This is a genomic window from Flavobacterium sp., assembly GCF_017985075.1.
Lineage (GTDB): Bacteria > Bacteroidota > Bacteroidia > Flavobacteriales > Flavobacteriaceae > Flavobacterium.
Window position 1 is genome coordinate 1 of record NZ_JAGNYF010000010.1, and the last position, 51,876, is coordinate 51,876.

General features: G+C 31.5%; 44 protein-coding genes. 11 read left to right on the forward strand and 33 right to left on the reverse strand.

Annotated elements, in window-relative coordinates:
• Positions 1 to 762 precede the first annotated feature (762 nt).
• From thrS to rlmF, 5 genes are all read left to right on the forward strand, one after another.
• Positions 763 to 2,703 carry a threonine--tRNA ligase gene (thrS, locus tag KA468_RS03665; RefSeq protein WP_291241584.1) on the forward strand — a complete coding sequence of 647 codons (1,941 nt, stop codon included), beginning with the start codon at positions 763 to 765 and terminating at the stop codon, positions 2,701 to 2,703.
• A gap of 86 nt (positions 2,704 to 2,789) precedes the next feature.
• Positions 2,790 to 3,290, forward strand: coding sequence for a translation initiation factor IF-3 (infC, locus tag KA468_RS03670; protein ID WP_291241622.1), 501 nt, complete (start codon positions 2,790 to 2,792; stop codon positions 3,288 to 3,290).
• 112 nt (positions 3,291 to 3,402) lie between these two features.
• The gene (gene rpmI, locus KA468_RS03675) at positions 3,403 to 3,600 is read left to right on the forward strand and encodes a 50S ribosomal protein L35 (protein ID WP_140964640.1); all 198 of its coding nucleotides are present in this window, start codon (positions 3,403 to 3,405) and stop codon (positions 3,598 to 3,600) included.
• 121 nt (positions 3,601 to 3,721) lie between these two features.
• Positions 3,722 to 4,066 (forward strand): 50S ribosomal protein L20, encoded by a 345-nt coding sequence (rplT, locus tag KA468_RS03680; protein ID WP_091312626.1) that lies wholly within the window; start codon positions 3,722 to 3,724, stop codon positions 4,064 to 4,066.
• A 124-nt stretch (positions 4,067 to 4,190) separates the two neighbouring features.
• Positions 4,191 to 5,105 carry a 23S rRNA (adenine(1618)-N(6))-methyltransferase RlmF gene (gene rlmF / locus KA468_RS03685; RefSeq protein ID WP_291241585.1) on the forward strand — a complete coding sequence of 305 codons (915 nt, stop codon included), beginning with the start codon at positions 4,191 to 4,193 and terminating at the stop codon, positions 5,103 to 5,105.
• Positions 5,106 to 5,137: 32 nt separating this feature from the next.
• Here rlmF and KA468_RS03690 read toward each other — a convergent pair whose 3' ends face one another.
• From KA468_RS03690 to dapA, 13 genes are all read right to left on the reverse strand, one after another.
• On the reverse strand, positions 5,138 to 5,836 hold the full coding sequence (locus KA468_RS03690) for a response regulator transcription factor (RefSeq protein ID WP_291241586.1): 699 nt from the start codon (positions 5,834 to 5,836) through the stop codon (positions 5,138 to 5,140).
• 3 nt (positions 5,837 to 5,839) lie between these two features.
• On the reverse strand, positions 5,840 to 7,423 hold the full coding sequence (locus KA468_RS03695) for a HAMP domain-containing sensor histidine kinase (RefSeq protein WP_291241623.1): 1,584 nt from the start codon (positions 7,421 to 7,423) through the stop codon (positions 5,840 to 5,842).
• 70 nt (positions 7,424 to 7,493) lie between these two features.
• Positions 7,494 to 8,081 (reverse strand): dephospho-CoA kinase, encoded by a 588-nt coding sequence (coaE, locus tag KA468_RS03700; RefSeq protein ID WP_291241587.1) that lies wholly within the window; start codon positions 8,079 to 8,081, stop codon positions 7,494 to 7,496.
• Between the two features lies 1 nt (position 8,082).
• Complete coding sequence (locus tag KA468_RS03705) at positions 8,083 to 9,078, reverse strand: glycosyltransferase (protein WP_291241588.1); 996 nt, start codon at positions 9,076 to 9,078, stop codon at positions 8,083 to 8,085.
• Positions 9,079 to 9,167: 89 nt separating this feature from the next.
• Complete coding sequence (locus KA468_RS03710) at positions 9,168 to 15,170, reverse strand: fibronectin type III domain-containing protein (protein WP_291241589.1); 6,003 nt, start codon at positions 15,168 to 15,170, stop codon at positions 9,168 to 9,170.
• Positions 15,171 to 15,390: 220 nt separating this feature from the next.
• Positions 15,391 to 19,317 carry a T9SS type A sorting domain-containing protein gene (locus KA468_RS03715; RefSeq protein ID WP_291241590.1) on the reverse strand — a complete coding sequence of 1,309 codons (3,927 nt, stop codon included), beginning with the start codon at positions 19,315 to 19,317 and terminating at the stop codon, positions 15,391 to 15,393.
• Positions 19,318 to 19,470: 153 nt separating this feature from the next.
• Positions 19,471 to 20,664, reverse strand: coding sequence for an enoyl-ACP reductase FabV (fabV, locus tag KA468_RS03720; RefSeq protein ID WP_291241591.1), 1,194 nt, complete (start codon positions 20,662 to 20,664; stop codon positions 19,471 to 19,473).
• Between the two features lie 54 nt (positions 20,665 to 20,718).
• Positions 20,719 to 22,371 (reverse strand): DNA repair protein RecN, encoded by a 1,653-nt coding sequence (gene recN, locus KA468_RS03725; RefSeq protein ID WP_291241592.1) that lies wholly within the window; start codon positions 22,369 to 22,371, stop codon positions 20,719 to 20,721.
• Position 22,372: 1 nt separating this feature from the next.
• Complete coding sequence (locus tag KA468_RS03730; protein WP_291241593.1) at positions 22,373 to 23,257, reverse strand: DUF4835 family protein; 885 nt, start codon at positions 23,255 to 23,257, stop codon at positions 22,373 to 22,375.
• A complete protein-coding gene (coaBC, locus tag KA468_RS03735; protein ID WP_291241594.1) occupies positions 23,247 to 24,458 on the reverse strand; it encodes a bifunctional phosphopantothenoylcysteine decarboxylase/phosphopantothenate--cysteine ligase CoaBC in 1,212 nt (403 codons plus the stop codon). Before coaBC ends, KA468_RS03730 begins: the two co-directional genes overlap by 11 nt.
• A gap of 15 nt (positions 24,459 to 24,473) precedes the next feature.
• A complete protein-coding gene (locus KA468_RS03740) occupies positions 24,474 to 24,788 on the reverse strand; it encodes a DNA-directed RNA polymerase subunit omega (RefSeq protein ID WP_091312562.1) in 315 nt (104 codons plus the stop codon).
• An 8-nt stretch (positions 24,789 to 24,796) separates the two neighbouring features.
• Entirely contained in the window at positions 24,797 to 25,603 is an 807-nt protein-coding gene (gene bamD / locus KA468_RS03745; RefSeq protein WP_291241595.1) for an outer membrane protein assembly factor BamD, read from the reverse strand.
• A gap of 84 nt (positions 25,604 to 25,687) precedes the next feature.
• Positions 25,688 to 26,566 (reverse strand): 4-hydroxy-tetrahydrodipicolinate synthase, encoded by an 879-nt coding sequence (gene dapA, locus KA468_RS03750; RefSeq protein WP_291241596.1) that lies wholly within the window; start codon positions 26,564 to 26,566, stop codon positions 25,688 to 25,690.
• 138 nt (positions 26,567 to 26,704) lie between these two features.
• On the opposite strand from dapA, the gene KA468_RS03755 reads away from it, so the two are divergent.
• Complete coding sequence (locus KA468_RS03755) at positions 26,705 to 27,466, forward strand: 5'-nucleotidase (RefSeq protein ID WP_291241597.1); 762 nt, start codon at positions 26,705 to 26,707, stop codon at positions 27,464 to 27,466.
• A gap of 5 nt (positions 27,467 to 27,471) precedes the next feature.
• The gene (locus KA468_RS03760) at positions 27,472 to 28,389 is read left to right on the forward strand and encodes a bifunctional UDP-sugar hydrolase/5'-nucleotidase (RefSeq protein ID WP_291241598.1); all 918 of its coding nucleotides are present in this window, start codon (positions 27,472 to 27,474) and stop codon (positions 28,387 to 28,389) included.
• A gap of 3 nt (positions 28,390 to 28,392) precedes the next feature.
• On the opposite strand, the gene ligA is transcribed toward KA468_RS03760, so the two are convergent.
• From ligA to rpsF, 5 genes are all read right to left on the reverse strand, one after another.
• On the reverse strand, positions 28,393 to 30,384 hold the full coding sequence (gene ligA / locus KA468_RS03765; protein WP_291241599.1) for an NAD-dependent DNA ligase LigA: 1,992 nt from the start codon (positions 30,382 to 30,384) through the stop codon (positions 28,393 to 28,395).
• A gap of 1 nt (position 30,385) precedes the next feature.
• Complete coding sequence (locus KA468_RS03770; protein WP_291241600.1) at positions 30,386 to 30,862, reverse strand: DUF6495 family protein; 477 nt, start codon at positions 30,860 to 30,862, stop codon at positions 30,386 to 30,388.
• A 94-nt stretch (positions 30,863 to 30,956) separates the two neighbouring features.
• Positions 30,957 to 31,400 carry a 50S ribosomal protein L9 gene (gene rplI / locus KA468_RS03775; RefSeq protein WP_291241601.1) on the reverse strand — a complete coding sequence of 148 codons (444 nt, stop codon included), beginning with the start codon at positions 31,398 to 31,400 and terminating at the stop codon, positions 30,957 to 30,959.
• Between the two features lie 61 nt (positions 31,401 to 31,461).
• Positions 31,462 to 31,749: a 30S ribosomal protein S18 gene (gene rpsR / locus KA468_RS03780; protein ID WP_091312528.1), complete on the reverse strand. Its 288-nt coding sequence runs from the start codon at positions 31,747 to 31,749 to the stop codon at positions 31,462 to 31,464.
• Positions 31,750 to 31,751: 2 nt separating this feature from the next.
• Complete coding sequence (gene rpsF, locus KA468_RS03785; protein WP_291241602.1) at positions 31,752 to 32,093, reverse strand: 30S ribosomal protein S6; 342 nt, start codon at positions 32,091 to 32,093, stop codon at positions 31,752 to 31,754.
• Between the two features lie 203 nt (positions 32,094 to 32,296).
• On the opposite strand from rpsF, the gene KA468_RS03790 reads away from it, so the two are divergent.
• Positions 32,297 to 32,995, forward strand: coding sequence for a LytTR family DNA-binding domain-containing protein (locus tag KA468_RS03790; protein WP_291241603.1), 699 nt, complete (start codon positions 32,297 to 32,299; stop codon positions 32,993 to 32,995).
• Here the strand turns inward: KA468_RS03790 and priA are convergent.
• From priA to trxB, 10 genes are all read right to left on the reverse strand, one after another.
• Positions 32,992 to 35,433 (reverse strand): primosomal protein N', encoded by a 2,442-nt coding sequence (gene priA / locus KA468_RS03795; protein ID WP_291241604.1) that lies wholly within the window; start codon positions 35,431 to 35,433, stop codon positions 32,992 to 32,994. The two genes, KA468_RS03790 and priA, sit on opposite strands and share 4 nt — an antisense overlap.
• Before the next feature lie 109 nt (positions 35,434 to 35,542).
• Positions 35,543 to 36,538 (reverse strand): NAD(P)H-dependent glycerol-3-phosphate dehydrogenase, encoded by a 996-nt coding sequence (locus tag KA468_RS03800; RefSeq protein ID WP_291241605.1) that lies wholly within the window; start codon positions 36,536 to 36,538, stop codon positions 35,543 to 35,545.
• Between the two features lie 285 nt (positions 36,539 to 36,823).
• Complete coding sequence (locus KA468_RS03805) at positions 36,824 to 37,990, reverse strand: iron-containing alcohol dehydrogenase (protein ID WP_291241606.1); 1,167 nt, start codon at positions 37,988 to 37,990, stop codon at positions 36,824 to 36,826.
• Positions 37,991 to 38,380: 390 nt separating this feature from the next.
• A complete protein-coding gene (gene nadD, locus KA468_RS03810; RefSeq protein ID WP_291241607.1) occupies positions 38,381 to 38,962 on the reverse strand; it encodes a nicotinate (nicotinamide) nucleotide adenylyltransferase in 582 nt (193 codons plus the stop codon).
• An 89-nt stretch (positions 38,963 to 39,051) separates the two neighbouring features.
• Entirely contained in the window at positions 39,052 to 39,624 is a 573-nt protein-coding gene (gene gmk, locus KA468_RS03815; RefSeq protein ID WP_291241608.1) for a guanylate kinase, read from the reverse strand.
• A gap of 91 nt (positions 39,625 to 39,715) precedes the next feature.
• A complete protein-coding gene (locus tag KA468_RS03820) occupies positions 39,716 to 40,576 on the reverse strand; it encodes a YicC/YloC family endoribonuclease (RefSeq protein WP_291241609.1) in 861 nt (286 codons plus the stop codon).
• 63 nt (positions 40,577 to 40,639) lie between these two features.
• Positions 40,640 to 41,536 (reverse strand): DMT family transporter, encoded by an 897-nt coding sequence (locus KA468_RS03825; protein WP_291241610.1) that lies wholly within the window; start codon positions 41,534 to 41,536, stop codon positions 40,640 to 40,642.
• Complete coding sequence (locus tag KA468_RS03830; protein WP_291241611.1) at positions 41,529 to 41,885, reverse strand: ArsC/Spx/MgsR family protein; 357 nt, start codon at positions 41,883 to 41,885, stop codon at positions 41,529 to 41,531. The genes KA468_RS03825 and KA468_RS03830 overlap by 8 nt, the downstream gene beginning before the upstream one ends.
• A gap of 66 nt (positions 41,886 to 41,951) precedes the next feature.
• The gene (locus KA468_RS03835; RefSeq protein WP_291241612.1) at positions 41,952 to 42,680 is read right to left on the reverse strand and encodes a DUF3298 domain-containing protein; all 729 of its coding nucleotides are present in this window, start codon (positions 42,678 to 42,680) and stop codon (positions 41,952 to 41,954) included.
• A gap of 120 nt (positions 42,681 to 42,800) precedes the next feature.
• Positions 42,801 to 43,748, reverse strand: a complete 948-nt coding sequence (gene trxB, locus KA468_RS03840) for a thioredoxin-disulfide reductase (RefSeq protein WP_291241613.1) — start codon at positions 43,746 to 43,748, stop codon at positions 42,801 to 42,803.
• Between the two features lie 153 nt (positions 43,749 to 43,901).
• Between trxB and KA468_RS03845 the strand changes: the two genes are divergently transcribed.
• From KA468_RS03845 to KA468_RS03855, 3 genes are all read left to right on the forward strand, one after another.
• The gene (locus KA468_RS03845) at positions 43,902 to 44,453 is read left to right on the forward strand and encodes a hypothetical protein (RefSeq protein ID WP_291241614.1); all 552 of its coding nucleotides are present in this window, start codon (positions 43,902 to 43,904) and stop codon (positions 44,451 to 44,453) included.
• 105 nt (positions 44,454 to 44,558) lie between these two features.
• On the forward strand, positions 44,559 to 44,915 hold the full coding sequence (locus tag KA468_RS03850; RefSeq protein ID WP_291241615.1) for a four helix bundle protein: 357 nt from the start codon (positions 44,559 to 44,561) through the stop codon (positions 44,913 to 44,915).
• 38 nt (positions 44,916 to 44,953) lie between these two features.
• Entirely contained in the window at positions 44,954 to 46,012 is a 1,059-nt protein-coding gene (locus KA468_RS03855; RefSeq protein ID WP_291241616.1) for a nucleoid-associated protein, read from the forward strand.
• 44 nt (positions 46,013 to 46,056) lie between these two features.
• Here KA468_RS03855 and KA468_RS03860 read toward each other — a convergent pair whose 3' ends face one another.
• The 5 genes from KA468_RS03860 to KA468_RS03880 all read right to left on the reverse strand — a co-directional run bounded on the left by KA468_RS03860 (position 46,057) and on the right by KA468_RS03880 (position 51,805).
• A complete protein-coding gene (locus KA468_RS03860; RefSeq protein ID WP_291241617.1) occupies positions 46,057 to 47,016 on the reverse strand; it encodes a Fic family protein in 960 nt (319 codons plus the stop codon).
• A 139-nt stretch (positions 47,017 to 47,155) separates the two neighbouring features.
• Complete coding sequence (locus KA468_RS03865) at positions 47,156 to 47,770, reverse strand: DEAD/DEAH box helicase (RefSeq protein WP_291241618.1); 615 nt, start codon at positions 47,768 to 47,770, stop codon at positions 47,156 to 47,158.
• A 43-nt stretch (positions 47,771 to 47,813) separates the two neighbouring features.
• Positions 47,814 to 48,977 carry a sigma-54 dependent transcriptional regulator gene (locus tag KA468_RS03870; protein ID WP_291241619.1) on the reverse strand — a complete coding sequence of 388 codons (1,164 nt, stop codon included), beginning with the start codon at positions 48,975 to 48,977 and terminating at the stop codon, positions 47,814 to 47,816.
• Between the two features lie 487 nt (positions 48,978 to 49,464).
• Positions 49,465 to 50,769, reverse strand: coding sequence for an ABC transporter permease (locus tag KA468_RS03875; protein WP_291241620.1), 1,305 nt, complete (start codon positions 50,767 to 50,769; stop codon positions 49,465 to 49,467).
• A gap of 115 nt (positions 50,770 to 50,884) precedes the next feature.
• Positions 50,885 to 51,805 carry an ABC transporter ATP-binding protein gene (locus KA468_RS03880; protein ID WP_291241621.1) on the reverse strand — a complete coding sequence of 307 codons (921 nt, stop codon included), beginning with the start codon at positions 51,803 to 51,805 and terminating at the stop codon, positions 50,885 to 50,887.
• Positions 51,806 to 51,876 lie beyond the last annotated feature (71 nt).

Consider the following 51,876-nt stretch of genomic DNA (forward strand, 5'->3'; position numbering starts at 1 on the left):
CTAGCGTTCATCCTGAGCCAGGATCAAACTCTTCATCGTAGATTTTTTAAGATATCGCTATCTAAGTTATTTTATCGACGATAATCATTTTGCTAGGTATTCAATTCTTTATAATACTCGAAAAAGATATTACTCTTATTCTTATATGCTGTCAATCCAATATGTCTATGAACTTGTTCTCTTATTTTTTGCCTTCTCTTTGAGTTAGCGGGTGCAAAAGTAGAACCTTTTTTTTTATTACCAAAACTTTAATACACTTTTTTTTGAGAAAATTTTATCTCCGTTTTGTTATAACTAAATTGTAAATGAACTTTTCTTCTGCGGGGTGCAAAGATAACATCTTTATTTACTAATTACCAAATCTTTTTTATCCTTTTATCAAAAATAAAATTCGTAGGATTTAAGTACTTCTTAATAAAGAACGGCGCTCTCAATGCGGGTGCAAAACTAACAACTTTATTCGGATTTCCTAACCTTATTGCAATCTTTTTTTAAAGTATTTTCTTAACTATTGAACAACAAGACGTTACACAACAGGATTTCTTGATAAAAAAGTTTTGCAGGGGAATTCAACTGAAAAAATAAGGCCCATAGCCCGGATCGTAGCGGCATCCTTTTTGTATAGTGGGCTTTATTTTCAAAGACCACTAGGCAAAAAGATATAGCGGAGAGCAGGAAATAGCTGCTAAAAAAAACTATACCTATATATATTGTAGGAAATATTGGATTGTATTATCTTTGCACCTCAATAAAAAATAAACCATGATTAAAGTTACTTTACCCGATGGATCGGTAAGAGAGTTTTCGCAAGGCGTAACTCCGATGGATGTTGCTAAAAATATTAGCGAAGGATTTGCTAGAAATGTGATTTCGGCTAATTATAATGATACGACGATAGAAACATCTACCCCGTTAACCACAGATGGTACGCTTACTTTATATACATGGAATGACAAAGAGGGAAAGAAAGCATTTTGGCATTCGACTTCACACGTAATGGCGCAAACGCTAGAAGAAATGTTTCCTGGAATTAAATTAACGCTTGGGCCAGCTATTGATAATGGGTTTTATTATGACGTAGATTTTGGAGACAATAAAATTACGGATGCTGATTTTAAAAAGATTGAAGACCGCGTTTTAGAAATTTCGAGAGAAAAACACGAATTTAAAATGCGTGCCGTAACTAAAGCTGAAGCATTAGATAAATATAAAGACAACGAATATAAAACAGAATTAATTTCTAATTTAGAAGACGGAACTATTACTTTTTGTGATCATGCTACGTTTACAGATTTATGTCGTGGCGGACACATTCCGAATACAGGAATTATTAAGGCCGTGAAAATAATGAGTATTGCTGGTGCGTATTGGCGTGGTGATGAAAAAAATAAACAATTAACACGTGTTTACGGAACTTCATTTCCAAAACAGAAAGATTTAACAGACTATTTAGAATTATTAGAAGAAGCTAAAAGACGCGACCACAGAAAGTTAGGTAAAGAATTGGATTTGTTCCATTTTTCACAACGTGTTGGACAAGGTTTACCATTATGGCTTCCGAAAGGTGCTGCTTTGCGCGATAGATTAGAGCAATTTTTAAAGAAAGCTCAAAAGAAAGCAGGATACGAACAAGTGGTTACGCCTCATATTGGTCAAAAAGAATTATATGTTACTTCTGGGCATTATGCAAAATATGGAGCAGATAGTTTTCAACCGATAACGACTCCAGCTGAAGGCGAAGAGTTTTTGTTGAAACCTATGAACTGCCCGCATCACTGTGAAATATACAACTCTAGACCTTGGTCTTACAAAGATTTACCAAAGCGTTATGCTGAATTTGGTACTGTTTATAGATACGAACAATCTGGAGAATTACATGGTTTGACTCGTGTAAGAGGATTTACTCAAGATGATGCACATATTTTTTGTATGCCAGATCAATTGGATACAGAATTTAAAAATGTAATTGATTTAGTACTTTATGTATTTGGTTCATTAGGATTTGAAAACTTTACAGCTCAAGTTTCTGTTAGAGATTTAAACAATCCTGATAAATATATTGGTAGCGTTGAAAACTGGGAAAAAGCAGAAAATGCTATTATTAGCGCCGCAAAAGACAAAGGTTTAAATTACGTTATTGAAGCTGGTGAAGCTGCGTTTTATGGTCCGAAGTTAGACTTTATGGTAAAAGATGCTTTAGGAAGAAGCTGGCAATTAGGAACTATTCAGGTGGATTACAACTTACCAGAACGTTTTGAACTTTCTTACAAAGGAGCAGATGACAAATTACATCGTCCAGTAATGATTCATAGAGCGCCATTTGGTTCAATGGAACGATTTATCGCAATTTTATTAGAACATACTGCAGGAAATTTCCCACTTTGGTTGATGCCAGAACAAGCAATTATATTAAGTTTAAGTGAGAAATATGAAAAATATGCGAAAAAAGTTTTAGATTTGCTGGAAATTCACGAAATTCGCGCCCTAATTGACAACCGAAACGAGACAATTGGTAAGAAAATTAGGGAAGCAGAAATGCAAAAAATGCCATTTATGCTAATAGTTGGTGAAGAAGAAGAAAAAAATGGTACCATTTCTGTACGTCGAAATGGACAAGAAGGGAAAGGAAATATTACAGTTACAATTGAAGAATTTGCAAAAATTGTAAATGAAGAAATAAACAAAACATTGAAACAATTTTAAAGTTTAACTAAAATTACAGAGTCATAGCAATTAGAAGAGGAAGAGGGAGTTACACTCCTAGAGTAGAAAAAGTAGCCGCACATCGTATTAATAATTTAATTAGAGGTGTAGCTGAAGTACGTTTAGTAGGTGAAAACATTGAACCAGGCGTTTACAAAATGGCTGATGCATTACGATTTGCAGAAGAACAAGAAGTAGACTTAGTTGAAATTTCACCAAACGCAGAACCACCTGTTTGTAAATTGATGGATTATGGAAAATTCTTATACCAACAAAAGAAAAGGGAAAAAGAATTAAAAGCAAAATCTAGTCAAGTTGTAATTAAGGAAATTCGTTTCGGACCTCAAACTGATGAACATGATTATGAATTTAAGAAAAAAAATGCTTTAAAATTCTTACAAGAAGGTTCAAAATTAAAGGCATTTGTATTTTTTAAAGGACGTTCTATCATCTATAAAGAGCAAGGACAAATTTTATTATTACGTTTAGCTCAAGATTTAGAAGAATTCGGAAAAGTAGAAAGTATGCCTGTTTTAGAAGGAAAACGTATGATTATATACATTGCTTCTAAGAAAAAAGTAAAATAATGCTACAAGCAATATGCAATAAGCCATAAGCTATCAAAAGCCTAATGCTTACTGCCTAATGCTTAAAGCTATCAAGATAGTAAGTAAGAATAAATTAAATACCTAGGAAAAAATGCCTAAAATGAAAACAAAATCTAGTGCTAAGAAACGATTTAAAGTTACTGGTTCTGGAAAGATCAAAAGAAAACACGCTTTTAAGAGTCACATTTTGACAAAAAAATCTAAAAAACGTAAATTAGCTTTAACTCACTCTGGTTTAGTTCATAAAACAGATGAGAAAAGCATTAAACAACAATTAAATATTATTTAATACGTTGTTTGGTTAAAACTAATTAATAACCCTGGAGTGGGCAGACTTCGACAGGCTTAGCCTGACAACAGAAGTTGAAAGTACTAATAAAGTCGCCTTACTACAAAAAACATTTAAAATTATGCCAAGAGCAGTAAATTCAGTAGCTACAAGAGCTAAAAGAAAAAGAGTATTAAAACAAGCAAAAGGATTCTTCGGAAGACGTAAAAACGTTTGGACAGTCGCTAAAAATGCGGTAGAAAAAGCAATGTGCTATGCTTACCGTGATAGAAAGCAAAAGAAAAGAAATTTCCGTGCATTATGGATTATGCGTATTAACGCTGGTGCAAGACAATACGGAATGAGCTATTCTCAGTTTATGGGTAAAGTAAAAGCTAACAATATCGAATTGAACCGTAAAGTTCTTGCAGATTTAGCTATGAACCACTCAGAAGCATTTGCAGCTATCGTAAATAAAGTGAAATAATCAACGTTTAATCATATTTATATCTTACTTATACAAAATCCCAATCGAAAGGTTGGGATTTTTTGTTTCTTATCATAATGCAAATCTGTATTATTAATTGTAAATTTGCCACTTACAAGAATATATGGAAAATAATGAAACAAACCTTACTTTTGAAGGTTTACACCCAAGAAACAAACATATTGGCAGATATGACTTTGCACAATTAATCAAAACACATCCCGATTTAAACTTACATTTATTCTTAAATAAAGCAGGAGAAAAGTCAATTGATTTTTCAAATCCAATTGCTGTAAAAGCATTAAATAAAGCCTTATTAATGCATTTTTACAATTTAGAATACTGGAATATTCCAAAAACCAACTTATGCCCTCCTATTCCAGGAAGAGCTGAATACATTCATCATATAGCAGATATATTAGCTGCTTCAAATGGTGGCGTGGTTCCAACCGGAAATGCCGTTAGAATTTTAGATATTGGCGTAGGTGCAAATTGTATTTATCCAATAATTGGAAATCATGAGTATGGTTGGACATTTGTAGGAACCGAAGTGGACAAACAATCTTTACTATCTGCAGAAACCATTTTAAGTAAAAATCCGAAATTAAACGAAAACGTAACCGTTCGATTTAACGATAACAAACGAAATGTTTTAAAGTACATTTTAGAATCGGAAGAAGTTTTTGATTTTGTTATTTGCAATCCGCCTTTTCATTCCTCTGCGGAAGAAGCTGCAAAAGGTTCGTTACGAAAAAACAAAAACTTAGGTCAGAAAGTAGCTGACAAACCCGTATTAAATTTCAGTGGGCAGAATAACGAATTATGGTGCGAAGGTGGCGAATTGGCATTTGTAACCAATATGATTTATGAAAGTGTTCACTTTAAAAGTCAATGTAAATGGTTCAGTGCTATTATTTCTAAGAAATCAAACTTGAAGCCGTTGTATAAACAAATGAAGAAAGTAGAAGTTAAAAACAGTACTACACTTCATTTAACAAACGGAAACAAAACTACACAAATTATTTGCTGGCAATTTTAATAAAAAAAGGCTACCAAATGGTAGCCTTTTTTTTATGAATTTATAACTAAACGAAATCCTTCTCCGTGTATGTTTAATATTTCTACACGTTCATCTAATTTTAGATATTTTCTAAGTTTAGCGATATAAACGTCCATACTTCTTGACGTGAAATAATTATCGTCTCTCCAAATTTTTGTTAATGCTAATTCTCTTGGCATTAAATCATTTTCATGAAGGGCTAACATTTTTAACAATTCAGATTCTTTTGGAGATAATTTAATAGGCTCTTGATTATCAAAAGTTAAAAATCGCAATTTAGAATTTAAATGGAATTTACCAATAGTAAACTCAAAAATAGTTGAATCTGGTTTTGTTTCAGAAGCTTTTCTTTGAATAATCGCTTTGATTTTCATCAGCAACACTTCTGAATCAAACGGTTTGTTTAAATAATCATCAGCTCCAACTTTATAACCTTTTAAAACATCTTCTTTTAATGTTTTAGCTGTCAAAAAGATAATTGGCACTTCTGTATTTCTTTCTCTAATTTCTCGCGCTAATGTATAACCATCTTTATATGGCATCATTACGTCTAAAATACATAAATCGTAAGTATCTTTTTTAAACTTCTCGAAACCTTCCATTCCGTTTTTAGCTAATGTAACTTCGAAATCATTTAATGATAAATAATCTCTTAAAACTGAACCAAAATTTGGATCATCTTCTACTAGTAATATTTTTTTTGCTTCCATATCTTAATTTATTAATGGCAATTTAATTATAAATGTACTTCCTTTTCCTTTTTCGCTTTCAACAAAAATCTCGCCATTGTGGTCATCGATAATTTGTTTTACGTAGGCTAAGCCTAAACCGTGTCCTTTAACGTTATGTAAATCGCCCGTGTGTTCTCTAAAAAATTTTTCAAAAACCTTTTTTTGCACGGCTTTCGTCATTCCTATTCCGTTATCTTCTATTTTAATAAGTATATAATCTTTAATGTTTTCTGTGAACACATTAATAATTGGTTTTTCTACTGAATATTTCATTGCATTGTCCAAAATATTAACCAAAACATTTGTAAAATGTACATCATTTAAAAGCACAGTAGTTCTATTGGCATTAAAATGAGTATGTATTTCCCCTTCTCTATCTTCTAAAATTAAACTCACATGATCAATCGCATCCTCAATAAAATCTGTAATTTCTTGTGGTTCTTTATCAATATTTAATTCGTTTCTTTCTAATTTTGAAATTCTAAGCACATTTTCAACTTGGGCATGCATTCGTTTGTTTTCATCCTTAATCATTTGAAGATATTTTTGCACCTTTTCTTTATCATCAATAATTTTCGGATTTTTTATTGCGTCTAAAGCTAAATTTATTGTCGCAATTGGTGTTTTAAATTCATGTGTCATGTTGTTTATGAAATCTGTTTTTATTTCAGATATCTGCTTTTGCATGATTAATTGTTTTAAAGCACTGGTATAGGTTACCAAAATTATTACAACAAATAATAAAGTTAAAATTGTCATCGGTAACATTGACGAGAATACAAAATTGGTTTTGTTAGGAAATCTAAGTAATAATTTATAATCTGATTTTCCTTCGGCATCTAATAAAATAGGCACACTATATGTAGTGCATTTATCATATCTAAACTCTTCTGATTTTATTTTTGTCGCTAAACCATTTTTATACACTGCAAACTCATAAGGTGTTTTTAATTCTGATTTGTATAATTCAAAATTCAAAACATCATTTACTAATTTTGAAGAAATTCTCTTATGAATTTGTCTTTGAGAAACAATATCTCTAAACAAAAGTTCAAATTGCACACGGTCTAAAATACCTAATCTACCATTTTTTTGAATCGTAACATTAGGTTTTGCACCCATATTAGTTTCGCTACCTTCTAAAGAATTATCTTTATAAACTTGCGTTTTTCTTTTTGCTTGATATTCTCTAATTTTAATAGCACCTGCATTTTTATCAAAGAACGAACCATCTATACCAAAATCTTCAGGAATAATTGTGTTCGAATAAATTAAAACTTCTTTTGTATTGGAATCTTTTTCATAATAAAAAAGCTGTTTTAATTGCTCTTGCATTGGTTCTCTTCCTGTACTGTCTTTAAATTTTTTATAAGACGTATAGAAATCAACCATTTCTTTATTGTTTAGCTTTTCAGAAACATTACTTAAAACTACTAAAGCGTGGTGTTTAAATTGATCGTCATTTTTTTGAAACGAACTATTAATCCAATATAACTGAACTAAAATAATTCCTATCAAAGAAATACTCATTAAAAAAACTAATATTCTAAACCTCGTTTTATTCATCATAGCAAAGTTAGGGCGGAATTAAGAGCAAGCGAAATAATTAACCAATATTTAACAATTATGTTAAAATTTAAATATTATTTAATTTTTTTATTAAAATATCGATAAATTCATACGTTTTCTCTAAATTTTCATTTTCAATAACATATGTCGCTAATCTAATTTTCTGTTCTTCAGGAAGTTGGTTTTGAATTATCTGTAGAATAATATCTTTTGACGTTTTATCCCTTTCCAAAACACGTTGAATTCGGGTTTCTAAAGGCGCTGTAATTAAAATAGTGACGTCACAATACTCTTGCCCATTCGTTTCAAATAAAATGGCTACTTCTTTAATTACAAATGGAGCATCTTGATGTTGAGATAACCAATTGTCAAAGTCGCGTTTTACTTTTGGATGAATAATTGAATTGAGTTGTGCTAATTTATCATTATCCGAAAACACCAAGTCACGAATTAACGTTCTATTTAAATAACCATTTTCTGAAATAACGTTTTCTGAAAAAAGAGCTTGAACTTCTTGAATAACTTCTTTAGTATTCATTATTTCTTTAGCAGCTTCATCAGCAATATAAACAGGAACTCCTTTTGAAGCAAAATAAGCTGCTACAGTTGTTTTACCTGTACCAATTCCACCAGTAAGTCCAATTATTTTTGTCATTTTATTTTTTAAAAAATAGTTTTGAAAAGGCTATTTCAGGTTGTTGTTTTAAAATATGAATTTTAAGATATGAAAGTAAAAATCCTTTTCCATATCCATAAAACTGAATTATTGTTGCTACCAAACTATATAAAGCAATTTCTATAGATTTATTTTTTTTCAATGAAGTAAGAAACAACATAATAAAATAAAAACCATACACATATAAAAAGTAAGGAAAGCTGAAAATTGCAACTAAAGCAGAAAACAAAAATCCTACTAAAAACAAAGTTGGAAACCAAAATGTAATTTTAGCAAATTCTGGATACCAAGAATTTAAGATTGGTCTTGCTAAGCCAAATTTATTTACTTGCGTATAAAATTTATTCCAATCTATTCTTCGTTTATGATATACAAAAGCTTTGGAAATTAATTTTGTTTTATACCCTAATTTCCATAATCGAATAGACAAATCAGGATCTTCACCAGGATGAATATTCCCGAAACCATTAGATGCTTCAAATGCTTTTTTAGATAAGCCCATATTAAAACTTCTGGGCTGAAATTTATCTATTTTTTCACTCCCACCTCTAATTCCGCCTGTAGTTAGAAAAGAAGTCATAGTGAAATTTATAGCTTTTTGAATATTTGAAAAAGAATCCAAAGCTGCGTCTGGGCCACCAAAACAATCTACAAAATCTCTTTTTAATTCTTCATCAACAATTTGTAAGTAATTGGATGGAATTATGCAATCTGAGTCTAAAATGATAAAATAATCACCTTTAGCCATTTTCATTCCATAATTTCTGGAATCACCTGGACCTGAATTGGGTTTAAAATAGTAACTTACATTTAAAGTTACATATTTTTGAATTATATGTTCACAAGTAATTGAAGAACCATCTTCTATAATTACTATTTCATAATTAACTGTATAGGTTTGTTTTGACAAACTTTCTAATAGTTCATCAATTTCATCAGGTCTATTAAAAATAGGTATAATTAAAGAAAATAACATAGTCTTGTTTTATAAAAACAAAGATATGTATAAAAACAAAAAAGTCCTGATAAATCAGGACTTTTAAGTAAAAAATTATTTGAAAATAATTATTCTTTAATCACTTTTATTGAATGTACTGTATCATCAACAGTTACATTAACAATATAAACTCCTGCATTTAAAGCAGACATATCAACTTGTACATCATTTGTATTTGCTTTTGCATTTACAACTTCTTGACCTAATAAGTTAATTACTTTTACATTACTAATTGCAGATTTGTATGATAAATTCAATACATCTTTTACTGGATTTGGATACGCTACAAAGTTTGAAGTATCAAATGAATTTGAACCTAACGTTGTATCTACTGTAAAGTCTAAAGTAACTCCGTATGAACCACTGTAACATGGTGCTGGAGGAGCTTGACCTGTATCAGCAGTTCCAATTCTCATTCTGTGTGCTCCTGTAGGCGCAGTTAATGGCATCAAGAATGAAGCATCAACTGTATTTGGATTTACAGCAGTACAAGCAATACCTGTTTTTACTAATTCTCCAGCATCATTGAAATCGAAATCATTATTGAAGTCAATCCATACATTGATGTCATAAGTAAACCCAGTTGCAAAAGTAAGTTGCACGTTAGCATTTGTACCTGGTTCAACTGCCACTGCTGTAGCTGTATTATTAGCATACATTACATCAGCAATAACAAACGGAGTTGTACCAACTGTTGCATTCGTAATACCTGTTCCATCATTAGATGTTGGAACTGACGCACAATAACATCCTGTAGCAACAGTAGTAAAAGTTTGTTCAGTACATCCTGTAGCTGGACCTGCTCCACTGAATGGAACCACTTTCCAGAAATACTGCGTATTTATAGTACCTGAGAAAGAATAATTGGTAGCACTTACCGAAACTGCATTAGCAATATCTGTTCCACCAGCAGTAGTTCCAATAGTTACATAATAACCTGTAGCATCTTGAGTTGCAGACCAAGATAATTGATTAGCAAAGTTACCACAAGTTGCATTTGGAACTGAAGTTAATCCAGTTGCACAAGATGGAATAATATTTGGAGTTACTTTCAATTCGAAATCATCGAATGAAGCATACCAAGGTGAAAAAGTTGCCTCATTTACACGTACTGCAAAATAATACACTCCAGTTGTAGTTGGAACAAATGAACGTGTAATTTTTGTATATGGCTGTGCCGTGTAAGGTGTACCTGTACCAGGAATGTTGTATGAAGCACCTAATTGAGTAGCTCCTGTTGAATTTTGATTTGTATTTACAAAATAATCAACAAACCATGTAGTAGCATTATCTCCTTGAATAAATGAAGAGAAATCATAAGAAGTACCAGCAGTTAATTGGAAACCAGGTGTCCAAATGTATTCATTAGTTGCATTATAAGCATCTCTAATAAAATTAGTTCCTGTGTTAGCAGTACTCCAAGTATCATTTGTATTTCTTGAAGCCCAATCACCGTTTTGTTTCGACCAACATGCAGGGAAATCAGTTGTTCCAACAGTTGTTAATCCTTCAAAACCTTCAGTCCAAGGTAATGCAGTAATTGCAGCACATTGTGTAGTGAATGTTTGAACAGACCATACACTAAATGAACCTGAACCACAATTAGCTCTTACATATAAATAGTAAGGTGTTTGAGGTGTTAAACCTGTTAAAGCTACAAAAGCAGTTGTTACAGCTGTACCCGCACCTGTTGGTGGTGTTGCAGAAGTTGAAACTACATATTCATAACCAGAAGCTGCACCTGACATTACATCCCAAGATGAAGCTGCACCAGTAGCAGTTACACTTGAAACCACAACATTTGTAGGTTGAGGACATGAAGGAGATAAACGAATTTCGAAGTTATCAACGAAGAAATCTGTATCATCAGAACCATCAGTAGCTCCAGAAACAACTCTGTATGCAAAACGAACGGTTTGACCATTGTAAGCATCTAGATCAATAATGTTTGGTGAACCAGCAGCTGCAGGTGCATTAGCATTATTGTAAGTATGAAGAACTGTCCAGTTTGTAAAGTTTGAAGCAACAAGTACTTCTACTCTATCATCAGCATCCCAAGCAGTAGTTGGAGCTGTTGTACCGTTCCATTGTGTTAAAGCTGCATCAAATTTTAATTCCCAACCAGTAGCTGGAATTGTAAATTGAGGAGAAATGATCCAATCATTAGCACCTGTAGTATAATGATTGTATGCAATTGAACCTGTAGTTCCATTATTAGAAAAACCATCATCTTTCCAACTGTTAGTACCAAAAGTAGCTGGACCAGCAGTTAAATCACCATTGTCTCCTTTAATCCAACAAATTGAAGGTAAGAAAGTAGTAAATGGCTCTACATGTGGTAATGCAGTAATTGGCGCACAAGAAGTTGTGAAAGTTATTGGACCCGCCCATGGACTAGCATCTGTAGTAGAACAAATTGCTCTAACAAAAACGTAGTACTGAGTTGATGGTAACAATCCTGTAGTAACAGTAGCAAATGTAGTAGTTACTGCAGTTCCTGCTGCTGTTGGAGGTGTATTTGTAGTAGAAATTACATATTGATATCCTAATGCTGGAGCAGTAGTTGGTGCATCCCATGAAATATCAACCGAAGAAGATGTTACGTTAGCACTTACTAAAGCCGTAGGATCTGGACAAGTAGGAATCGCTTCCCAAACAAAATCATCAAAATATAAGGTACCTGCAACAGTTCCTGTATGTTTCACAGCAGGGAAATCAGAATACGTTCCAGCTGGTGGCGCATATACAAAATCAGCATAAACATTTGAAGATGGAGTAAATGAAGACAATGATACGAATGTAGTAGCATCATTTGCGTCAGTTAAATAACCAAATTCTACTGTTGAAAATACAGTAGTTGAACTTGAACGCATTTTAAATTTCAAACGATGTGTTCCTGCTCCTAAATTAGAAACCGGTTGCATACGCATTGTTGGTGCACCAGTGGATGAACCATAAAAATAAATTACATTAGGCGCCGATGGCGTAGGTGTAGTAGTCGTAGTATAACAAGAACCTGCTGTACCTAATTTTACCCAACATGATGGCATACCTGCAGGTAAAGACGAAGCCGTTACTCCATCAAAATTTTGAGTGAATGCTGTTACGTTAGCACATAAAGTAGTAAAAGTAACTGGACCCGCCCATGGACTAGTCTCTGTTGTAGAACAGATAGAACGAACAAATACGTATTGTGCCGCATTTGGTGTTAAACCAGTTAATGAAGCAAATGTACTTGTAGTTGCAGTACCTGCAGCTGTAGGTGGTGTGTTTGTAGTAGAAACTACATATTCATACCCTACTGCCGGAGCTGTAGCTGGAGCATCCCAAGAAATAACTGCAGTTGTAGCAGCTACTTGAGCAAATACAATAGCTGAAGGATCAGCACATAATGGAATCGCTTCCCAAACAAAATCATCTAAATATAATGTACCAGAAACTGATGCTGTATGTCTAATAGCTGGATAATCAGAATATGTACCCGCTGGTGGAGCATATACAAAATCAGCAAAAACATTTGATATTGAAGAAATTGAAGTCAATGCAACAAATGTAGTTGCATCATAAGGATTCGTTAAATAACCAATTTCTACAGTTGGCAAAATAGTAGTTGAACTTGAACGCATTTTAAATTTCATACGGTGTGTTCCAGCGCCTAAATTAGAAACCGGTTGCATACGCATTGTAGGCGCACTTGTGGTTGAACCATAAAAATAAATTACATTTGGCGCAGAAGGTGTAGGTGTAGTAGTTGCTGTATAACAAGAACCTAAAGCTCCTACTTTTTCCCAACAAGATGGCATTGCTGAAGAAGCTTGACCATCAAAATTTTGAGTAAATGCAGTTACATTTGCACATAATGTTTTAAAATTAATTGGTCCAGACCAAGTACTTACATCTGAAGTAGCACAATTAGAACGTACCCATACATAATAAGTAGTGTTTCCTGAAAGTGCTGATAAATTTGCTGTAACTAAACCAGCTGCAACAGATCCTGTTGGAGTAACTGTACTTAATGGATCAGTACTTGTAGTACTTACATAATAATCGTAACCATTAGCTGGTGTAGAAGTTGAAGCTGCCCATGAGATTGTAGCTGTAGTAGCTGCAACACTACTAGCAGTTAAACTACTCCATGATGGTGCTTCACAAGTTGGAATGGCCTCGATTTTAAAATTATCATACGCAACATAAAAATCTGAAGTAGTAATAACCATGTTAGAAGTTACTTTAATTCTGATTGACTGTCCAGTATATGCTGCTAAATTTAAAGTGTAGGTTTGCCATCCTGCGATACCGTTATTTGGTTCTGTAACTACATCTGTATAAGTAGTACCGTTATTAGTCGAAACAGCAATAACCATATTAAAAGTACTTGCAGCAGTAGTCCCGTAAGGAGATGCATAATCATTCGCTTTGTAATTAAACACAAATCTGTGATTAGCAGGTACTGGAGCAAAAATAGGCGTCACTAAATTTCCAGTTGTAGTTGTACCAAACAAATTTTTATATATAAAATTACTATTTATTGCAGGACCAATTTGAGTTAAAAGATTACCTAAGGTAAAACCTGTATTTACCCAGTTAGTTGGTACAGTAGTAGTTGCAAATCCCTCAGACCATGGAATAGCCACAGGAGGTGTTGTTGTTACTGTACTAGCATTTGAAACTGAAGTAGTATTAAAGTAATAACTAAAAGGTGCAGCCGAACCACATCTTAAGTATTGAATTACTTTTACATAATATTGCGTATTTGGTAGTAAACCTGTTACTGGTACAGTTGTCCCAGTACCATCAAATACTACTTGCTGTCCTGTTCCTGTGTAAGCAGTAGCGGCTGTAAATGCAACAGCTGATCCATCAACTGGATCTACAATTGGTGAAGTACTAACATACACCACACGTCTGTTTCCATCCGAGTTGGTCCAGTTAGCAGTAAATCCTAATTGAGTAATATTTGTAAAGTTTAACCCTGTTGCTTGTCCTACTGGAGCAGCCGCTGGATTAACTGTTACTACATTTGAATAAGAAAATAAGGTACTTCCTGTACAGGTAATTTTACATCTGTAGTACACTGTTGCTGTTCCTGCAAATGAAGGCGCTGCATAAACCATAGTAGTAGCAGAAGCACCTGTAGCATTAGCCCAAGTGGTATTATCTGCTGAAGTTTCCCATTGAAAAGTTAACCCTGTAAAACCTTCACTGTTTCCAGTTAAAGTTAATGCAGTAGGTGTAGTACTTGCACATAAATTTTGAACCGCAGGCGTAACTGTTCCCGCAACTGGTGTACCTGCACAAACTACTGGTGGCGTATACGTATACACTAAACCATTAGTAGGCATACCTGGAGTAGCTACTGAAGTGTTGTATGCCTGAGTTGAACTATTTGCCGTACCGTTAGTTGATGCCGTAAATAATTGCGTTGAAGTATTTGTTCTTGTTTTAAAGTCAGTTATTGCTGCACCTCTTAAACCAATTTGAGGTGTTCCAGAAACAGCTGTAGAACCTATGGCATAACCACTAGCACCGTAAACCATTTTAATTTGATTGGTAGTTTCCGCTAATCTAATTTGGAAATTCATAAATGGAATTTCAAAAATACTAGTAGAACTGTTTGGTCTCCAATTTTTGTATTGAATTACCAATTCTCTGTTGGGAGCTGTACCTACCACTTCATACCTTACTTCTCCTGTAATTAAACTAGCCACAAAAACACCTGAGGTGTTAGCACCCCATGCAGAAATAGCTCCTGCATAAGCTGTTGTAGTTGAAATTGGAGTAGTTGTAGTTGATAGCGGTGCTGTAGCACCAAAAGTAATGAATCCATTACTACTAACATTACAACCAGTGTACGCTGTTCCATTAAAATTGAAACTGAATGGAATAGTAGCGTCTGCTATATTCCAAACCTGCGAATCAAAAGCTGAAGTAGCAGATGAAGTACCTAAAATAGTACCTCCTGTGATTTCCGAGTAAGTTTCATTGCTTTGAGCAAAGCTGTACAAACTTACTTGGGCCTGGACTTGCACACACATAAAGAGCGCAAAGAGCCAGAAAGTAATTTTTTTCATAATTAAGTTATTATAGTTTATATTACAAATAAAAGAAAATTAAATTGATTATTATATAGCAATTTATTAACAATCCGATAAAGTGTAAATAAAATCGTTAAAATGCGTGTTTTGTTAAAAATCATTTGTTTTTTAACTAATTAACTCAAATATATTACATTTATAAAACAAAAAAGTCCCGATAAATCGGGACTTTTAAGTAAAAAATTATTTAAAATAATTATTCTTTAATCACTTTAATTGAATGTACTGTATCATCAACAGTTACATTAACAATATAAACTCCTGCATTTAAAGCAGACATATTAACTTGTACATCATTTGTATTTGCTTTTGCATTTACAACTTCTTGACCTAATAAGTTAATTACTTTTACATTACTAATTGCAGATTTGTATGATAAATTCAATACATCTTTTACTGGATTTGGATACGCTACAAAGTTTGAAGTATCAAATGAATTTGAACCCAATGTTGTATCTACTGTAAAGTCTAAAGTAACTCCGTATGAACCACTGTAACATGGCGCTGGAGGAGCTTGACCTGCATCAGCAGTTCCAATTCTCATTCTATGTGCTCCTGTAGGTGCCGTTACTGGCATCAAGAATGAAGCATCAACTGTATTAGGTTCCACATCAGTACACGCAATACCTGTTTTTACTAATTCACCAGCATCATTGAAATCGAAATCATTATTGAAGTCAATCCATACATTAATGTCATAAGTAAACCCAGTTGCAAAAGTAAGTTGCACGTTAGTATTTGTACCTGGTTCAACTGCTACTGCTGTAGTTGTATTGTTAGCATACATTACATCAGCAATAACAAACGGTGTTGTACCAACTGTTGCATTCGTAATTCCTGTTCCATCATTAGATGTTGGAACTGACGCACAATAACATCCTGTAGCAACAGTAGTGAAAGATTGTATCGCACAACCCGTTGCAGGACCTGCTCCACTGAATGGAACCACTTTCCAGAAATACTGAGTATTTATAGTTCCTGAGAAAGAGTAGTTTGTTGTACTTACCGAAACCGCATTAGCAATATCAGTTCCACCAGAGGTAGTTCCAATCGTAACATAATATCCTGTAGCGTCAGTAACTGGCGCCCAAGACAATTGACTTGCAAAGTTACCACAAGTTGTATTTGGTGTTGCAGTCAATTGAGTTGCACAAGTTGGAATAACGTTTGGTGTAACTTTCAATTCGAAATCATCGAATGAAGCATACCAAGGTCCACCTGTTGGTTCATTTAAACGAATTGCAAAATAGTACACACCAGTTGTAGTTGGTGTAAACGAACGAGTTATTTTAGAATAAGGTTGCGCAGCATATGAAGAACCAGCTCCTGGGATAGCATAAGTAGTACCTAATTGAGTAGCGCCAGTAGCTATTTGGTTTGAATTAACCAAATAATCTACTGCCCAAGAATCACCATTATCACCTTGAATATATGAAGAAAAATCATAAGAAGTTCCAGCCGTTAATTGGAAACCAGGCGTCCACATAATTTCATTTGTTGCAGACCATGAATTTCTAATAAAATTAGTTCCATTATTAGAAGTACTGTATGTGTCATTTGAATTTCTTGATACCCAATCACCATTTTCTTTAGACCAACATGGAGGAAAGTTTGAATTCCCTACAGTAGTTAATCCTTCAAATCCTTCTGTCCATGGCAAAGTTGTAACTGGCACACAAGCTGTTAAGAATGAAACCGGTCCAACCCATGGACTAGCATCTGTAGTAGAACAAATTGCTCTAACAAAAATATAATATGTTGTAGAAGGTGTTAATCCTGAAACAGAAACAAAAGTATTTGTAACTGCCGTTCCTGCTGCTGACGGTAAAGTTGCAGAGGTTGAAACTACATATTGGTAACCATTTGCAGGCGCAGTAGTAGGTGCCGTCCATGAAACATCAACTCCAGAAGAAGTGATATTAGCATAAACTAAAGCTGTAGGCTCCACACAAGATGGAATTGCTTCCCAAATTACATCATCAATTAGCAAACTATTTGATGGTGCTCCTGTATGTCTGAATGCTGGATAATCCGAATACGTTCCAACAGGAGGAGCAAATGTCATATTTTCATAAGTTAATGAAGCCGCGGTCATTGTAGTTAATGCTACAAATGTAGTTGCATCCATTGGATTGGTTAAGTAACCAAATTCAATAATACCACCAGTTGACCAACTTCCTCTTATTTTTAATTTTAATCTATGCGTTCCAGTACCTAAATTAGAAACAGGTTGCATTTTAACTACTGCTAAGTCTGTAGTAGACCAAGATGACATATATAACACATTTGGCGTAGAATTAGCATTAAAACTATCAATATAAGCAGAACCTCCTGTACCTAATTTTCCCCAACAAACAGGAAAACCTGGTAAAGTTACTGCATCAAAATTTTGAATAAAACTCGTTACTGAAGCACAAGCTGTAGTAAAACTTATTGAAGTAGACCAAGGGCTTAAAGCTCCTGATCCGCAATTTGCTCTAATAAATATATAATAGGTTGTAGCAGGTGCTAACCCTGTTAAAACTGCAAAAGTATTAGTTGTTGCAGTACCAGCTGTAGTAGGTAATGTATTTGTAGTAGAAACAAAATACTCATAACCAACCGAAGGTACTGGAGATGTTGCATCCCAAGAAATAGAAGCACCAGTAGATGTAATCGAAGCTGACACTAAACCTAGTGGTTCAATACAAGATGGCGTTAAACGAATTTGAAAATTATCAACTGAAAACTCTAAATCAGCAGCTCCGTTAGTAGTTCCTTCTACAACTCTATATGCAAATCTTACTGTTTGACCTGAGTAAGCATCTAAATCGATAATATTTACCGAACCTGTATTTGAAGGAACATTTGAGGCATTAAAAGTAGATAAAACTGTCCAGTTTGTTGTACCCGTTGAACTTACTAATACTTCTACTGAATCATCTGATTCCCAATCTGTAACTGCTGTAGTAGCTCCATAATTTGCAGCTGCAGCATCAAATTTTAATTCATAACCAGTAGCTGGTATTGTAAACTGAGGAGAAATTATCCAGTCATTCGCAGCTGCTAAATAAATGTTATACGCAAAAGAGCCAGTAAATCCATTGTTAGCAAAACCGTCTTGATAAAATCCGTTTGAACCAAATGTTGCTGGACCTGCAGTTAAATCACCATTATCTCCTTTCAACCAACATGCATTTGGTAAAAAAGTATCAAATGGTTCAACACTAGGAAAAGTTGTAATAGGTGCGCAAGATGTAGTAAATGAACTTGGACCATTCCAGCCACTAAATTGACCCGTACTACAATTTGATCTCACAAAAATATAATATGTTGTTTGTGGTAGTAAACTAGTTAAACTAGCATATATATTTGTTGTTGCAGTTCCAGCTGCAGTTGGAACAGTATTAGATGTAGAAACCACATACTGATATCCAATACCTGGAGTTGGTGTAGCTGCATCCCAAGAAATATCTGCAGTAAACGCTGTAACATTTGCACTTACAACATTTAATGGCGCTAAACATGAAGCAACACTTCCTGTTGCAACTAATAATGGTCTTTGATCAGTTATTGTTCCTGTTGTTTGTGTACAAGGAGCAGTTGAAGAGTCACTTATACTATAAACAGTTTTATTTGTAGCAGTAGTTGAATTTGCACAACTCACATTTTCTGACCAAGCTCCTGATGCTAAACCTGCACAAACTTCTACTATAATATTAGAAGTACCGTCCCATGCAAATGGAGTAGTTAATGTAAACATTACATTTCCTGTTGCAGAAGGTGTAAAATCAGTTGGTCCATAAACAACAGTTGCACCTGTTTCGAAAGTAGTAGTCAAAACAGTAGCTGTAGTACTTTTTAAGGAAATCGTATAATTTTCTTGTAAAGTACTTAAATTTAAAGCAGTAGCTACCCAGCCAATTTCAGTAATATTTCCTGCAACTAAACCAGCGCCTGTAAGCTCTGCGGCAGTATATAACATCTGAATGCGTTGTGTTTTAAAATAATCCTGTAATGGTGAAGGTGCGCCAGTTGATGAATTTGGGGTTCCATCATTCGAACCAACTACCACTGTGCCCGTTTGAGCAGTTATTTGCCAACATGTAAATAAGGCAAATAACCATAAAGTAATTTTTTTCATTAGTAATTAATTTTATGTTAGTATAGTAAATAAACAAAAAAAATAAACATTAAGAAGAACAATTGTTAACAAATCGATAAAAAACAAAAAATATCGATGAAAAACAAAAAAATCCCGATAAATCGGGATTTTTAATATTATTAATTTTAAATTTTATTTTGATATACTTGGAATAAATACCATTTCTGTTGTATCTGCTTGATAATCTACACCTTCAAAACCAAAACCAAATAAACTATCAAAATCTTTCTTATATCCAGCTAAATCTCCAATTTCAGATAAATTTTCAGTTGTAGCTACTTTCCATAATTTAGCCACTTGTTCTTGAACGTCATCGCGCATTTCCCAATCGTCAATTCTAATTCTTCCTTTTTCATCTGTTGGAATGGCGTTACCACTATATAATCTATCTGAATATAAACGTTGCATTTGTTCAATACAACCTTCATGAATACCATCCGCTTTCATTGTTTTATACAATAATGAAATGTATAATGGAATTACTGGAATAGCAGAACTAGCTTGCGTTACCAATGCTTTATTTACAGAAACGTATGCTTTACAGTTTACACTTTCTAATTGCTTTGTAATTTCAAAAGCCGTAGCTTCTAAATGGTCTTTTGCACGACCAATTGTTCCTTTTCTATATACAGCTTCAGTAACTTCTGGACCAATGTAAGAATACGCTAATGTCATGGCGTCATTTGCTAAAACGCCTGCATCTTTTAAGGCATTCATCCACATTTGCCAATCTTCACCACCCATTACTACAACTGTATTATCAATATCGTCTTGATTTGCAGGCTCGATAGAAACTTCTGAAACATTTCCAGTATGAAAATCAACTGTTTTATTTGAGAATTTTCCACCAATTGGTTTTAACGTTGAACGATGTAAAACTCCTGTAACAGGATGCATACGAACAGGTGAAGCCAAACTATATATTACTAAATCTACCTGACCTAAATCTTTTTTAATTATATCGATGGTTTGCTGTTTTACTTCATTTGAAAAGGCATCTCCATTAATACTTTTTGCATATAAACCTGCTTTTTCTGCTTCCATTTCAAAAGCAGCAGAATTATAATATCCAGGCGTAGCTGTTTTTCCTTCGCTTGGCTCTTTTTCAAAGAACACACCAATAGTAGATGCATCGCAACCGAATGCACTTGTAATTCTTGAGGCTAAACCAAAACCAGTAGAAGCACCAATTACTAAAACTTTTTTTGCACCCTCAATTTTACCTTTTGATTTTACATAGTCAATTTGATTTTTTACATTTTGAGCACAACCATCTGGATGAGCTGTTAAACATATAAATCCACGCATTCTTGGTTCGATAATCATAATTTTATATTTTATTGTTGTTGTATTTAAAAACTTGATACAAAAGTATACATTTTAATTTAATAATGTTTTAGCATGTGATAGTGCCGAATCTGTAATTTGCTTGCCAGATAACATTTCTGCAATTTCAATAATTCGTTCTTCAGAATTTAATTTTACAATTTTTGAAATCGTATTCTCTAAAATAGTTTCTTTTGAAACTTTATATTGCGAATCGCCTTTTGAAGCAATTTGCGGTAAATGTGTAATCGCAAAAACTTGTCGGTTGGCACTCATTTTTTTCATAATTTCTCCCATTTTTAATGCGATTTCTCCTGAAACTCCAGTATCTATTTCATCAAATAAAATGGTAGGTAATTTAGAAAAATCAGCTAAAATTGCTTTGATTGCCAACATAATTCTTGACATTTCTCCACCAGATGCAACTTTTTTAAACGAACCTAAACTGGTTCCTTTATTAGCAGAAAACAAAAGTTCTAATTCATCTGTTCCGTTAGAAAGAAACGAATTTGAAGTATTCAATTCCATTTTAAATTGCGAATCTGGCATACCTAATTCATACAAAATAGCAGAAATTTTAGAAATAAAAACAGGAATGGCTTCAATCCTATTATCTGATATTGTTTTAGAAATAGTGTTCAATTCAACTGTTTTCTGACTTAAATAATCCTTTAGTTGAAGTATTTTTTCATCTAAATTGTCTACTAAAAGTACTTTTTCTGAAAGTTGGTTTTGTATTTCTAACAAGTCTTCAATTGAAGTAACTTGATGTTTCTTCTGTAAATCGTAAATAGCTTGTAATCGGTTTGAAATAAATTCTAATCGTTCTGGATTATACGTGTTTTTTTCAGCTAAATGAAATGTGGTATCTGCAATATCCTCTAATTCAATTAATGCCGATTGTAATCTTTCGAATATTTCTGCATACGAAGAAGAAAAACCAGCAATTTTTTGCAATGCATTTTTACAATCTTTAATCGAAGTTATAAATCCAAATTGCTCGTCAGTTGCGCTTGAAACTAATTTACTTAGCGTTTCTGTAATTAATTCAGAATTATTTAAACTCAGTAATTCGCCTTCTAATTCAGATTGTTCCTCCGGTTTTAAATTTACTTGTTCTAATTCATTTAACAAGTGTAAATTGTATTCTTGCGCTGTAAATAGTGCATTTTTATCCGAAATTGCTTGTTCTAATTCTTTAGATTTTAGTTTGAAATCGGATAATAAAATGGTGTATTCATTTAGATTTTGGGCATTTGAACCCATTGCATCTAAAATTGAAATCTGATAATTTTGCTGTTCCAATTCACGCGTTTGATGCTGAGAATGAATATCGATTAAATTTTCTGCTAAAAGTTGTAATTCCGATAAGTTAACTGGCGTATCATTTATAAACGCACGAGATTTTCCAGAAGGCAAAATTTCACGTCTAATTATTGTGGTGTCTTCGAAATCTAAATCATTCGCTTCAAAAAGAGGTTTCAAATTGTATTTTGAGATTTCAAAACTGGCTTCCACTACGCATTTTTTTTCTTTATCTTTTAGGGAAGATAAATCGGCACGATTTCCCATAATTAAACCCAAAGCACCTAATAATATCGATTTTCCCGCACCTGTTTCCCCTGTTATGGTAGCAAACTGATTGGAAAAATTAATATTAAGTTGCTCAATTAAGGCATAATTTTGAACTGATAAAGATAAAAGCATATTACCTTATTTTATTCCATTTGGAAGAATTTAACGGAGAAATGGTAGCTAAATTTTCTCTAACTTTAACTGTATCAATACCTGGTCCGCCATTAAATATATCTACAATTTCGTCTGTTTTAGTATCAAAAAAGGTTCTTGCTAAAAGCGAATTTGGTCTTACTTTGTGCACTTTAAGTAAAGTATCTATAGCATTTACGATACCTAATTTTCCTTGTTTTAAATCGTCTGCCATTTTATCCAATCCATTGATGTGATATTCATACAACGTTTCTCTGTATGCATCAAACGTATTTGACATTAAATCTGAAATCAAATTAAATCGTGTTGTTTTTTTACCCGTTTGCACCCAACCTGAAAACCCACTCGATTGTGCCACATTGGTAATATTTAAAGCCGTTTCATAAGAATCTGTTCCACCTTTATCTGAAAATGTATCTGCATCAGAAGCAATGATAACATTGGCATAAAACGATAAAACCGAAACTAAATTTGATGTAAATGCATTTTGATCATAAATTAAATTTTCAAATTCAATATATTTAAAACTTATATCTTTATCGTTAATATTTAGAATTGGAGTAGTAAATGTACTATTATATACAGGACGCGAAGAGTTTACTTGCAACGACGCTTCGAAATTATTACTTTCAAATTTAGTTACGATGAAGAAAAACGAACAATTTATTTTTTCATTTTGTTTCACTACTTTTTCGGAAAATTTAGTGTTGTTTAAAAAATCAAAAACCTGTTTTTCCAAATTCTTAAAAATCTGAGGATTTACACTGGTAACTTGATCTGTATTAATAGAAACAATAGCTTTTAATTCTTGCGAATTAGCACAAAAAACACTTAAAAAAAGGAATACTAAAAATTTAATTCGCATATTTTTTTACAATTAGGTTAACAATATCTTCGGCAACTAATTCTTTTGATTTTAAAGGAATATCAAATATATTAAAATCTTTATCAATAAACGTTACTTTGTTGGTTGGTTTTCCAAATCCTGCACCTTCATCGTTTAGAGAATTCAAGACGATAACATCTAAATTCTTTTTTTGGATTTTACTTTTGGCATTTTCAATTTCATTTTCTGTTTCTAAAGCAAATCCAATTAAAAATTGATTCTTTTTAATTTGACCTAAAGATAATAAAATATCTTTATTCTTTTCCAATTCTATAGTAAACGTAGCTTCATCCTTTTTTATTTTCTGAGAAGCAATATTTTTTGGTTTATAATCGGCAACTGCTGCTGCTGCGATTACGACATCTGTATTTTCAAAATAGTGATGACAAGCAGCAAACATTTCGTCAGCTGAAGTAACTCTGATAATTGACACTAAACTATGATTCAATTGCATATGAGTTGGACCTGAAACCAATACCACTTCTGCGCCTAAATTTGCAGCTGCAAGTGCAATATCATATCCCATTTTTCCTGTAGAATGATTACCAATAAATCGAACTGGATCTATGGCTTCATATGTAGGACCTGCAGTTACTAAAACTTTTTTACCTTTTAGTGGTAATTTACTTTCGATATCTTTTTCAATAAATTGAAGTATGTTTTCTGGCTCAGCCATTCTTCCTTCACCACTTAAACCACTAGCTAATTCACCGCTTTCAGCAGGAATTATTGTATTTCCAAAACCTCTTAAAGTTTCGAAATTCATTATCGTTGTGGGATGAATGTACATATCTAAATCCATTGCTGGAGCAAAATAAACAGGACATTTTGCAGATAAATAAGTAGCTAAAAGCAAGTTATCACAAGCTCCTGAAGCCATTTTAGAAAGTGTATTCGCTGTAGTTGGAGCTATAATCATAAAATCGGCCCAAAGGGCTAATTCTACGTGGTTGTTCCAAGTTGCATTTTCATCTTCTTTATTGTAAAAAGTAGAAAATACAGGATTTTTTGAAAGTGTCGATAAAGTTAAGGGTGTAACAAAATCAACAGAAGCAGGTGTCATGACAACTTGTACATGTGCACCTGCTTTTATAAGTAATCTAACCAATGAGGCTGTTTTATAAGCTGCAATTCCGCCAGAAATACCCAGCAAAACATTTTTACCCTTTAAAACAGACATTAATTAAAATTTATATTATTTAGTATCTCTATGATAAATTTTATCTTCTAACCATTCTTGAACAGCTAAAGCATGTGGTTTAGGCAATTTTTCGTAATATTTAGAAACTTCAATTTGTTCTTTATTCTCGAAAACTTCTTCTAAACTATCATTATAAGTAGCAAATTCGTCAAGCTTATCTAATAATTCTTTTTTAATTTCAGAATTAATTTGATTTGCTCTTCTTGCTATTATAGTAATTGCTTCATATACATTTCCAGTTGGTTCTTCAATTACACTTTTGTTGTAAGTTATTGTGTTTACTGGAGCATTTGTTTTCTTTAAATCCATAATAATGATTAATTTGTATATTGTTTCAATTCTTTTTCTAAGGTTTCAAGCATTTTATTTGATTTCTCTAAATACTTGGTATCTGCTTTAAATTTAACCAAATTTTGGTAATACGTTTTAGCTGAATTTAATCTTTCTTGTTTTTTTGAAGGAATACTATTTGTTGCTAATTTGAACATAGCATCATATTTATAAAACAAAGCATCTTCTTTATATTTTGAACCTGGAAAATTAAACACGAAATTATCTAACGCAATGATAGCTGCATTATAATCTCTTGTGAATTCACCAATTGTATTGTATTGTTTTGCGATTTCAAATGCTTTAAGCTCTAATTTTTCAGATAGCTCTTTTACAATTTCATTTGCTCTTGGTAAAAAAGTAGAATTTGGATATTTATTCACAAAAACTTGAATTTTACTTAATGCTTTATCCGTATCCACTTGATCTAAACTATAAATCGGAGATACTTTACTGTAACATTCTGCACCTAAAAAAGCAGCTTCTTCAGCAAAAGTACTTTTTGGATAACTACTTGCAAAACTTTCAAACTGATATGCTGCTGAAATATATTGTTTGGTATTATATAATGCTTTAGCATAATTATAAAAAGGCATTTCCCCTTGAGGTTTTCCTCTATATGATGAAGCATATTGTTCAAACAATCTTATTGCTTTAGAATACTTTTTCTTCTCAATTTGTTGTGTAAATACTTTTGTTTTGAATTCTACATCATCTGATTTCATAGCTCTTTGATAAGGGCTACAAGATGAAATAGAAAGTACTACTAAAAGTATGTATATAAATTTGTTCATATTTGATGTTACATTACGCCTTTGCGCAGTTTGAAAAAGCAACTGCAAAGGTAGATATATTTTTACGTTTTACAAAAAAGATTTTTATCCTAAATTTTTAATAAAATTAGACAATCTTACAGATAAATTTTCGTCTACATTCACCAAGGGTAAACGCACTGTGTTTTCAGATAAACCTAAGTGTTTAAAGACTTCTTTAATACCAGCAGGATTTCCTTGTTCGAAAATCATATCAATAGAATCGGCTAATTTGTAATGTAATTTATAAGCTTCATCTACTTTTTTGTTTAATCCCAATCGAACCATTTCTGAAAATTCTTTTGGAAAACCTTCTCCAATTACAGAAATTACTCCAGCTCCACCAGCTAAAACCATTGGCAAAGTAATCATATCATCACCAGAAATTACTAAAAAGCCTTCCGGTTTGGTTTGAATTAATTTCATTGCTTGCACAATATCGCCAGCGGCTTCTTTAATTCCAATAATTTTTTTAAAATCGTTTGCTAAACGTATCACTGTAGCAGGCAACATATTACTTGATGTTCTTCCTGGTACATTATAAACTATAATTGGTATTGGAGATGCTTCAGAAACGGCTTTAAAATGCTGATAAATACCTTCTTGTGTAGGTTTATTATAATAAGGCGAAACAGACAAAATAGCAGCAAACAGAGATAAATCTCTTGTCTTTAATTCCTCAACCACTTTTGCAGTATTGTTACCTCCTACCCCTAAAACCATTGGTACTCTGCCTTTATTTGCAGCAACAATAGTTTGTATAACGACTTCTTTTTCTTCTGCATTTAATGTTGCGCTTTCTGCAGTAGTTCCTAATATTACTAAATATTCTACTCCGCCTTCAATTACATGGTTTGTAATTTTCGTTAACGCTTCTGTATCAACAGAAAAATCTTTTTTAAAAGGCGTTACCAAAGCTACACCAGTACCTATTAATGATTGCATATTATATTTTTTAAGTTTTTTAAAATATTTTAATAATTCAGAAATAAATTCAGAATAATTTTATAAATCATTGTAACTTTACATCTTTTACAAAATTAAAGTAATCTATTCGAATAAATGACATTCAAAAGTAAAAATATGAAACCTCTTTACATAATTTTTGTTACAACTTTAACATTATTAGGAGCTGTTTCTTGTAAAACAAAAAAATATACCAATTATCAAATTGAAGGAAAAAAAATTGAAGTCGCTTCAAAATACACTTCAAATGAGACTATTGAATCTTATATTTCACCTTACAGAGCACATATAAATACCGATTTAGATAGTGTAATTTCTTTTACCAATGAAACTTTAGACAAAACTAAAGGTGAATGGCAAAGTAATATTGGGAATTTTATGGCGGATGCTTGTATGGAATTTGCTACTCCAGTTTTTAAAAAACAACAAAACAAACAAATTGACATTGTACTTTTAAATAGTGGTGGAATAAGATCTATCATTCCTAAAGGAAATATTACTAAAAGAAATGCTTTTGAAGTGATGCCTTTTGAAAATAGCTTAATTGTAGTTGCCCTTAAAGGCGAAGAAATTATAGCAATGGCAAATCATATTATTAAAGAAAAAAAGCCACACCCACTCAATGGTTTAAAAATATTTTTGGATAAAGAAAATACTATTACTAAAGTTCTTTTTAATGATAAAGCCATCGAAAATAAAACAATTTATTACGTAGCCACATCCGATTATTTAGCTAATGGAGGCGACAATATGAGCTTCTTTCTTAAAAACGAAGGAACTTTTGATTTAAATTATAAAATAAGAAATGTATTGATTGATTATTTTTACAGATACAAAACTATTGAAGCTTCAACCGTTCAAAGAATCATTAAAGAATAACTCCTATGAAAAGAAGAAATTTCATCAAAAATACAGCTGCAACTTCAGCATTACTTTCACTTAGCGGACTTTCATTGTCGAGTTTTTCTACTGTAAAAGAGAAAAAAATAACCATCTTGCATACTAATGATGTGCACAGTCATATTGATCCATTCCCGGAAAATCATCCAAGAAATCCATCAATGGGAGGTGTGGCAAGACGTGCAAATATTATTGAACAGATTAGAAAAGAAGAAGAAAATGTGTTGTTATTAGATGCAGGTGATATTTTTCAAGGCACACCTTACTTTAATTATTATGGAGGCGAATTGGAATTTAAGCTAATGAGTATGATGAAATACGATTTGGCAACATTAGGAAATCACGATTTTGACAATGGAATTGACGGCTTTTTCGCTCAATTACCAAATGCTAATTTTGACTTTGTTTCTGCAAATTATGATTTTAAAAATACCGAGTTAAACGGAATTGTAAAACCTTATAAAACCTTTATAAAAAACGGAATAAAAATTGGTGTTTTCGGTTTAGGTATTGAATTAGAAGGTTTAGTGGACAAAAAATTATATAAAGAAACCAAATATAATAACCCAATAGATGTCGCTACAGATGTTACTAAAACACTTAAAGAAACTGAAAAATGTGATTTAATAATTTGTTTGTCGCATCTTGGATTTGATTACAAAAATGAAAAAGATAAACCTTCAGATCTTAAATTAGCCGCTGCCACACAAGATATTGATTTAATAATTGGCGGGCACACACACACCTTTTTAGATAAACCAGTTATAAAAACAAATAAAACTGGCAAACAAGTAGTGATCAACCAAGTTGGTGCCTATGGAATAAATTTAGGCCGAATTGATTTTTATTTTAGCGACGAAACCAAATACATTAGTAAAGAAAAAAACATTGTAGTGATTTAATTCTTAACTATTTATCATTTTTTGAAATTGATATTCGTCAATAATTTCAATTTTTAACTGGTTGGCTTTTTCTAATTTAGCAGGTCCCATATTGGCTCCAGCGATAACATAATTGGTTTTCGCAGAAATAGAACTTCCTACTTTTCCGCCATAATCTTCGATGGCTTTTTTCAAATCGTCTCTAGAGAAAACTTCAAAAACACCAGAAACAACAAATATTTTTCCTTCTAAAATATTGGAAACAGCTGTTGAAATCTCATTTAATTCAAACTGAATACCTACTGCTTTTAATTTATTTATTATAGTTTTGTTATCTGAATTCTGGAAGAAATCCATTACACTTTGTGCAATTCGTTCTCCAATTTCATCTACTGTAACTAAATCAAGTAAATCAGCTTTAGCCAAGTTATCAATGTTTTTATAATGTTTGGCTAATTTTTTAGCGACGGTTTCACCCACATATCGGATACCTAATGCATATAAAACTCTATCGAATGTAATTGCTTTTGAATTTTCAATTCCTGAAATTAGATTATCGGCAGATTTATCCGCCATTCTTTCCAAAACCACAATTTGTTCTTTTTTTAAATCATATAAATCGGCATAATTTTTTACCAAACCGGCATTATATAATAAAGCGACAGTTTCACCACCTAAACCATCAATATCCATTGCTTTTCTGGTAATAAAATGCTGAATTCTTCCAACAATTTGAGGAGGACATCCATAAAAATTTGGACAATAATGATTCGCTTCTCCTTCACTTCTTGTCAATTTCGTATCACATTCTGGGCAATTTGAAATATAAATGGTTGGATTTTCTTGATTTCCTCTTTTCGCTACTCCAATTATTTTTGGAATAATTTCGCCTCCTTTTTCCACAAAAACTTCATCGTTTACACGAACATCTAACTTAAAAATTTGATCTGCATTATGCAAAGATGCTCGTTTTACGATTGTTCCTGCTAATTGAACAGGTTCTAAATTTGCCACAGGAGTAATTGCTCCAGTTCGACCAACTTGATAAGAAATAGATTGCAAAACAGTACTCACTTGTTCTGCTTTAAATTTATACGCCATAGCCCAACGAGGCGATTTTGCTGTATAACCTAATTCTTCTTGAAAATGAATGTTGTTTATTTTCACAACTACTCCATCTGTTTCGTAGGGTAAATTGTGTCTGTTTTTATCCCAATATTCAATAAATTCAAAAACTTCATCAATGTTTTTAGCTAATTTACTCTGATTTGGTACTTTAAATCCTAATTTTCTCGACAATTCTAAACTATCATATTGCGTTTTAATTGCTAAATTATTGCCAATCATTCCGTATAACAAACATTCCAATGGGCGCTTTGCCACTTCGGCACTATCTTGTAATTTTAAACTTCCTGAAGCAGTATTTCTTGGATTAGAATAAGGTGTTTCACCTATTTCAATTAAGTCCTGATTCATTTTTTCAAAACCTGCAAAAGGCAAAATGATTTCCCCACGAATATCAAATTTTTCAGGAAAACCAGCATGTAATTGTAACGGAACAGATTTTATTGTTTTAATATTTTGAGTCACGTCATCACCCTTAAAACCATCGCCGCGTGTTACGGCACGAACCAATTTGCCGTTTTCATACGTGATGCTTATGGATGCGCCGTCATATTTTAATTCGCAAGTAAATTCTAAATCAACATCACCTAAAATTTTCTGACATCTTGTTTGCCAATCTAATAAATCTTCTTTAGAGTACGAATTATCAAGCGAATACATTCTATATTCGTGTTCAACAGTATTAAAGTTTTTAGTGATTGCACCACCGACACGTTGCGTTGGTGAATTTTCATCGAAAAAAGAAGGATTAGCTGCTTCTAAATCTTGTAATTGCTTTAATTTTGAATCAAAATCAAAATCAGAAATCGTAGGATTATCTAACACATAATAATTGTAATTATGCGAATTTAATTCCGCTCTTAAAGATTGAATAGTTTCTAAAACAGTCATATTATGATACATTGATTAATGTAATTAGTTTACTATACAAGTCGCCTTTACTAATTATTCCTCCGTTTTCAATTATTTTAAAAACTTCTTCATTACGATTTTCGGCAACTTCTTTTTTTCCTGTTTGAATAGTAACTGCATCAGAAAAAAGATTATTCCCTAACCATTCTAATCCTTCTGTAGTAAAGAAATCAACGGAAACTTCTGAAGTATTTACTATTATAGATTCTAAAAAAGTATCGTGACATTTAAAAAGAAAAATATGATTTTTTGAAAAATGATCTACAAAACGAACATTTGTAATGGCTTTATCCCAAATTAAATCAGAAAACACATCAATTTCTTGCAAAGCAATTTCTGGAGATTTAGCTTTAAGCTCATCCCATTCTTTTTTATCAATAGTCTGCGTGGCTAAAAAAGTAATAAACTCAGGATGAAGTTCTTCTAATTGTTCTTTTGTTAATCGGGTATATTTCATTTACGAATATTTAGTATAAAAACTTAAAGTTCCGTAAAAATAAAAAAAGCGTTGCAAATGCAACGCTTTTTTTAAAGAAATATTTTAAATAAAATTATGCTTTTTCAGCAACAATTTCATAAGCTAATTCAATGATAACTTCTCTATGTAAACGGATAGTAGCATTGTATTTACCTGTTCTTTTAACAATACCAGAAGTAATAAATTTTCTATCAATTGATTGTCCGTTTGCTTCTAAAGCGTGAGCTATATCTGCATTAGTAATTGATCCGAATAATTTTTCACCACCTGCTTTTGCAGTAATTTTTATCTCTAAAGCTTTAAGTGCTTCTGCAGTTGCTTTTGCATCTGCAACAACTTTAGCTTCTTTGTGTGCTTTTTGTTTTAAATTTTCAGCTAAAACTTTTTTAGCAGAAGAAGTTGCTAAAATAGCAGCTCCTTGAGGAATTAAGAAATTACGACCGTAACCATTTTTTACAGTTACTACATCATCTTTAAAACCTAAATTTTGAACGTCTTGTTTTAAAATTAGTTCCATTTTGTTGTCCTTTATTTTTATAAGTTAGTTCCGATTTTATCGAAACAACAAATGATTAATATTATTTTAATAAATCCGCCACGTAAGGCATTAAAGCTAAATGACGTGCTCTTTTAACAGCCACAGAAACTTTTCTTTGGAATTTCAATGAAGTACCAGTTAAACGTCTTGGTAAAATTTTACCTTGCTCGTTTACAAACTTCAATAAAAAGTCACCGTCTTTATAATCGATATACTTGATACCCGATTTTTTAAAACGACAATATTTTTTTTGTTTGTTAGTATCAATATTTAAAGGAGTAAGATATCTGATATCTCCCTCTTTTTTACCGTTGTTAGCTATCGACATGATTAGTTTCCTTTAGTTTTTAATTTTTCTCTTCTTCTTTCTGCCCAAGAAATAGCATGTTTGTCCATAGAAACAGTTAAGAATCTCATGATTCTTTCATCTCTTCTTAATTCAGTTTCCAAAGAAATGATTAATTCAGCTGGAGCTTGGTACTCAAATAAATGGTAAAAACCACTTTTTTTGTGTTGGATTTCATAGGCTAATTTTTTTAAGCCCCAATCCTCTTTTGATACCATTTTGGCACCCTTAGAAGTAAGAAAATCTTCAAATTTGCTTACTGTTTCCTTTACCTGAACATCAGATAAAACGGGATTCAAAATGAAAACAGTTTCGTAATTTTTCATTTGTACGTATTTTTTAAATTGGGTGCAAAGATATACAATTATATTTAATTTACAAATTCATTAAAAAAGTATTTATTTTTTTACAATATTAGTTTTCTGTTGTTTTTTTATATATTTTTATGCTGTATATCAAATAAATTTTTAGTTTTACAAAAATTAGTTTTAAATAATTGCATGAATTTAGATGTAATAAATACCAATATATGAAATTAAACACTATTGTTGTTGATGACAGTTCTATTCAACGTATTACTATTGCAAAGTTAATTTCCGAACATCCTAACTTAAACTTAGGTGGTGATTTTTCAAACGCATTAGAAGCTAAGAATTATATTACAAATAATACTGTTGATTTAATTTTCTTAGACATAGAAATGCCACATATTACTGGTTTTGATTTAATTGATGGTTTAAAAGTTAAGCCATTAATTGTATTTATTACTTCAAAAGCGGATTACGCTGTTAAAGCTTTTGATTATTCCGCATTAGATTTTTTACAAAAACCCATAAAAAAAGCACGCTTTTTAGTTGCTGCAAAAAAAGCAATGGAAATGCACCATTTAAAACATGACCAAACTCATGACGACAACGGGCCACATCTAATAATAAAAAGTAATCTTAAAAAAATAAAAGTCTACACCTCACATGTAAAATGGGTGGAAGCTTTTGGCGACTATATTAAAGTTGTGACTTACGAAGATACTCACTTAGTTTTATCTACAATGAAATCTTTCGAAATAGAATTGCCAAAAGAAAACTTTCTTAGAATTCATAAATCGTACATTATTAATTTAGATAAAGTAGATCGATTTAATAGTAAACAAGTAGAAATTGGCGGGGAAAAAATTCCGTTAAGCAGAAATAAAAAAGAAGAAATTATTGCTATTTTAGAAAATTATTAATAATCTACATTAATAGTTGTTTTGATTGCTCGATATTGCGATGTAGCTTCAAAACTTACCAATGCTTTTTTGATTATTTTTTTTGTATTAACAAGATTGGCATTATTTGGAATTTTAATAAGAATGGTTCGAATATATTCATTCCTAATTCTATTAATTGCTGGTTCTTCTGGTCCTAATATAGGTACCGCTACATTTTGTTTTAACACATTATACAACCAAGTAGCACCTTCACGAAGTTTTTCGTAATCTCTATGTTTTAATTTTATTTGCAACAAACGGAAATAAGGCGGATATTGAAAATTACGTCTTTCGTATAATTGCTCATGAAACATCGCTGTATAATTATTATTTACTACTTGTTGAATCGTATTATGCATTGGATTGTACGTTTGAATCACCACACTACCCTTTTTGGCTTTTCTACCAGAACGCCCAGCTACTTGAACCATCATTTGATACGCCCGTTCATAAGCACGATAATACGGCTGATTTAATAAATTATCTGCATTTAAAATTCCAACTAAAGTCACGTTTTCAAAATCTAACCCTTTGGCTAACATTTGTGTGCCAACTAAAATATCAATTTCCTGATTTTTGAAAGCATCAATCATTTTTTCAAAAGCAAATTTTCCACGAGTGGTATCTTGATCCATTCGCGCAATTCGTTTCTCAGGAAATAGCTTTATCAATTCTAATTCAACTTGCTCTGTACCAAAACCCTTTGCCGTAATATCTAACGAATTACATTGGTGGCAATGTGTGGGTTTCGCCATATTATGTCCGCAATAATGACATTTTAAATGATTTTTATACTTGTAATAGGTTAAACTCACATCGCAACTTGGACATTGAGGCACGTGACCGCAAGTGGTGCATTCAATATACGGCGAATATCCTCTGCGATTTTGAAACAACATTATTTGCTCATTATTTGCTAATGTTTCGTGCATTCTTTCCAATAATTCATCGGAAAAATGACCATCCATTCGTTTGCGGAAATATTTATCTTTTAAATCAATCAAATGAATTTCTGGTAACACCACATTATTGTATCGTTCAAACAACTCAATTAAACCATATTTATTGGTTTTGGCATTATGATACGATTCTAAACTTGGTGTTGCGCTTCCTAATAAAACTTTCGCATTATGAAATTTTGCTAAAACAATAGCCGCATCTCGGGCATGATATCGAGGTGCAGGGTCTTGTTGTTTATAAGTGGCTTCATGTTCTTCATCAACCACAATTAAACCTAAGTTAGAAAACGGCAAAAACAAAGCACTTCGAACACCTAAAACGACTTTTGCTTTTTCAGAATTTTGCAATACGTGATTGTACACCTCAACACGTTCATTTGAATTATATTTCGAGTGAAAAACCGCAATTTGATTTCCAAAATAAGCGGATAATCGTTGCACTAATTGCGTAGTTAAAGCGATTTCTGGCAATAAAAACAATACTTGTTTGTCTTGTTGTAAAAATGCTTCAATAAGTTTAATATAGACTTCCGTTTTACCAGAAGCGGTTACTCCGTGAAATAAATTGACATCAAATTGAGTAAATTTTTCTTTTATTGTTTCTAAAACCGTGGTTTGAGATTCACTTAAATGAATTTCGTATTCAGCTTCTTTTTCAAATGAAACACGATCTGTATTGATATAATATTCTTCAAAAATTTGTTTGTCGACTAATGATTTAATAACCGCTGCACTAACGCCAGAAGTTTCAATTAACAATTTTGCAGGAATTGGCTTTTTTTCTGTCGCTTGCAATTGAAAATACGATAAAACAATTTCTTTTTGCTTTTTTGCTTTTCCTAATATTTCAAGTAATTCTTGCAATTTTTCTTGTTGTAAAAATTCTTCTTGAAGTTTAATGTATTTTACTAATTTGGGTTTGTAATTATCTTGCACCTCATCTTGCATCGTAAGCAAACCTTTAGCTAACAAGCTTTGAACAATTGGAATTACATTTTTCTTATTAAGTATCTGTGATATTTCCGAAATTGTAATGGATGATTTATTTTCTAAAGCTTCTAAGACTAAAAATTCTTCATCTGTAGCCAATGTTTTATCTGATTCTGTATGAGAAGAAGAAATCATCGTTTCACTTTCTAAAATCAATCCGGAAGGTAATGCTGCTTTAAAAACTTCGCCAATTGCACACATATAATACGACGCAATCCATTGCCAATGTTTTAGTTGAATTTCATTTACAATAGGAACCTCATCTATAATTTGGCTGATTTCTTTGGCTTCATATAAAACAGGAGGATTGGTATGCTTTTCTACAACTAAAGCCGTATACACTTTTGTTTTCCCAAACGGAACGGTAACTCGCATTCCTGGTTGCAAAAACTTGTATTCTTCCACATTTACGGAATACGTAAACGTTTTATCAAGATTTAAAGGAAGAATGACGTTGATGAAGTGCATTTTTTTTTAGGTATAGGGTTTTGGGTGAAGGGTGTGAGGTTTTGGGTTTAGGGTTAATATACGAAAAACGAAACTTATTCCTTTTGCCATAAACCTTAAACCCTTTTAACTAATCCAACTTTTCGGTTAATTTATTAAATATATTTTTAGCGTTTTTACCTTCATATAAAATTTGATAAACCGCATCAATAATTGGCGTTTTGGCTTTGTATTCTTGATTAAGAGTATACGCACTTTTTACGGCGTAATACCCTTCAGCAACCATACTCATTTCCATTTGAGCAGATTTTACGGTATAGCCCTTCCCTATCATGTTTCCAAACATTCGGTTTCTTGAAAAAACAGAATATCCAGTTACTAACAAATCGCCTAAATAGGCAGAGTCGTTAATATTACGTTTCATTTTATGTACTTTTCTGATGAATTTTTTCATTTCACGAATGGCGTTACTCATTAAAACGGCTTGAAAATTATCTCCATAACCCAAACCATGAGCAATACCTGCAGCAATAGAATAAATATTCTTTAAAACCGCTGCGTATTCAGTTCCTACAATGTCATCAGACGTTTTAGTTTTTATATAATACGACGCTAAATTTTTAGCAACATATTTGGCTTTTTCTTCGTCTGCACAAGCAATTGTTAAATACGACAACCGCTCTAACGCTACTTCTTCTGCATGACATGGGCCAGTAATTACTCCAATATTTTCGTAAGGAATTGAAAAAATATTATGAAAGTGTTCTCCTACAATTAAACTTGTTTCTGGAACGATACCTTTAATAGCTGAAAAAATTATTTTTCCTTCTAAAGATGCTGTCATTTTTCCTAATTCCGCACTTAAAAACGCAGATGGTATTGCAAAAATTACCACATCAGCAAATTGAATGGCTTCGTTAATATCGTTTGTCAATTGCAATTTATTCGTATCAAAAGCTACTGAACTTAAATAATTTGGATTGTGTTTTTGCTGTTTCAAATGCTCTAAAGCATACGTACTTCGCATATACCAAGCTATTTTTTCTTGATTTTCACACAACATTTTGGCAATAGCTGTTGCCCAACTTCCGCCTCCAATAACTGCAAATTTTTTATTGCTTTCCATGTTCTAAAATTATGAACTCCAAAAATACACTTTTGAATAGCAATATGCAATAGTGATATCAATTTCAATATTAATAGGTATGACGAAATCAATATTAAAAAACCTTAAATAATGTTAATTATTTGTGAAGATGTATTTTCTGGCACGACTATTGAAAATAATATTATATCGATTAAAAAATAATAAAAGTAGTTTAGTTAGTAGTTTTTTGTTTGTAAAAAGCGTCTCAAGATTAGTTTCTTGGACGCTTTTTTTACTTTTTACTTTGTTACTTTGTTACTTTATTTAATAACTCATTTCAACAATTTCTTTTACTTTTTCTAAAGTAATATTTTGTTTTTCGCCTAAGGCTTTCCAACCTCTTTCTTCAAAGCGATTTACAATGAAATTGGCGGTGTCGGAATAATTTGTAGTTGCTTGAGAAAGTTTCGTTTCCATCCCCATTTCTTGTAAGAACGACACCAATTTATTGATAGCTTTTTCAGCAATTTCTTCCGTTGAATTTCCTTTCAGATTAAAAACTCTTTCACCAAATTGTGCTAATTTTTCTTTCTTTGAATCAAACATTACTCGATATAAATTCGGACCAACGATGGCTAATGTTCTTGCGTGGTCAATTCCGTACAAAGCAGTTAATTCATGACCAATCATGTGTGTTGCCCAATCTGATGCTACTCCTTTTTGTATCAATCCATTTAATGCCATTGTAGCACACCACATAAAGTTAGATGCTAATTTATAATCAGTAGGGTTTTCAATTACTTTTGGTCCTATTTCAACTAATGTTTGTAATATGCCTTCTGAAATTCGGTCTTGTAGCATTGCCTCTTGCGGATACGTTAAATACTGCTCTAAAACATGTGTAAAAGCATCAACTACGCCATTTTGAAGTTGTCTTTTAGGTAACGATTGAATTACTGTTGGATCGCAAATAGAAAATTGAGGAAACAAAGCACTTCCACCTAATGTTAGTTTTTCTTGTGTAGCTTCAATAGTAATTACAGCTCCCGAATTCATTTCAGAACCTGTAGCAGGTAATGTTAAAACAGTTCCAAAAGGAATTACTTTTGAACTATCTTTAAATAAAATTCTGTTTTTTAGAATATCAACTGCATTTCCTTCATAATTTACAGCACCTGAAATAAATTTCACGCCATCAATAACACTTCCTCCACCTACTGCTAAAATAAAAGTGATTTTTTCGGTACGAATAATTTCTACGGCTTTCATTAAAGTTTCAAAATGCGGATTGGGTTCGATACCTCCAAATTCAATAACTTCAAAACCTTTTAAGTGTTCCGTAACTTGTTTATGAATGCCATTTTTAAAAATACTTCCACCACCATACGCTAAAAGTACTCTTGCATGGGCTGGAATTAAATTCGCTAATTTTTCTATTTGATTTTTACCAAAAATATAATTGGTAGGATTGTATAACTCGAAGTTTAACATGATATATTTATTTAGTTAACAAAGATACTACTTATAGCAAAGCACAAATGGTAAAGGAATGTTAAGAAGAATTAAATTTATATTTTACCAAATAGATGCAAATCTTATAAACAAGATAATAAAAGGAATATAATTAATAAAAATCCATAAAAAATCAAACTTAGTTTTTGACTTAATTTTCTTATACATAATAATTCCATTGAAAATAGACCAAAAAATACTACCATAGAAAACTATAAGAAAAAACAATCTCAAATAAAGATAAATCCAAGTACCTCTAAAATGTTCAGAGAGTATTTTTACAAATATTGAAATAATACATAATATGTAAATAATTAATGTGTTTTTCTTTGTTTTGTGCAATTGAAAAAAAGCTTTTTTCATATAATCCTACTTCTTATAAAACAAATTATGCTCTACATATTCCCATACTTTATGAGGTAACATAGGCACAACATTTTTATTTTTTTTAATATTTTCACGAATAAAAGTTGAAGATAGCTCAACAACTGGCGCATTTATTTTATGAATTTTGGTATGATTATCAAATTGTGTATTTATTTCTCCACTATTTAGTCGTGGATACACATAAATGTGATGATGTTGTAAAATTGCTTCGTAATTTTTCCATTTGTGAAACGAATTCAAATTGTCTTCACCCATAATTAAAGAAAATTCGAAATTAGGATGTTTCTCTTGCAAATGCACCAAAGTATTAATTGTATAATTGGGCTGTGGCAATTTAAACTCAATATCCGAAGGTTTAATTTTTGGAAAATCTTCCGTTGCCAAATGCACCATATGCAAGCGATGGTAATCGTCTAACAACGTGTTTTTTTGTTTGTGCGGATTGTGTGGCGTTACCACCAACCAAATTTGATCTAAATCCGAATGCTCCGCCATATGATTGGCAATAATTAAATGCCCAATATGTATGGGATTAAACGTTCCGAAATATAAACCTATTTTCATTTTTTATAGGGGTTGGGTGTTGGGTGTTGGGTGTTGGGTTTACAGGATTAATTACTTTTACCCTTAACCCATTACCTTTTACCTAATACCTATTTATTCACAAATTCCTTAACTAAATTATACGCATCAACTTTGGCAACATCTAAATCGTAATTTTTGATTATTGTGTCAAATTGCGGAGCAGTAGCTAATTCTACCGATGCTTTTGCAATACGCATATTAATTTTATCGTCGCTTTCAGTAGAACGTTTTTTTAGTCTAATTTTCAACTCATCTATACTTGGTGGTTTTACAAATACTGCCAATGTTTCTTGTTTGAATTTTGATTTTATTCGAAGTCCGCCTGCTACATCAATATCAAAAATAACATTTTTACCTTTTGCCCAAATGCGTTCGACTTCGCTTTTTAAAGTTCCGTAAAAATTATCTCGATAAACTTCTTCCCATTCCACGAAATCTTCCGCTTTAATGTGTTTTTTAAATTCTTCTAAAGAAATAAAATAATAATCTTTTCCGTGTACTTCTTCGCCTCTTGGTTCACGTGTGGTGCAAGAAATAGAAAATTCTAAATTTAAATCTTCCTGTTCTAATAAATGTCTTACTATAGTTGTTTTTCCTGACCCAGACGGAGCTGAGAAAACTAATAATTTACCTTGATTCATTTTTTTAAGCTTTTGGCTTTAAGCAATATGCTATAAGCTTGAATTTTATATTTAACTTTTGCCTAAAGCCTAATGCTTAGGGCATATAGCTTTAAAGAACGTTCAATACTTGCTCTTTAATTTTTTCTAATTCGTCTTTCATCATCACTACCAATTTTTGCATTCCAGCGTGATTTGATTTAGATCCCATTGTGTTGATTTCTCTTCCCATTTCTTGAGTAATAAATCCTAATTTTCTTCCATTGGCTTCACTTCCGTTTAACGTTTGTAAGAAATAATCTAAATGATTGGTTAAACGAACTTTTTCCTCTGTAATATCTAATTTTTCTAAATAATAAATAAGTTCTTGCTCAAAACGATTCGTATCTACATTTACTTTTAACTCGTCAATTGCCGTTTGTAAACGTTCTTTAATGTTATTTACTCTTTCAGGATCTAATACTAATGCCTGATTCATATAATTTCTAATATTTTCAATACGTAACGTAAATTCTTTTTCTAAAGAAGCACCTTCCGATTTTCTAAAAGACAACATATTTTCAATCGCTTCATCAATTACGGCCTGAATTTGTTTCCATTCATTTTCGTCTATTTCTTCACGCTCCGTTTTCATCGTATCAGGCATACGAATTGCCATTTTCATCAATTCCGTTTCGTCTGCGTTTGGTAAAATCGTTTTCAATTGAGCCATATATGCTTTGACAATAGGCGCATTTATTTTAGATGAAGTATCCTCACCAGTTACCTCAACATATAATGAAAAATCGACTTTTCCTCTTTCCAGTTTAAGCGCTAAAAGATTTCTTAAAGCCAATTCGTTTTCTCTATAAACAGAAGGCATACGCGTATTTAAGTCGAGTCCTTTGCTATTTAAAGATTTAACTTCTACAGTAATTTTTTTGGTTGATAATTGCAAACTTGCTTTACCAAAACCGGTCATTGATAATATCATATATTTTTTCTAATAAAGTGTAAAGATAAGTTTTTTTAGTGATTAGTAAAAAGTGAATAGTGATTAGTCGTTACTAGTCTCTTTCTTTTTATGAATCACCAAATAAACCCCAACAAAAATTAATATTGCAGAAACTATTTTTACTACATTCAAATTATCTTTTCCTAAACCAATAGCAAAAATTGTAGCAAAAAAAGGTTGCAAATAAATAAAAACAGCAACTGTTGTTGGTTTTAAATTTCGCATCGAAATTAAGTTTAACAAATAAGTGAAAAAGGTAGAAAAAACAACTACAAAACCAATTTTCAAACTAACATCTAAAGGGATTTCATTCCAGTTTACCAGTTGTAACTCATTATATCCAAAAGGTAACACCATAAAAAACCCGAACAAATAAATGTATTTTACAAACGTAAATGCGTTGTATTTATCCATTAACTTCTTTACAAAAATTAAATAAAAAGCATATGAAACAGCATTTACAAATACTAATAAATTTCCTAAAGTGGCATTTGGTGCATTATTTAAATCTTTACCATATAAAATTAAGGTTATTGTACCTGCTAATCCTAAAAGTATACCAATAACTTTTTTCGATTGCATTCTTTCTTTCATAAGTATTGAAGAAAGAATTAAAACAATCATAGGGGTGGTAACCATTAAAACGGCGCCCATAATTGGAGACGTAAAACTTAATCCTTTAAAAAAAGTTAGCATATTGAAAGCAACGCCAAAAAAGGCACAAGCGGCAATGCGAAGAAAATCGTTTTTAGCAATTTTTTCTTTTGGTCCGAGAAAAGAAACCAACCAAAATAATATAGTAGCACCAGCAACTCGCATTACAATAAATCCATAAGCATCAACATACTTTGGCATTACATCTTTGGCAACGGTAAAAGTTATTCCATAAATAATAGCTACAATCCAAGCACATACTAAAGCCCAAGACCGACTACTCATTACTTAAAGCCTTTTGCAATTTTAAAATATTTGGTTGACTATTTCCTATGAAAATTTCATTTTCTAACACCACAACGGGGCGACTCAAAAAAGTATAATGTTCTAAAATATAATTTTTATAATCGGCTTCTGTTAAAGATAAATTTTTCAATCCTTTTTCTTTATATAATTGCGCTTTTTTACTAAAAAGAGCTTCGTAACTACCAGAAAGCTGGTGCATAAATTCTAATTCTGCTATGGTGATAGGATTTTGACGAATATCGTGAAACTCTAAATTTGCATTTGAAGGCAATGACTTAATTATTTTTCGACAGGTATCGCAAGAAGCGAGGTAATATATTTTTCGCATGTGTGTTGAATTGATCTTAGAATAATAAATTTAAAACACAAAGGTAAGAAAGTTATTTTTTTATTATTAATTATTAATTAAAAGGTATTTATCGATATCCTGATAGGTTATAAAAACTTCGAAAAATCCTTTATCATAAGAAGAAATCTCATTTATATTATATAAGAATTTTATTCCTTCAATAGTAAAAAAAATATTATTGGTAAGATAAAACATATTGTTTTCAAAACAAAAACCTTGCTGATTTAAACTTATATTAGAATTTATATTGTACTTATCTCTAAACCTACCTTCAACTAATTTAGAAACAGCCGAAAGGTTTGAAAAAATATTTTCGTTTTTTAACTGATTTCCTGTTTGTTTATTAAAAATTAAAGACCGTTTTCCTCCAAATCCATTTGAATCGCCATATGAAGTGGAATAATTAATACCAATATTTACAAATTCTTCTGTTTCAAATTCAACATTAGATTCCAATTCAAAATTCCAGTTTTTAAGATTGTTTTCTAGTTTACTATTTTTTGAATTCTTATACACTTCAACAAACTCTTTTGTTAATTGATTGTAATTATTTATAGTTAAATTTTGATTGTCAATAAAATTGGAAATTTCTTTAATATTATCGAAAATTATTTTATTAATATTTTCGTCATTTTTGGCTTCCAAAACTTCCATTTTAATATTTGCAGAATTAAAATTTGAATTGTAATTTGAATTGTATTGTTTACGCTCAAAGACTAATGGTTGAGCACATCCAATTAATAAAAGGAAAAGAATTACTACTAAATTTTTCATTGTTTTTTTTGCGAAGTTTCGCTTTACAATTTATTAACAAAAATCAAGCCAAATTAAGTATTTAAAATAAAAAAATCGGAAATTAAACTTCCGATTTTTTTATAAAAATATATAGTGAAATTAATGTTTACTAGCTAAATATCTTTCCGCATCTAAGGCTGCCATACAACCAGTTCCTGCAGCTGTAATGGCTTGTCTGTAAACATGATCTGCAGCATCGCCACCTACAAAAACTCCAGGTATGTTTGTTTTTGATGAACCTGGAACATTAATAATATAACCAGTTTCGTCTAATGTAATATAATCTGCAAAAATATCTGTATTTGGTTTGTGACCAATCGCTACGAAAAATCCAGTTGCAGGAATTTCAAAGTCTTCATTTGTAGTTTTGTTTTTAGCTTTAACACCTGTAACCACTTGTCCGTCACCTAAAACTTCCACCGTATCATGATTCATTAAAATGGTAATATTTTCAGTGTTTTTCACACGTTGTTCCATAATTTTTGAAGCTCTAAATTTTTCACTTCTAACCAGCATGGTAACTTTTTTACATAATTTAGATAAATAATGTGCTTCTTCACAAGCACTATCCCCTGCTCCAACAATTACCACTTCTTGATTTCTATAGAAAAAACCATCACAAACAGCGCAAGCAGAAACCCCACCACCAGTTTGAAGATAATGTTGTTCTGAAGGTAAACCTAAATATTTTGCTGTAGCACCAGTTGAAATAATAACCGTATCTGCATGAATTTCTTTTGTGTCATTTATCCAAACTTTATGAGGTTCAGCACTAAAATCTACTTTTGTCGCCCAACCGTCACGAACATCTGTTCCAAATCTTTGTGCTTGCTTTTGTAAACCAATCATCATTTCAGGACCTGTAATTCCTTCAGGATTTCCTGGCCAGTTTTCTACTTCATTCGTGGTTGTTAATTGTCCACCTGGTTGTGTTCCTTGGTATAAAACAGGATTCATATTTGCTCTAGCTGCATATATTGCTGCAGTATATCCTGCTGGACCAGAACCTATAATAAGGCATTTTACTTTTTCTATTTCGTTTGACATGATGATTAATTTTAATTCTAAGCAAAAATAGTAAATTCAAAAAACATTTTTTCCTTTATCATTTAATTCGATAAACTATTTATCAACAATCGTAATTTTCAATAATAAAAGTTTTAAATATTGATTACTTTTGTTTTTTTAAAAACTCACATTATGATTTATAAGTTTAGAGCCATTTTAGACAATGAAGAAGATATTTTTAGAGATATTGCTATTGATTCAAAAGATAGCTTAGAAGATTTACACAATGCTTTAGTAAATGCATTTGGTTTTGACGGAACCGAAGTAGGTGCGTTTTATACTTGTGGTGACGATTGGGCTTGGCATGAAGAAGATGGTATTCCAATGTTTGACACCGGAGATATTCCAGGCGAAATAAAAACAATGGCCGAATATAAATTAGATGATTTAGTACATGAACAAAATACTAAATTAGTTTATGTTTACGATTTATTCTCTATGTGGACCTTTTTTGTTGAATTAGCTGCGATTGAAGCAAATAAAGAAGATGTAAATTATCCTGCATTATTGTTTTCTCACGGAATTTTACCTGACGAAGCCACAACAAGTGGATTTAGAGGCGGCGATTTAGAAAACGAAGATTTGTTTAATGAGTTTGAAGATGATTTAGACGAAGATGATTTGGATGCTTATGGTGATTCTGAATCATACGAAGATCAAGGCTTTGAAGAAAACTGGAATTAGTTTTTTTTAAGTTGCTAAGAAGCTAAGTTTCTTAGTAACTAAGAAAAACCCTCGAAAAAACATTTAATCCTATTAAAATATACGCCATATAAAATTTAAAACAAAATGAGCAACTTTAGAAATCTTCTTATTTGGCAAAAATCAATGGTTTTGGTTACTAAAATATACACAGTAACAAATAACTTTCCAAAAGAAGAAGTTTTTGGATTAACATCACAAATAAAAAGAAGTGCAATTTCAATTCCAAGTAATATTGCTGAAGGATTAGGAAGAGAAAGTAGCCAAGAGTTTTTGCGTTTTCTAAAAATATCAATTGGTTCATTATTTGAATTACAAACACAATTAGAAATAGCAAAAAATATAATTTATTTAGACGAAGAAACTTTTAACAACTTGTATGAAGATACCAGAGAGTTAGAAAGAATGATAGTCTCATTTACAAACAAAATTAAAAACAACTAAGAAACTTAGCATCTCAGCTACTTAGCAACTTATAAAAAATGATAAACTTATTTAATACACACGTAGAAAACCTTTCTATACACCGAGTTGGCAATAAACACAAAGAAGAACAAATTTTTCTTTCTGAAAGTCCATATATGCTAAACGATGAAATTATGCCGATTTTGAAAGAGTATTTTTTTAAAGCTTTTCGCGAAAAAGAAGAAAATTACTATCAGTTTGCTCATGACGTAGATTTAGAATACAATGAAATGTTCAATTTAGCTACCGAAATATTTAATAAACCAAGTGAAATTCATAATGTTTCAAAAAAAATTACACAACATTTATTTGAACAATCCAACCATCCACATATTAAAAGTGGCGAAGTTTATATTGCCTATCTAACCAATGTTTCTATTGATAATAATGTAGTAGATGCAATAGGTGTATTTAAAAGTGAAATTAAAACCGACTTTTTACAGTTTAAAGAAAGCGGAAGCAACTTAGAAATGATTTTACAAGATGGAATTAACTTAAACAAATTAGATAAAGGTTGTTTGATTTTCAATTACAAAAAAGAAGAAGGCTATAAAATTTTAACCGTTGATAGCAATAGATATGATGCGCGTTACTGGTTAGAACATTTTTTAAGCGTAGATGTTTTTCAAGATGAAACATTTATGACTAAAAAATACCTTCAATTTTGTAAAGATTTTGCTAAAGAAGTGGTTTTACCTGCAGAAGACAAGAAAGAAGAAGTATTATTTATGAATCGTGCGGTAAATCATTTTGCTAAAAACGACGAATTTGAAGAAACAGCTTTCTTAAATGATGTAATTAATAACCCTGATTTGATTCCTGAATTCAGAAATTATAAAGTGGACAAAGGAGCAAAATATAGCATTGAAGACGTTTCTAATTTTCCAATTGCCAATGCTGCTGTAACAGATGTTCGTAGAAAACTTAAAAATGTTATCGAATTAGATACCAACATTCAAATTAAATTAGATTTCATAAATCCAGAAAGTGCAGAAAAATTTGTAGAAAAAGGTTGGGATGAAGAAAAGCAAATGTATTATTACTTGGTTTATTTTAACAAAGAAAACAAATCATAAAAAAACTAAATCCTCAATTACTTCTAATTGAGGATTTTTTTTAATTAAACAATTCTTTTACGTTGTCTATTTTGCATATAATCTTCGATTGCTTTTTTAGAAGTATACCAGTTTTTTCCTTCTTTGTAAGCATCAATTTTTCCTTGACGTGCTAATAAACTTACATATTCCATACCGTAAGGAGTTCCTGGCTCAATTACAATATTTGAAATAGAATCATATTCTAAATCATTATTTGGAATGGCAGACAAATATATATTTAAAGATCGCTCTATTGATTGACACATTAGTAGCATTAGTTTATCATAATTTCCAGCATTAGCTTGATTTAATGCATCATAATACTTTTTCCTATCTACGCTTAAAATAATAGCTGGAGGAAATCCTTTACTCATTAAAATTAAATTCATTACCAATCGAACCGTTCTTCCATTTCCATCAAAAAAAGGATGAATCCAAACAAATTTATGATGAAAAATAGTTACCAATTCAATATCATTTAATTGTAAAGGGTTATCATTAACAAATGAAATTAATTCATCTAAAAACTGAGATACTTTAAGTGCGTTAGGCGGAATAAAATTAGCTCCAGAAATACGAACACCAGAAGTACGTAGCCTTCCAGCAAAATCTTCTTCAATTCCATGCAAAACCAATTCGTGAAGTTTAAGAATATCTGAATCATTTAATATATAACCTTCTTGAACTAATTTATATAATTGATGTAATGCTAACTGGTGGTTTTTAGCTTCTAAATGTTCACGCATAGATTTCCCTTTGATAGTAAATCCTTCATTTATAATCATATGGGTTTCATTTAAAGACAAGGTATTTCCTTCAATACTATTAGAATTATAAGTCCATTCTACAGTAAAAGCATCCTGAATTTTTTGTAACGAGTACGAGTTTAAAGGCCTAGCTAAATTTAAGGCATCCCGTTTTTCTACTAATCTTGTAAAAGTAGTTTCGTAAGTTTCTCTGTATTTTAAGTCAATATCCCACATATAATATTATTTGCCCCAAAGTTATAATTATTTTTTAATATCGTTATATATAAAATTATTTATTTACCGATATTAAAAAATTAAATATAAAAAAACTCAAAATATATTTGAGTTTAATATTATTTCTTCAAAATAAGATTTAGTCTTCCATTTCAAAAAACAAAGGTTCAATCATAGTTCTATCGGCAACTGCTTCTACCCTATCTGAAATTTTATTACAAAAAATCAAACGTTGAGATTTAGAAATGCTTTCTGACATTCGATTTGTTTTCGCATCTAATCGAAGTTTAAACAAAATATCGGCGTCATCAACCACAAACATCAGCAATCTATTTACATCAAAACCTGCAGTAGCAAACATTAAATCTAATCGATTTGGCGTTCCAATTAAAACATCAATACCTAATGAAATTTGATTTTTATCCCAATCCATATCGCCTTTGTCATGCGCACCATAAACTCGTAATTGCGTGTATCGATTATATTTTTTAAACATTTCAACTATTTCCAAAACTTTCTCTTTTGTTTCCACAACAATTAAAGCTCTTGGCGATTCCATAAATGGTTTTTCCAATCGTTGAATCACATTTAATACAATTGTTGTTGATTTTCCAGATTTTTTATCAGATTGAATTACAGCATCCGCACCACTTTTGATAGTTGAAAAAGTTTCTTGTTGCATTTCATTCGCTTCGGTTAAACCGTTTTCGATTAATGCTTCCTGTAAAAGTGGGTTTATTTTTTTTAATTGCATTTTATTTAGCGTTTTGCCGTAAGCTTTAAGCTATAGGCTGATTTTATTTAGAAGCGAACAAAGTTACATCATTTTCAGAGATTTCGTTTCCTCCAAGGATAATTAAACGCTCTACAACATTTCTTAGTTCTCGAATATTTCCTGTCCAATCGTATTCTTGTAATAACTTCACAGCTTGTTTAGTAAATATTTTTTTGGTGGTTCCTTGTTCTTCAGAAATTTTGGAAGCAAAATGCGCTATCAACATAGGAATATCCTCACGCCTGTCATTTAATGCTGGAACTTTTATTAAAATTACAGCTAATCTATGATATAAATCTTCTCTAAAACGACCTTCGGCTATTTCTGCTTTCAAATCTTTATTTGTTGCGGCAATCACACGAACATCTACTTTTATATCTTTATCCGCGCCTACTCTTTGAATTAAATTTTCTTGCAAAGCGCGTAAAACTTTAGCTTGCGCCGACAAACTCATATCGCCAATTTCATCTAAGAAAATAGTGCCGCCGTTTGCTGCTTCAAATTTCCCAGCTCTGTCTTTTACTGCAGATGTAAATGCGCCTTTTACGTGTCCGAATAACTCACTTTCAATTAGTTCTGAAGGTATAGCAGCACAATTTACCTCAATAATAGCTTGTTGTGCACGATTGCTTTTTTCGTGTAATTGATGTGCCACTAACTCTTTACCTGTTCCATTTGGACCTGTAATTAAAACTCTTGCGTCTGTTTGAGCTACTTTATCAATCATAGTTTTAATATGAGAAATGGCTTCACTATCACCAATCATTTCGTAGTTTTTAGACACTTTCTTTTTTAAAATTTTGTTTTCTACAACCAATTGCTTTTTGTCTAACGCATTTCGGACTGTATTTAACAAACGATTCAAATCGGGTGGCTTCGAAATATAATCAAAAGCACCTAAACGCATCGTTTGAATTGCAGTTTCTAAATCGCCGTGACCAGAAATCATAACCATTGGAATTTCAGGTTTTATTTTTTTTATGGCTTCCAACACCTCAACACCATCCATTTTTGGCATTTTAATATCGCACAAAATCAAATCGAAATCTTCGTTTTTCACCAATTCAATTCCTTGTAAACCGTCTTCAGCTTCTTGCACCAAATACGTATCATTTTCTTCCGATAAAATTTTCGTTAAAACGCGTCTAATTGGCGCTTCGTCTTCTATGATAAGGATTTTTGACATAAAATGTATTTTGTTTAGTTGTTTATTTGTTTAGTCGTTAAAACTAACATAAGTATACTATTTATTTCCTATTAAAATTTATCAAATATTATTCCTAAACAAAACAGTACGAAAAATAAAATAGAACAAATTGAATTATACTTAGAATACAACCTGAAATCATCAATATATGATAATGAAAAATTATTTTTCTTTAAAACATCTATTTTATTAATTGAATCTGCAATATCAAAAGTTATCAAGAAAAATGAAAATATTAAAAAAACATATTCAAAATAAACTACTATAAATAATCTATATGCTAATAACATAACAATCAGCATAATTAAAATAAACAGAATAAAATTAGTTCTCTTCCTAAAAATATTCTCTTTCAATCTTCTTTCTGTTGGATTTGAATATTTATAAATTCTGAATGATTTATTAGACAAATAAGCCGTTGTAATTATAAATAAAATACAAAATATTTTAAACAAAATTTCTCCTTTTAATATTTCAACCATTTATACAATTCTTTCCAAGTTGGTTTTTTGCCGTACATTAAAATTCCTACACGGTAAATTTTGCTCGCAAACCAAACTACTCCCACAAATGTAGCAAATAATAAGACTAAAGACACAATTATTTGCCAAGTGGGCACACCAAACGGAATACGCATTAGCATAACAATTGGCGATGTAAACGGAATCATAGAAAAAATCGTAGCAATATTTCCGTGAGGATCGTTGGCAACGGTAAAAAATCCGATATATACGCCTAACATTAAAGGCATAATAATAGGCAATAAAAATTGTTGTGAATCAGTTTCATTATCAACAGCGGCACCAATGGCAGCGTATAGAGAACTATATAAGAAATAACCACCAATGAAATAAAATATAAACGAAATGATAATTGTAGCAATCGGTAAATTTCCTAATTCATCTAAATACAAAGGCAATTTCGACATTAATCCACTATTTTCAGTGGCTAATTTCACTGCTTGCGGATTAGCACTTGCAGCGGTTTCTGCACCAAAAAAGGTAGAAACTATAAAGAAAATAGAGGTTCCAACAATAGCCCAAATGGTAAATTGCAAAATTCCTGCTAAAGAATTTCCAATGATTTTCCCCATCATTAACTGAAATGGTTTTACAGATGAAATGACAATTTCTATAATTCGATTGGTTTTTTCTTCAATCACACTTCGCATCACAAAGTTTCCGTAAATGATAATAAACATCATAATTAAGTAACCAAAAAGAAAACCTAATCCAATTTTAATTTCATTAATTCCTTTTAAACTGGCATCACCTGAATATTTACTTAATTGCAAAGTCGATTCCACTTTAGCCTTTTCAATTTTAGAAATATCTAAATTATTAGTTTTGAAATTATCTTGAGTCAAAATAGAATCCACAACATATTCAATGTTTGAGATAAATTCTGCACTCGCACTTTCATCTGAAATATATTCAACTTTAGTCTTTAAATCTTGAATAGTTGCCGTTTTTGGAATAAACAAAAGTCCTTCATAACTTTTACTCGCTGTGTCTTTTGCCACTTTAAATGGCATCGCAGACAAATCTGTAAATGCCGTTTCTTTGTCGGATTTTAAACTACTTTTTAATATATTTCCTTGGTCGTAAATAGCAATTTTAGTAGCCTCATCTTTATTGATACTTGATAAATAGCCAATTAAAAAAGACATTCCTAAGAAAATTAGCGGACTTAAAAAAGTCATCACTATAAAAGATTTGTTGCGCACTTTGGCAATAAATTCTCTTTGTACGATTAATAATAATTTGTTCATTATGTTTTAGATTTTTAGAAGATTAGACTTCTTAGATTTTTAGCTTTATTTGATATTTAAGTGTATTAAAATTTTAGAAAATCTAATCCTCTAAAATTCTATTAATCTAAAATATCTATTCTGTTACCGTTTGAATAAAAATATCATTTACACTTGGAATTTTCTCAGCAAAATGGGTTACTTGTCCGTTTTGAGATAAAATAGACAATAATTCATTTGTAGAATGATTTCCTAATTGAACTTCCAATTTTAAATCATCGTTTAACGATTTGAAATCGGTTTGGCCAATAGTGAACTTTTGCGTTAATTGATACATTAATGCTTCTACATTTTGTGTCAAAACGCCAACTTGAAAGGTATTGGTTCTAAATTTACGTTTTACATCTTCAAGTTTTCCTTCAATTAATTTATTCGATTTATGAATTAAAGCAATGTAATCGCACATTTCTTCTACACTTTCCATTCGATGCGTTGAAAAAATAATGGAAGTTCCTTTTTTATTTAATTCGATAATTTCATCCTTAATTAAATTGGCATTTACAGGATCAAATCCAGAAAATGGTTCGTCCAAAATTAATAATTTTGGATTGTGAAGCACCGTTACAATAAATTGTACTTTTTGAGCCATTCCTTTAGAAAGTTCTTGCAGTTTTTTGTCCCACCAAGTTTCAATTTCAAACTTTTCGAACCAATATTTTAATTGTTTTTTGGCTTCTTGTTTGCTCATACCTTTTAGTTGAGCCAAATACAAACATTGCTCCCCTACTTTCATAGATTTGTACAAACCACGTTCTTCTGGCATATAACCAATCATTGAAATGTGATTGGGATTTAGTTTTTCACCATTTAAAATAATTTCACCAGCATCTGGCAAAGTAATTTGATTAATGATACGAATTAACGAGGTTTTTCCAGCGCCATTTGGACCTAATAAACCATATATGCTTCCTTCAGGAACACTTAATGAAACGGAATTTAATGCGGTATAATCGCCATATTGTTTCACTACGTTTTTAACTTCTAAAATAGTATTCATTTGCAGTATTTCTTTTCTGAATTAGTGTGTAATATAGGGATTTTGTTACATCTTTTTAAAAAATAATTAGC

Excerpts from the sequence above, each read along its gene's own strand:
- thrS (WP_291241584.1), top strand. The coding sequence starts at position 763 with ATGATTAAAGTTACTTTACCCGATGGATCGGTAAGAGAGTTTTCGCAA.
- rpmI (WP_140964640.1), top strand. The coding sequence starts at position 3,403 with ATGCCTAAAATGAAAACAAAATCTAGTGCTAAGAAACGATTTAAAGTT.
- rplT (WP_091312626.1), top strand. The coding sequence starts at position 3,722 with ATGCCAAGAGCAGTAAATTCAGTAGCTACAAGAGCTAAAAGAAAAAGA.
- rlmF (WP_291241585.1), top strand. The coding sequence starts at position 4,191 with ATGGAAAATAATGAAACAAACCTTACTTTTGAAGGTTTACACCCAAGA.
- KA468_RS03690 (WP_291241586.1), bottom strand. The coding sequence starts at position 5,836 with ATGGAAGCAAAAAAAATATTACTAGTAGAAGATGATCCAAATTTTGGT.
- KA468_RS03695 (WP_291241623.1), bottom strand. The coding sequence starts at position 7,423 with ATGAATAAAACGAGGTTTAGAATATTAGTTTTTTTAATGAGTATTTCT.
- coaE (WP_291241587.1), bottom strand. The coding sequence starts at position 8,081 with ATGACAAAAATAATTGGACTTACTGGTGGAATTGGTACAGGTAAAACA.
- KA468_RS03705 (WP_291241588.1), bottom strand. The coding sequence starts at position 9,078 with ATGTTATTTTCTTTAATTATACCTATTTTTAATAGACCTGATGAAATT.
- KA468_RS03710 (WP_291241589.1), bottom strand. The coding sequence starts at position 15,170 with ATGAAAAAAATTACTTTCTGGCTCTTTGCGCTCTTTATGTGTGTGCAA.
- KA468_RS03715 (WP_291241590.1), bottom strand. The coding sequence starts at position 19,317 with ATGAAAAAAATTACTTTATGGTTATTTGCCTTATTTACATGTTGGCAA.
- fabV (WP_291241591.1), bottom strand. The coding sequence starts at position 20,664 with ATGATTATCGAACCAAGAATGCGTGGATTTATATGTTTAACAGCTCAT.
- recN (WP_291241592.1), bottom strand. The coding sequence starts at position 22,371 with ATGCTTTTATCTTTATCAGTTCAAAATTATGCCTTAATTGAGCAACTT.
- KA468_RS03730 (WP_291241593.1), bottom strand. The coding sequence starts at position 23,257 with ATGCGAATTAAATTTTTAGTATTCCTTTTTTTAAGTGTTTTTTGTGCT.
- coaBC (WP_291241594.1), bottom strand. The coding sequence starts at position 24,458 with ATGTCTGTTTTAAAGGGTAAAAATGTTTTGCTGGGTATTTCTGGCGGA.
- KA468_RS03740 (WP_091312562.1), bottom strand. The coding sequence starts at position 24,788 with ATGGATTTAAAGAAAACAAATGCTCCAGTAAACACAATAACTTACAAC.
- bamD (WP_291241595.1), bottom strand. The coding sequence starts at position 25,603 with ATGAACAAATTTATATACATACTTTTAGTAGTACTTTCTATTTCATCT.
- dapA (WP_291241596.1), bottom strand. The coding sequence starts at position 26,566 with ATGCAATCATTAATAGGTACTGGTGTAGCTTTGGTAACGCCTTTTAAA.
- KA468_RS03755 (WP_291241597.1), top strand. The coding sequence starts at position 26,705 with ATGAAACCTCTTTACATAATTTTTGTTACAACTTTAACATTATTAGGA.
- KA468_RS03760 (WP_291241598.1), top strand. The coding sequence starts at position 27,472 with ATGAAAAGAAGAAATTTCATCAAAAATACAGCTGCAACTTCAGCATTA.
- ligA (WP_291241599.1), bottom strand. The coding sequence starts at position 30,384 with ATGACTGTTTTAGAAACTATTCAATCTTTAAGAGCGGAATTAAATTCG.
- KA468_RS03770 (WP_291241600.1), bottom strand. The coding sequence starts at position 30,862 with ATGAAATATACCCGATTAACAAAAGAACAATTAGAAGAACTTCATCCT.
- rplI (WP_291241601.1), bottom strand. The coding sequence starts at position 31,400 with ATGGAACTAATTTTAAAACAAGACGTTCAAAATTTAGGTTTTAAAGAT.
- rpsR (WP_091312528.1), bottom strand. The coding sequence starts at position 31,749 with ATGTCGATAGCTAACAACGGTAAAAAAGAGGGAGATATCAGATATCTT.
- rpsF (WP_291241602.1), bottom strand. The coding sequence starts at position 32,093 with ATGAAAAATTACGAAACTGTTTTCATTTTGAATCCCGTTTTATCTGAT.
- KA468_RS03790 (WP_291241603.1), top strand. The coding sequence starts at position 32,297 with ATGAAATTAAACACTATTGTTGTTGATGACAGTTCTATTCAACGTATT.
- priA (WP_291241604.1), bottom strand. The coding sequence starts at position 35,433 with ATGCACTTCATCAACGTCATTCTTCCTTTAAATCTTGATAAAACGTTT.
- KA468_RS03800 (WP_291241605.1), bottom strand. The coding sequence starts at position 36,538 with ATGGAAAGCAATAAAAAATTTGCAGTTATTGGAGGCGGAAGTTGGGCA.
- KA468_RS03805 (WP_291241606.1), bottom strand. The coding sequence starts at position 37,990 with ATGTTAAACTTCGAGTTATACAATCCTACCAATTATATTTTTGGTAAA.
- nadD (WP_291241607.1), bottom strand. The coding sequence starts at position 38,962 with ATGAAAATAGGTTTATATTTCGGAACGTTTAATCCCATACATATTGGG.
- gmk (WP_291241608.1), bottom strand. The coding sequence starts at position 39,624 with ATGAATCAAGGTAAATTATTAGTTTTCTCAGCTCCGTCTGGGTCAGGA.
- KA468_RS03820 (WP_291241609.1), bottom strand. The coding sequence starts at position 40,576 with ATGATATTATCAATGACCGGTTTTGGTAAAGCAAGTTTGCAATTATCA.
- KA468_RS03825 (WP_291241610.1), bottom strand. The coding sequence starts at position 41,536 with ATGAGTAGTCGGTCTTGGGCTTTAGTATGTGCTTGGATTGTAGCTATT.
- KA468_RS03830 (WP_291241611.1), bottom strand. The coding sequence starts at position 41,885 with ATGCGAAAAATATATTACCTCGCTTCTTGCGATACCTGTCGAAAAATA.
- KA468_RS03835 (WP_291241612.1), bottom strand. The coding sequence starts at position 42,680 with ATGAAAAATTTAGTAGTAATTCTTTTCCTTTTATTAATTGGATGTGCT.
- trxB (WP_291241613.1), bottom strand. The coding sequence starts at position 43,748 with ATGTCAAACGAAATAGAAAAAGTAAAATGCCTTATTATAGGTTCTGGT.
- KA468_RS03845 (WP_291241614.1), top strand. The coding sequence starts at position 43,902 with ATGATTTATAAGTTTAGAGCCATTTTAGACAATGAAGAAGATATTTTT.
- KA468_RS03850 (WP_291241615.1), top strand. The coding sequence starts at position 44,559 with ATGAGCAACTTTAGAAATCTTCTTATTTGGCAAAAATCAATGGTTTTG.
- KA468_RS03855 (WP_291241616.1), top strand. The coding sequence starts at position 44,954 with ATGATAAACTTATTTAATACACACGTAGAAAACCTTTCTATACACCGA.
- KA468_RS03860 (WP_291241617.1), bottom strand. The coding sequence starts at position 47,016 with ATGTGGGATATTGACTTAAAATACAGAGAAACTTACGAAACTACTTTT.
- KA468_RS03865 (WP_291241618.1), bottom strand. The coding sequence starts at position 47,770 with ATGCAATTAAAAAAAATAAACCCACTTTTACAGGAAGCATTAATCGAA.
- KA468_RS03870 (WP_291241619.1), bottom strand. The coding sequence starts at position 48,977 with ATGTCAAAAATCCTTATCATAGAAGACGAAGCGCCAATTAGACGCGTT.
- KA468_RS03875 (WP_291241620.1), bottom strand. The coding sequence starts at position 50,769 with ATGAACAAATTATTATTAATCGTACAAAGAGAATTTATTGCCAAAGTG.
- KA468_RS03880 (WP_291241621.1), bottom strand. The coding sequence starts at position 51,805 with ATGAATACTATTTTAGAAGTTAAAAACGTAGTGAAACAATATGGCGAT.